Annotated in this window: 51 protein-coding genes, 1 tRNA gene and 1 pseudogene (2 of these 53 cut by a window edge); 45 read left to right on the forward strand and 8 right to left on the reverse strand. The window is 37.0% G+C overall.

Annotated elements, in window-relative coordinates; all coding sequences use genetic code 11:
• From IGJ20_RS04305 to ileS, 13 genes are all read left to right on the forward strand, one after another.
• Positions 1 to 764, forward strand: partial view of a penicillin-binding protein gene (locus tag IGJ20_RS04305; RefSeq protein WP_002381310.1) — the 3' portion only. The gene continues 1465 nt to the left of window position 1, outside the view; only the last 764 of its 2229 coding nucleotides appear in the window; its start codon lies off the left edge, out of view; it ends in the stop codon at positions 762 to 764.
• A 27-nt stretch (positions 765 to 791) separates the two neighbouring features.
• Entirely contained in the window at positions 792 to 1757 is a 966-nt protein-coding gene (mraY, locus tag IGJ20_RS04310) for a phospho-N-acetylmuramoyl-pentapeptide-transferase (protein WP_002355894.1), read from the forward strand.
• Positions 1758 to 1779: 22 nt separating this feature from the next.
• Complete coding sequence (gene murD / locus IGJ20_RS04315) at positions 1780 to 3150, forward strand: UDP-N-acetylmuramoyl-L-alanine--D-glutamate ligase (RefSeq protein WP_002415087.1); 1371 nt, start codon at positions 1780 to 1782, stop codon at positions 3148 to 3150.
• Between the two features lie 4 nt (positions 3151 to 3154).
• Positions 3155 to 4246 carry an undecaprenyldiphospho-muramoylpentapeptide beta-N-acetylglucosaminyltransferase gene (gene murG / locus IGJ20_RS04320; RefSeq protein WP_002355896.1) on the forward strand — a complete coding sequence of 364 codons (1092 nt, stop codon included), beginning with the start codon at positions 3155 to 3157 and terminating at the stop codon, positions 4244 to 4246.
• Between the two features lie 8 nt (positions 4247 to 4254).
• Positions 4255 to 5379: a cell division protein FtsQ/DivIB gene (locus IGJ20_RS04325; protein ID WP_002368241.1), complete on the forward strand. Its 1125-nt coding sequence runs from the start codon at positions 4255 to 4257 to the stop codon at positions 5377 to 5379.
• 173 nt (positions 5380 to 5552) lie between these two features.
• Complete coding sequence (gene ftsA, locus IGJ20_RS04330) at positions 5553 to 6875, forward strand: cell division protein FtsA (RefSeq protein WP_002355898.1); 1323 nt, start codon at positions 5553 to 5555, stop codon at positions 6873 to 6875.
• A 26-nt stretch (positions 6876 to 6901) separates the two neighbouring features.
• The gene (ftsZ, locus tag IGJ20_RS04335; protein ID WP_002355899.1) at positions 6902 to 8134 is read left to right on the forward strand and encodes a cell division protein FtsZ; all 1233 of its coding nucleotides are present in this window, start codon (positions 6902 to 6904) and stop codon (positions 8132 to 8134) included.
• 16 nt (positions 8135 to 8150) lie between these two features.
• Positions 8151 to 8828 carry a YggS family pyridoxal phosphate-dependent enzyme gene (locus IGJ20_RS04340; RefSeq protein WP_002358890.1) on the forward strand — a complete coding sequence of 226 codons (678 nt, stop codon included), beginning with the start codon at positions 8151 to 8153 and terminating at the stop codon, positions 8826 to 8828.
• Positions 8829 to 8841: 13 nt separating this feature from the next.
• The gene (locus IGJ20_RS04345; protein ID WP_002355901.1) at positions 8842 to 9486 is read left to right on the forward strand and encodes a cell division protein SepF; all 645 of its coding nucleotides are present in this window, start codon (positions 8842 to 8844) and stop codon (positions 9484 to 9486) included.
• Between the two features lie 28 nt (positions 9487 to 9514).
• Positions 9515 to 9772 carry a YggT family protein gene (locus IGJ20_RS04350; protein ID WP_002355902.1) on the forward strand — a complete coding sequence of 86 codons (258 nt, stop codon included), beginning with the start codon at positions 9515 to 9517 and terminating at the stop codon, positions 9770 to 9772.
• Positions 9773 to 9798: 26 nt separating this feature from the next.
• Positions 9799 to 10581, forward strand: a complete 783-nt coding sequence (locus tag IGJ20_RS04355) for an RNA-binding protein (protein WP_002355903.1) — start codon at positions 9799 to 9801, stop codon at positions 10579 to 10581.
• Positions 10582 to 10732: 151 nt separating this feature from the next.
• On the forward strand, positions 10733 to 11434 hold the full coding sequence (divIVA, locus tag IGJ20_RS04360) for a cell division protein DivIVA (protein WP_002355904.1): 702 nt from the start codon (positions 10733 to 10735) through the stop codon (positions 11432 to 11434).
• Between the two features lie 310 nt (positions 11435 to 11744).
• Positions 11745 to 14525, forward strand: a complete 2781-nt coding sequence (ileS, locus tag IGJ20_RS04365; protein WP_142956769.1) for an isoleucine--tRNA ligase — start codon at positions 11745 to 11747, stop codon at positions 14523 to 14525.
• A gap of 51 nt (positions 14526 to 14576) precedes the next feature.
• On the opposite strand, the gene zwf is transcribed toward ileS, so the two are convergent.
• From zwf to IGJ20_RS04380, 3 genes are all read right to left on the reverse strand, one after another.
• Complete coding sequence (gene zwf, locus IGJ20_RS04370; RefSeq protein WP_141417176.1) at positions 14577 to 16100, reverse strand: glucose-6-phosphate dehydrogenase; 1524 nt, start codon at positions 16098 to 16100, stop codon at positions 14577 to 14579.
• The gene (locus tag IGJ20_RS04375; protein ID WP_002358896.1) at positions 16100 to 16768 is read right to left on the reverse strand and encodes a metal-dependent transcriptional regulator; all 669 of its coding nucleotides are present in this window, start codon (positions 16766 to 16768) and stop codon (positions 16100 to 16102) included. The genes zwf and IGJ20_RS04375 overlap by 1 nt, the downstream gene beginning before the upstream one ends.
• A gap of 171 nt (positions 16769 to 16939) precedes the next feature.
• Entirely contained in the window at positions 16940 to 17308 is a 369-nt protein-coding gene (locus IGJ20_RS04380) for a DUF4828 domain-containing protein (RefSeq protein ID WP_002355908.1), read from the reverse strand.
• Between the two features lie 198 nt (positions 17309 to 17506).
• On the opposite strand from IGJ20_RS04380, the gene sfsA reads away from it, so the two are divergent.
• The 19 genes from sfsA (at position 17507) to IGJ20_RS04475 (ending at position 35129) form a co-directional block, all read left to right on the forward strand.
• Positions 17507 to 18238 (forward strand): DNA/RNA nuclease SfsA, encoded by a 732-nt coding sequence (gene sfsA, locus IGJ20_RS04385; protein ID WP_002368247.1) that lies wholly within the window; start codon positions 17507 to 17509, stop codon positions 18236 to 18238.
• A gap of 105 nt (positions 18239 to 18343) precedes the next feature.
• On the forward strand, positions 18344 to 19342 hold the full coding sequence (locus IGJ20_RS04390) for a Gfo/Idh/MocA family protein (protein WP_002355910.1): 999 nt from the start codon (positions 18344 to 18346) through the stop codon (positions 19340 to 19342).
• Between the two features lie 26 nt (positions 19343 to 19368).
• Complete coding sequence (locus IGJ20_RS04395) at positions 19369 to 20670, forward strand: DEAD/DEAH box helicase (RefSeq protein WP_010777498.1); 1302 nt, start codon at positions 19369 to 19371, stop codon at positions 20668 to 20670.
• 44 nt (positions 20671 to 20714) lie between these two features.
• Positions 20715 to 23420 (forward strand): sigma 54-interacting transcriptional regulator, encoded by a 2706-nt coding sequence (locus IGJ20_RS04400; protein WP_002355912.1) that lies wholly within the window; start codon positions 20715 to 20717, stop codon positions 23418 to 23420.
• A 228-nt stretch (positions 23421 to 23648) separates the two neighbouring features.
• On the forward strand, positions 23649 to 23966 hold the full coding sequence (locus IGJ20_RS04405) for a PTS sugar transporter subunit IIB (RefSeq protein ID WP_202522401.1): 318 nt from the start codon (positions 23649 to 23651) through the stop codon (positions 23964 to 23966).
• A 141-nt stretch (positions 23967 to 24107) separates the two neighbouring features.
• Positions 24108 to 25571, forward strand: coding sequence for a PTS sugar transporter subunit IIC (locus tag IGJ20_RS04410; protein ID WP_430605257.1), 1464 nt, complete (start codon positions 24108 to 24110; stop codon positions 25569 to 25571).
• A gap of 43 nt (positions 25572 to 25614) precedes the next feature.
• Positions 25615 to 25833, forward strand: a complete 219-nt coding sequence (locus IGJ20_RS04415; RefSeq protein ID WP_202522402.1) for a hypothetical protein — start codon at positions 25615 to 25617, stop codon at positions 25831 to 25833.
• A 13-nt stretch (positions 25834 to 25846) separates the two neighbouring features.
• Entirely contained in the window at positions 25847 to 26047 is a 201-nt protein-coding gene (locus IGJ20_RS04420; RefSeq protein WP_002355916.1) for a DUF3188 domain-containing protein, read from the forward strand.
• On the forward strand, positions 26047 to 26457 hold the full coding sequence (locus tag IGJ20_RS04425; RefSeq protein WP_002355917.1) for a DUF3284 domain-containing protein: 411 nt from the start codon (positions 26047 to 26049) through the stop codon (positions 26455 to 26457). The genes IGJ20_RS04420 and IGJ20_RS04425 overlap by 1 nt, the downstream gene beginning before the upstream one ends.
• 275 nt (positions 26458 to 26732) lie before the next feature.
• Positions 26733 to 27059: a PTS sugar transporter subunit IIB gene (locus tag IGJ20_RS04430; protein ID WP_202522403.1), complete on the forward strand. Its 327-nt coding sequence runs from the start codon at positions 26733 to 26735 to the stop codon at positions 27057 to 27059.
• A 22-nt stretch (positions 27060 to 27081) separates the two neighbouring features.
• Positions 27082 to 27402 carry a PTS lactose/cellobiose transporter subunit IIA gene (locus IGJ20_RS04435; protein ID WP_002355919.1) on the forward strand — a complete coding sequence of 107 codons (321 nt, stop codon included), beginning with the start codon at positions 27082 to 27084 and terminating at the stop codon, positions 27400 to 27402.
• A 65-nt stretch (positions 27403 to 27467) separates the two neighbouring features.
• Positions 27468 to 28745: a PTS sugar transporter subunit IIC gene (locus IGJ20_RS04440; protein ID WP_002355920.1), complete on the forward strand. Its 1278-nt coding sequence runs from the start codon at positions 27468 to 27470 to the stop codon at positions 28743 to 28745.
• Between the two features lie 83 nt (positions 28746 to 28828).
• Positions 28829 to 30223: a glycoside hydrolase family 1 protein gene (locus tag IGJ20_RS04445; protein ID WP_202522404.1), complete on the forward strand. Its 1395-nt coding sequence runs from the start codon at positions 28829 to 28831 to the stop codon at positions 30221 to 30223.
• 57 nt (positions 30224 to 30280) lie between these two features.
• On the forward strand, positions 30281 to 31474 hold the full coding sequence (locus tag IGJ20_RS04450) for a GNAT family N-acetyltransferase (RefSeq protein WP_002378142.1): 1194 nt from the start codon (positions 30281 to 30283) through the stop codon (positions 31472 to 31474).
• A gap of 524 nt (positions 31475 to 31998) precedes the next feature.
• The gene (locus IGJ20_RS04455) at positions 31999 to 32532 is read left to right on the forward strand and encodes a hypothetical protein (RefSeq protein ID WP_010824491.1); all 534 of its coding nucleotides are present in this window, start codon (positions 31999 to 32001) and stop codon (positions 32530 to 32532) included.
• A gap of 608 nt (positions 32533 to 33140) precedes the next feature.
• A complete protein-coding gene (locus IGJ20_RS04460; protein ID WP_010824492.1) occupies positions 33141 to 33452 on the forward strand; it encodes a hypothetical protein in 312 nt (103 codons plus the stop codon).
• Positions 33453 to 33666: 214 nt separating this feature from the next.
• On the forward strand, positions 33667 to 34515 hold the full coding sequence (locus tag IGJ20_RS04465) for a hypothetical protein (RefSeq protein WP_048949407.1): 849 nt from the start codon (positions 33667 to 33669) through the stop codon (positions 34513 to 34515).
• Positions 34516 to 34689: 174 nt separating this feature from the next.
• Positions 34690 to 34763 (forward strand) — tRNA-Arg (locus tag IGJ20_RS04470).
• Between the two features lie 33 nt (positions 34764 to 34796).
• Positions 34797 to 35129: a putative quinol monooxygenase gene (locus tag IGJ20_RS04475; protein ID WP_002355924.1), complete on the forward strand. Its 333-nt coding sequence runs from the start codon at positions 34797 to 34799 to the stop codon at positions 35127 to 35129.
• 113 nt (positions 35130 to 35242) lie between these two features.
• Here the strand turns inward: IGJ20_RS04475 and ppdK are convergent, their stop codons facing one another.
• Positions 35243 to 37888: a pyruvate, phosphate dikinase gene (ppdK, locus tag IGJ20_RS04480; RefSeq protein ID WP_002376207.1), complete on the reverse strand. Its 2646-nt coding sequence runs from the start codon at positions 37886 to 37888 to the stop codon at positions 35243 to 35245.
• Between the two features lie 169 nt (positions 37889 to 38057).
• On the opposite strand from ppdK, the gene IGJ20_RS04485 reads away from it, so the two are divergent.
• Both IGJ20_RS04485 and IGJ20_RS04490 read left to right on the forward strand, forming a co-directional pair.
• Complete coding sequence (locus IGJ20_RS04485) at positions 38058 to 38687, forward strand: helix-turn-helix transcriptional regulator (RefSeq protein WP_002355926.1); 630 nt, start codon at positions 38058 to 38060, stop codon at positions 38685 to 38687.
• A gap of 12 nt (positions 38688 to 38699) precedes the next feature.
• On the forward strand, positions 38700 to 39512 hold the full coding sequence (locus IGJ20_RS04490) for a pyruvate, water dikinase regulatory protein (protein ID WP_202522405.1): 813 nt from the start codon (positions 38700 to 38702) through the stop codon (positions 39510 to 39512).
• A gap of 70 nt (positions 39513 to 39582) precedes the next feature.
• Here the strand turns inward: IGJ20_RS04490 and mprF are convergent, their stop codons facing one another.
• Together mprF and IGJ20_RS04500 are read right to left on the reverse strand one after the other, a co-directional pair.
• A complete protein-coding gene (mprF, locus tag IGJ20_RS04495) occupies positions 39583 to 42114 on the reverse strand; it encodes a bifunctional lysylphosphatidylglycerol flippase/synthetase MprF (RefSeq protein WP_202522406.1) in 2532 nt (843 codons plus the stop codon).
• The gene (locus tag IGJ20_RS04500) at positions 42111 to 42845 is read right to left on the reverse strand and encodes an alpha/beta fold hydrolase (RefSeq protein WP_002358908.1); all 735 of its coding nucleotides are present in this window, start codon (positions 42843 to 42845) and stop codon (positions 42111 to 42113) included. The genes mprF and IGJ20_RS04500 overlap by 4 nt, the downstream gene beginning before the upstream one ends.
• 176 nt (positions 42846 to 43021) lie before the next feature.
• On the opposite strand from IGJ20_RS04500, the gene IGJ20_RS04505 reads away from it, so the two are divergent.
• Genes IGJ20_RS04505 through IGJ20_RS04515 form a run of 3 tightly spaced genes read left to right on the forward strand, consistent with a single transcriptional unit; the run spans position 43022 to position 45291 of the window.
• Positions 43022 to 43606 carry a hypothetical protein gene (locus tag IGJ20_RS04505; RefSeq protein WP_202522407.1) on the forward strand — a complete coding sequence of 195 codons (585 nt, stop codon included), beginning with the start codon at positions 43022 to 43024 and terminating at the stop codon, positions 43604 to 43606.
• A 22-nt stretch (positions 43607 to 43628) separates the two neighbouring features.
• Entirely contained in the window at positions 43629 to 44684 is a 1056-nt protein-coding gene (locus IGJ20_RS04510; protein ID WP_202522408.1) for an endonuclease, read from the forward strand.
• Positions 44685 to 44700: 16 nt separating this feature from the next.
• Entirely contained in the window at positions 44701 to 45291 is a 591-nt protein-coding gene (locus IGJ20_RS04515) for a 5'-methylthioadenosine/S-adenosylhomocysteine nucleosidase (protein ID WP_231414793.1), read from the forward strand.
• 168 nt (positions 45292 to 45459) lie between these two features.
• Here the strand turns inward: IGJ20_RS04515 and IGJ20_RS04520 are convergent, their stop codons facing one another.
• Positions 45460 to 47697, reverse strand: coding sequence for an ATP-binding cassette domain-containing protein (locus tag IGJ20_RS04520; RefSeq protein ID WP_202522409.1), 2238 nt, complete (start codon positions 47695 to 47697; stop codon positions 45460 to 45462).
• A gap of 160 nt (positions 47698 to 47857) precedes the next feature.
• Between IGJ20_RS04520 and IGJ20_RS04525 the strand changes: the two are divergent.
• The 6 genes and pseudogenes from IGJ20_RS04525 to IGJ20_RS04550 all read left to right on the forward strand — a co-directional run bounded on the left by IGJ20_RS04525 (position 47858) and on the right by IGJ20_RS04550 (position 55345).
• Positions 47858 to 50107, forward strand: a pseudogene (locus tag IGJ20_RS04525) (amidase family protein).
• A gap of 79 nt (positions 50108 to 50186) precedes the next feature.
• Complete coding sequence (locus tag IGJ20_RS04530; protein WP_002393453.1) at positions 50187 to 51131, forward strand: aminoglycoside phosphotransferase family protein; 945 nt, start codon at positions 50187 to 50189, stop codon at positions 51129 to 51131.
• Positions 51132 to 51173: 42 nt separating this feature from the next.
• Positions 51174 to 51827, forward strand: coding sequence for a DUF4767 domain-containing protein (locus IGJ20_RS04535; RefSeq protein WP_002358915.1), 654 nt, complete (start codon positions 51174 to 51176; stop codon positions 51825 to 51827).
• Between the two features lie 109 nt (positions 51828 to 51936).
• Positions 51937 to 52347: a nucleoside-diphosphate kinase gene (ndk, locus tag IGJ20_RS04540; RefSeq protein WP_002381321.1), complete on the forward strand. Its 411-nt coding sequence runs from the start codon at positions 51937 to 51939 to the stop codon at positions 52345 to 52347.
• A gap of 159 nt (positions 52348 to 52506) precedes the next feature.
• Positions 52507 to 54117 (forward strand): aspartate 4-decarboxylase, encoded by a 1611-nt coding sequence (gene aspD, locus IGJ20_RS04545; protein ID WP_002355939.1) that lies wholly within the window; start codon positions 52507 to 52509, stop codon positions 54115 to 54117.
• Positions 54118 to 54259: 142 nt separating this feature from the next.
• A complete protein-coding gene (locus tag IGJ20_RS04550; RefSeq protein ID WP_025186574.1) occupies positions 54260 to 55345 on the forward strand; it encodes a hypothetical protein in 1086 nt (361 codons plus the stop codon).
• A 114-nt stretch (positions 55346 to 55459) separates the two neighbouring features.
• On the opposite strand, the gene IGJ20_RS04555 is transcribed toward IGJ20_RS04550, so the two are convergent.
• Positions 55460 to 56263: a Cof-type HAD-IIB family hydrolase gene (locus tag IGJ20_RS04555; protein WP_202522410.1), complete on the reverse strand. Its 804-nt coding sequence runs from the start codon at positions 56261 to 56263 to the stop codon at positions 55460 to 55462.
• 205 nt (positions 56264 to 56468) lie between these two features.
• Between IGJ20_RS04555 and IGJ20_RS04560 the strand changes: the two genes are divergently transcribed.
• Positions 56469 to 57044, forward strand: coding sequence for a DUF1361 domain-containing protein (locus tag IGJ20_RS04560; protein WP_002386206.1), 576 nt, complete (start codon positions 56469 to 56471; stop codon positions 57042 to 57044).
• 151 nt (positions 57045 to 57195) lie between these two features.
• Positions 57196 to 57671: the 5' end (the start) of an NCS2 family permease gene (locus IGJ20_RS04565; RefSeq protein ID WP_202522411.1), read on the forward strand. It continues 931 nt past the right edge of the window; 476 of the gene's 1407 nt are visible here — the first part of the coding sequence; its start codon is at positions 57196 to 57198; its stop codon lies beyond the right edge, outside the window.

Consider the following 57671-nt stretch of genomic DNA (forward strand, 5'->3'; position numbering starts at 1 on the left):
TTGTTGACAAAAATACAGGAAAAGAAACGATTACGGAACCACAAATCGTAGGAACCCCAATCAAAGCGCAAACAGCTCAACAGATTCGTACGTACATGATTGATACCGTTGAAGACCCAACTTATGGGATTGCGTATGATATTTATAAAGTACCAGGCTATCATGTTGCTGCCAAAACAGGAACTGCCCAGATTTCAGATGGTAAAGGGTACGTTGATGGGGCAAGTCAAGTCTTGTCTTCTGTAGTGGAAATGGTCCCAGCGGATAATCCTGAATATGTTTTGTATATTACACTTAGACAAGCAAAATCAGGTTCGCCTTCAGAAGCAATGGCGGCAATTGCAAACCCATTAATGAAATTAGCGTTAGACATTAAAGAGACAGATCCGGAAACAACGAAAGTAGCTTCTGATAAAGTCACAGTTGCTGATTATAAAAACATGACACCAGCGGAAGCGTTGGCCAATGCCAAAGTGAACGGGGTGGATCCTGTGATTATCGGTGATGGTGAAAAAATCAAGAAACAATCAACACCGTCTGGTCAAACATTAATGCCTAATCAGAAATTGATTTTGATCACAAATGGAACGAACTATATGCCTGATTTAACCGGCTGGTCGAAGAGCGATGTTACCAAGTTTGGTGATCTATTAGGTTTGACTGTCGAGTTTAAAGGTGAAGGCTATGTGACGAAACAAAGTATCGCTGCTGAAACTGAAATTACGGAGAAAAAATTAACCGTGACTTTAGAAGGCACAGAATAATAACGTAGAATAATTAGGAGAGATAACATGGAGTGGACACAGATTTTTATTCCCATAGTGGTGAGTTTTGCCATTACAGTGAGCGTAATGCCACTATTCATTGGCTATTTTCAAATGAAAAAACAAGGGCAGGTTACTCGTGAAGATGGCCCAACTTGGCATAGCGTGAAAACAGGTACCCCTACAATGGGGGGAGTCGTTTTCCTTGTAGCCAGCTTGATTACTTCATTAGCAATGGGGTTGTTCTTCCACCAATTTACGCCGTCTCTACTAATTATTCTATTTATTTTAGTATTATACGGTTTGTTAGGTTATTTAGATGATTTCATTAAAGTCTTTAAAAAACGGAACATGGGCTTGAATTCTCGTCAAAAATTAATTGGTCAAATTTTTGGTGGGTTGGTTTTCTACTTTGTTTATCGAAGTGAAGGCTTTTCAGACACCTTAGATTTGTTTGGAGTAGCAGAAGTTCCGTTAGGTATTTTTTATGGTGTGTTTATTATTTTTTGGTTAGTCGGTTTTTCTAATGCCGTGAATTTGACAGATGGAATTGATGGCTTAGTTGCTGGTTTAGGAACAATTTCATTTGGTACTTATGCAATTATTGCCTGGAAACAACAACAATTTGATGTTGTGATTATCTGCCTAAGTGTGATTGGTGGGCTGATTGGCTTTTTCCCTTATAATAGAAAACCAGCAAAAATTTTCATGGGTGATGTTGGTTCATTAGCATTAGGTGGATTGTTAGCAGCAATTTCAATTATTTTGCATCAAGAATGGACGCTACTTTTAATTGGACTTGTCTACGTTTGTGAAACAGCAAGTGTTATTTTACAAGTTGCTTCATTTAAATTATTTGGTCGACGGATTTTTAAAATGTCACCAATTCATCACCATTTTGAAATGTGTGGTTGGTCTGAATGGAAAATTGATTTTGTCTTTTGGTCTGTCGGTTTAATCTGTTCAGGAATCACATTATGGATTCTTTTCTAATCTATCAAAGGGGAAATTGACAATGAAAAAAATAACAACCTATCAAAACAAAAAAGTGTTGGTTTTAGGACTAGCTAAAAGTGGTGTCAGCGCAGCGAAACTCTTACATGAGTTAGGTGCGCTCGTTACCGTTAATGACGCAAAACAATTTGATCAAAACCCTGACGCCCAAGATTTATTAACCTTGGGTATTCGTGTTGTTACAGGAGGGCATCCAATTGAATTGTTGGATGAAGAATTTGAACTAATCGTTAAAAATCCTGGTATTCCTTATACAAATCCACTTGTGGCAGAAGCACTAACTCGGAAAATTCCTATCATAACTGAGGTGGAATTAGCAGGTCAAATTGCCGAATGTCCAATTGTCGGCATTACGGGCACCAATGGTAAAACAACCACGACCACGATGATTGGTTTACTGCTAAATGCTGACAGAACGGCTGGTGAGGCACGTTTGGCGGGAAATATTGGTTTTCCAGCGAGTACGGTGGCTCAAGAAGCAACAGCCAAGGATGATCTTGTGATGGAACTTTCTAGTTTTCAGTTAATGGGAATTGAGACGTTTCACCCACAAATTGCAGTAATTACAAATATTTTTGAGGCACACTTGGATTATCATGGTTCGCGGAAAGAATATGTTGCTGCAAAATGGGCCATTCAAAAAAACATGACCGCAGAGGACACCTTGATTTTAAATTGGAATCAAGTAGAGCTTCAAACGTTAGCTAAAACCACAGCTGCCAACGTATTGCCTTTTTCAACGAAAGAAGCAGTAGAAGGGGCTTATCTTTTAGATGGGAAATTATATTTCAATGAAGAATATATTATGCCCGCTGATGAGCTAGGGATTCCTGGTAGTCACAATATTGAAAATGCACTCGCAGCGATTTGTGTAGCTAAATTAAAAAATGTATCGAATGTTCAGATTAGACAAACTTTGAAAAACTTTTCGGGCGTTCCCCATCGAACGCAATTTGTTGGCGAAGTTCAGCAAAGACGTTTTTATAACGATTCAAAAGCAACCAATATTTTAGCTACAGAGATGGCGTTAAGTGGGTTTGACAACCAAAAGCTACTTTTACTTGCGGGTGGCTTGGATCGCGGTAACTCATTTGATGAATTGGTTCCTGCTCTGCTGGGACTCAAAGCAATTGTTTTATTTGGAGAAACCAAAGAAAAATTGGCGGAAGCTGCTAAAAAAGCGAACATTGAAACAATTTTATTTGCTGAAAATGTTCAAACGGCGGTTACCATTGCCTTTGATTATTCGGAAAAAGATGATACTATTTTACTATCACCTGCTTGCGCAAGTTGGGATCAATACCCGAACTTCGAAGTACGCGGGGAAGCCTTTATGCAAGCTGTTCAACAATTAAAAGAAAGTGAAATGTGAGAAAATGAAGATACTAGTAACTGGTGGTGGCACAGGTGGGCATATCTATCCTGCGTTATCCTTCGTCGAACACGTCAAAAAAGAAGCACCTGCAACAGAATTCTTGTATGTGGGAACAGAAAATGGTCTAGAAAGTCAAATTGTGCCAAAGGCGAAAATTCCATTTAAAACGATTAAAATTCAAGGATTCAAGCGTTCGCTAAGTCCTCAAAATTTTAAAACAATTTATTTATTTTTAACAAGCATTAATAAAGCAAAAAAAATTATTCGTGAATTTCAACCAGATGTGGTCATTGGTACAGGCGGTTATGTTTCTGGTGCAGTGGTTTATGCGGCCCACCAATTAAAAATACCGACAATTATTCATGAACAAAATAGTATCCCCGGAATGACAAATAAATTTTTAAGTCGTTATGTGGATAAAATTGCGATTTGTTTTCCGGATGTCGCTAGTTTTTTCCCGAAAGAAAAAACAATTTTAACAGGGAACCCGCGGGGACAAGAAGTCGTAACGGTGGAAAAGTCAGCTATTTTATCAGAGTTTGGCTTGGATCCAGCAAAGAAAACGGTGGTTTTATTTGGCGGAAGTCGTGGCGCCTTGAAAATCAATCAAGCGTTTGAACAGGCCTTTCCTTTGTTTGAAGAGAGAGAGTATCAAGTTTTATACGCTTCAGGAGAAAGATATTATCAGGAACTTCAAGAAAGTCTAAAGCTTTCTGAAAAGAAATTGACAAACATAAGTGTGCAACCGTATATTGATAAAATGGTTGAAGTGATGGCTAATACCGATTTAATGGTGGGACGTGCAGGAGCAACCTCAATTGCGGAGTTCACCGCATTAGGATTACCAGCAATTTTAATTCCGAGTCCTTACGTCACGAATGATCATCAAACGAAAAACGCGCAAAGCTTAGTAAAAGTTGGTGCTGTTGAAATGATTCCAGATGCAGAATTGACCGGCGCTCGTTTAGTTGCGGCAATTGATGATATTTTATTAAACAATGAAAAAAGACAACAGATGGCAACGGCGTCCAAAGGGGAAGGCATCCCAGATGCAAGTGATCGTTTGTATCAAGTTGTGAAAACGTTAGTCTGAGATAGGAGGTGTGGAAGATTAGTAACGAGAACGATATATTCAAAAAAAGAAAACCATTACCTCCAAAAAAATCGGAAGAGTCTCAACCTGAACTGACACCTTGGCAAAAACAAAACCAAGAATATTTGAAGAAGCAAGCGGAAGAAGCTGCTTCAAAAGGTGAAAACGAACAAGCAGAAGTCACCATCACTTTACAAGAACAAAGTCAAGAAGAGCCTCAACAACATCTTCCACAAGAAACAGTGGAAGAAGAGGAGCATTTTGCAGATCGTTTACCGAACGTTAAGAAAACACGGAACAAGCGCTTATATAGGCGTTTAGCCTTTATTTTAACTTGTTTAGGGACAGCCATTTTAGTGGCATTGTATTTTGTTTCGCCTCTTAGTCGATTGAGTGAAGTAACAGTTTCAGGTAACAAAAGTGTGGAGAGCCAAGCAATTATTCAGCAGTCAAAACTTGAAACGGGCAGTGGCTTATGGGAGCAGTATTCAAATAGAAATTATTTTTCTGCAAATATTCAGAAAAAGTTTCCAATTATAAAAAAGGCGAACATTAAGTTAAATGGTATTAATTCATTTAAAATTGATATTCAAGAGTATCAAATTGTCGCTCTTGCTGCGACTAAAGGCGGCTATCATCCGATTTTAGAGAATGGTAAAACTTTGGCGGAAACCACCAAAGCTGCTGAAAGTGGCAAACCAATTTTTGAGAATTTCAAAGAGGATAAATTAATCCCTGAATTAATGGCCTCTTACAACAAATTACCTCAAGAAATTAAACAAGGAATTTCAGAAATTAAATATGCACCATCAAAAACCAATAAAGACTTGATTAATGTCTATATGAATGATGGAAATCGAGTGATTGTTAATATTTCTGATTTAAGTGAAAAAATGGCTTATTATTCACAAGTAGCCGAGCAAATGGACAAACCTGGAATCGTTGATATGGAAGTCGGCATTTTTTCTTATCCGTATGAAAAAGAAAGTGAAGAAACGGGCAGTGAAGTTTCCGAAGATTCAGCGGTTGAAAATCAAGAAGTTGTGGACCCAAATGCAGGCGTAGCAACGGATGAAGCGAATAACGGTACGCCGACAAATGGAGAAAATCAAGAAGTGCAACAAGCAGAATAAGTTTTTTACAAAAATGTTTCAAAAATTAACGAACAAATTCGTATAATCTGCTTTCTAAAACCCCCATTTTTATGGTAAAATTGGAAGAAGTGAATAATACTAAAAAAGAGATAGTTAAACGGACGCCTTTGTCCGCTTAGATATTGGAATTAATAGGAGGAGGAATTCCGTTCATGGCAAAAACAGGAATGTATGTAGGCCTCGATATTGGTACAACTTCTGTCAAAGTAGTTGTCGCTGAATATATTGAAGGTCAAATGAACATCATCGGCGTTGGAAATGCAAAATCAGACGGTTTGAATCGAGGGATTGTCGTCGATATTGATCAAACAGTTCAAGCAATCCAACGGGCCGTTCGACAAGCCGAAGAAAAAGCCGGCATTCAAATTAAAAGCGTAAATGTTGGATTACCAGCGAATTTATTAGAAGTAGAAAGCTGTCAAGGAATGATAGCTGTTAGCAGTGAATCAAAAGAAATTACAGATGAGGATGTGCGCAACGTCGCATCTGCAGCTTTGGTTCGTTCAACTCCTCCTGAACGTCAAATTGTTGCAATCTTACCGCAAGACTTTACCGTCGACGGCTTTGAAGGCATCAAAGACCCACGTGGAATGCTTGGCGTTCGCATGGAGATGTTTGGCGTTGTCTATACTGGACCAAAAACAATCATCCATAACATCCGTAAATGTGTTGAAAAAGCTGGCTTAGGAATTAACGAATTAGTGATTACACCGCTTGCTTTAACAGAAACAATTTTAACAGATGGCGAAAAAGACTTTGGAACAATTGTCATTGATATGGGTGGCGGTCAAACAACGACATCTGTTATCCACGACAAACAATTGAAATTTACTCATGTTAACCAAGAAGGCGGCGAGTTCATCACGAAAGATATCTCAATCGTATTGAATACTTCTTTTAACAACGCCGAAGCCTTAAAAATTAATTATGGGGATGCTTATCCAGAAAGAACTTCAGCAAACGAAGAGTTTCCTGTTGATGTTATCGGTAAGTCAGAGCCTGTAAGAGTGGACGAACGTTACCTTTCAGAAATTATTGAAGCGCGTGTGGAACAAATTTTGAGAAAATCAAAAGAAGTTCTGGATGAAATTGATGCGTTTGAATTACCTGGAGGCGTTGTATTAACTGGTGGCGCCGCTAGTATGCCAGGTATTGTCGATTTGGCGCAAGAGATTTTTGAAGCCAACGTAAAACTATACGTACCAAATCACATGGGCTTACGTAACCCAGTCTTTGCTAATGTCATTAGCATTGTGGAATATTCAGCGCAACTAAACGATATTTATCACATTGCCAAATATGCAATCCCTGGTGAAAAATCGAAACCAGCACAATCAGTCGCTGTCCAACAAGAAGTTCGCTATGACACATATGCTGAACAGCCTCAAGAAGAATACGAAGAATTCAACGAACGTGAGTCTGGTGAAAAAGTGACAGGCAAAATCAAAGACTTCTTCTCGAACATTTTCGACTAATCACACAAACAGGAGGATACGATATCATGGAATTTTCATTAGACAATAACATTAACAACGGTGCAGTCATTAAAGTTATCGGTGTAGGTGGCGGCGGCGGAAACGCTGTAAACCGTATGATCGAAGAAAACGTTAAAGGCGTGGAATTTATCACAGCCAATACAGACGTTCAAGCATTAAAACATTCAAAAGCAGAAACAGTGATTCAATTAGGCCCTAAATACACTCGTGGTTTAGGTGCCGGTTCACAACCTGAAGTTGGCCAAAAAGCTGCAGAAGAAAGTGAACAAGTGATTTCAGAATCATTACAAGGCGCGGATATGATTTTCATTACTGCTGGTATGGGTGGCGGAACTGGTACAGGTGCTGCGCCAGTAGTTGCAAAAATCGCTAAAGAATTAGGCGCTTTAACAGTTGGTGTAGTAACTCGTCCATTTAGTTTTGAAGGTCCAAAACGTGGTCGTTTTGCCGCTGAAGGAATTGCTTTATTAAAAGAAAACGTTGATACACTATTAATTATCTCAAACAACCGCTTATTAGAAGTCGTTGACAAGAAAACGCCAATGCTTGAAGCATTTAGAGAAGCTGATAATGTATTACGTCAAGGTGTTCAAGGGATTTCAGATTTAATCACAGCACCAGGTTACGTAAACTTGGACTTTGCTGACGTGAAAACAGTGATGGAGAACCAAGGAACAGCTTTAATGGGAATTGGTGTAGCGAGCGGCGAAGAACGCGTAATTGAAGCAACGAAAAAAGCTATTTCTTCACCATTGTTAGAAACATCAATCGATGGTGCGGAACAAGTCTTATTAAACATTACTGGTGGCTTAGATATGACCTTGTTTGAAGCACAAGATGCTTCAGATATCGTTACAAATGCTGCTTCAGGTGATGTGAACATCATCCTAGGTACATCAATCAACGAAGATTTAGGCGACGAAATTCGTGTAACAGTAATCGCTACAGGTATTGATGAATCAAAAAAGGATAGAAAACCGCACCGTCAAACAAGACAAGCGGTTCAACCAATGCAACAAACAACTCAATCTGTGGAAATGGATCAACCAAAATCACAAGAAGAAGCAAGTGCTTTTGGCGATTGGGATATTCGCAGAGAACAAAATACACGTCCAAAAGTTGATGAATCTTCATTAGAACAAGTAGACAAAAAAGAATTTGACACATTCCACCGTGAAGAACCAAATCACAATGATGACGAATTAAGTACGCCACCATTTTTCCGCAGAAAACGATAAGGAGCATCGATTAGAAATGATAGCTGAAAACTTAACAAATATTAATAATCAACTTCAGCTAGCATGCAAAAGCTCACAGCGCTCTGTTGCTGATGTGACAATGATTGGCGTCACTAAATCAGTAGGAATTGAGGAAGCAGCAGAGCTTGTTCAGCTTGGTGTCCAGAATTTAGCTGAAAACCGAGTAGATAAGTTACTAGAAAAGAAAGCTGGATTGGAAAAATTTAATGATATTCAGTGGCATTTAATTGGTAATTTACAACGTAGGAAGGTAAAATTAATTATTAATGAGATAGATTATTTTCATGCATTAGATAGTCTGAGTCTAGCCAAAGAAATTCAAAAAAGAGCAACGAAAGTTATTCGTTGTTTTGTTGAAGTGAATATAACTGGGGAAGAAAGCAAGCACGGCTTTCGTAAAGAAGACGTCTTACCTTTCATTCAAGAACTTGCTGATTTGGACAAAATTCAAATCGTCGGTCTAATGACTATGGCACCTTTTGGGGCAAGTGAAGAAGTATTACATGCAACATTTAGAGAATTAAAAGAGCTGCAAATGACCGTAAATGAGAAACATTTATCTTTTGCTCCTTGTACAGAACTTAGCATGGGAATGAGTAACGATTTCCCAATCGCAGTTGAAGAAGGTGCAACTTTTATACGAATCGGAACAGCGTTATTCAGAGATGCGTAAAGGAGAGGAATTTATGTCAATTTTTAACAAGGATGCGTTATCGAGCTTTTTTGGCTTATCTGGCGAAGAAGATGATTATTATGATAACTACGAAGAATATGAAGAGCGCAAAGCAGTTAATGAACCACCGCGTCGTGCAGCTCGGCCTAAACCACAACGCCCTGTTCAACAACAGGAAAGTTACAGTCAGCCAGCTTATACACAACAAAGTGAGCCTGTAGTTGAAAAGCCTTCTGCACGCTATCGTTCTGCTGAAGCGCATCAAGAAAGAGACACACAACAAGCTGCTTACACAGAGAAAAAAGTGGTTTCTATGCGTAGTTCTAATCAATCAGCGACTACGAATACAAGACGAGCACAAGAAAGCACCGCCAATGCAAAAACACATAAAATTACTATTATTGAACCACGTGTGTATTCAGAAGCAATGAGCATTGCGAAACATTTATTTGCTGAAGAAGCTGTGCTAGTTAATTTTACATTAGTAGAAGAAGACCAAGCACGACGCATCGTTGATTTCTTAACTGGTACTGTGTATGCTTTAGACGGAGATATTCAGCGCGTTGGCAATGAAATCTTCTTATGCACACCAGCGAATATGGAAATTGATAGTGCGACAGCACAATCTTTAGCCAACAAACAATTCTTTGATTTCTAAGCCTTAGGGAGGTGTTATTATCGCAACACTGATTACTCTATTATACAAAGGCGTTCAAATCTATTCAGGATTACTAGTGATTTACGCGCTACTTTCATGGTTTCCAGGAGCATATGATTCTGCTTTCGGGCGTTTGCTCTCTAGAATTTGTGAACCATACTTAAGTTTGTTTGACCGTTTGAATTTAAGGATTGGAATGGTTGGATTTAACGTAATGGTAGGGATTATTGTCCTTAACCTAGCAGCGGGTGGCTTAGCAGTCATTTTACGAGCTATTGTTTATTAATAACTTTTAGAAAGGATGATTTATCTATGAACGCAAATGTGTATCAACATTTCCGCAAAGATGAACATCCTTTTATTGACACTGTCGGGGATTGGCTAGAGCAAGTGGAGATGCAATACGCGCCTTATTTGACAGACTTTCTTGATCCTAGACAGGCGTATATTTTGGAAACGTTGATTCGACAAAACAGTGATTTATCGTTTACTTTTTATGGTGGTTATGAGCAAGCAGAACGAAAACGCTGCTTGATTTATCCAGCGTATTACATACCAGAAGAGACAGATTTTGGTGTTGTATTATTTGAAATTATTTATCCATCTAAATTTGCGACATTATCTCATGGGAAAATTTTAGGCACCTTGATGAATGTTGGGGTTCGTAGGGAAGCCTTTGGAGATATTATTTCCGATGGTGATAAGTGGCAGGTTTTTATAGCACAAGAAGTAGCTGGCTTCGTTGTTAACCAAGTCGACAAAATTGGTAAAATTACTGTTCGTTTAGAAGAGCGTGATTATACACAAATTTTGATACCGAAGGATGGTTGGCAGGAAGAGCGAACGACTATGAGCTCTTTGCGGCTGGATAGTGTGATTTCCGCCGTATTTAATATTTCAAGGCAGCGATCAAAACAATTGATCGAATCTGGTAAAGTAAAAGTCAATTGGACAGAAACGACACGACCAGATTTTGCTTTAGACTTATTAGATATTGTTTCGATACGGGGATTTGGGCGCCTTCAGATTCAAGAATTAGAAGGAAAAACAAAGAAAGAAAAATTTCGTGTCCTCTTAGGGGTATTGAGAAAATAATCTCGAACTTTTGTTTAAGAAAACCATTTTGGCTGTTCATTCAGACGAAGTTGTGTATAATAAAAAAAGTAAGATATTTGCTATTTCAGGATTAGTATGAGAATGTGTTCATAAGGGGTTTTACAAAAATAATCCAAAGAGGTGAAGGAATATGGCATTAACTCCATTAGATATTCAAAACAAAGACTTCTCAACAAAAATGAGAGGCTATAACCAAGACGATGTAGATGACTTTTTAGATCAAGTCACACGTGATTATGAAGATGCATTACAAAAAAATCGTGAACTTGAGAAATCATTAAAACACGCAGAAGAAAAATTACAATACTTCAATGAATTGAAAGATGCATTGAACCAATCAATTATTGTTGCACAAGATACCGCTGATAAAGTGAAATCAAGTGCCAACAAAGAATCAGAAATGATTATCACTTCGGCAGATAACCAAGCCAAAGAAACCTTGGTAGAAGCTGAACGTAAATCAAATGCAATGATTGCAGATGCTGAAGCGAAATCAACACAAATCTTAGCAGAAGCAATTGAACGTGCTCGCCAATTAGCTGGGGAAACAGAAGACTTGAAGAAGAAAACACGTGTCTTCCATCAACGCTTAAGCTTAATGCTTGAAACTCAATTAGAGCAAGTGAAGAGTGAAGAGTGGGAAGAGATTTTAAAGCCTTTTTCTAGTTATGTCGGAGACAAACATACAGCAGTTAAGGAAATTCTTGATGAACAAGACCTTGACAACGAAAATGAAACTGTTGTAAACTCTGAAGAGAACACAGATGCTGTAGTAGAAAAAAAGCCTGTAATTGAAGTCACTGAAGAAACAATTGAAGAAGAATCAAAATAGATAGAACAGAACGTTTAATGTTTATTCTTAGCAGCGAGTCAATGATAGTGAAAGTTTGACAGACACTGGCATTAAACAGATCCTCTATCCTAGATGCAGTTCTGAACACTTGAGTAGGAACTGCCGGATAATTACCGTTATCAATTTCAGAGAAAGTAGGGGCAACTCTACTTTGAATTTGGGTGGTAACACGAGTACTTCGTCCCTTGGGATGGAGTACTCTTTTTTTATCTACTTTTATCAGCTATCGTTCATCTTTAGTATGAACTAACACAATTAAATCGATAAAATGAAAGCGAGGCAAATGCATATGAAAATGAAAGAAACATTGCAATTAGGAAAAACAGCTTTTCCAATGCGTGGGAACTTGCCAAACCGTGAAGCAGAATGGCAAAAAGACTGGGAAGAAAAAGGCTTATATGAACAACGTCAAAAATTAAACGAAGGAAAACCAACCTTTGTTTTACATGATGGCCCTCCGTATGCAAACGGAAATATTCATTTAGGACATTCTTTGAATAAAATCAGTAAAGATATTATTATTCGTTCAAAATCAATGTCTGGTTTCCGTTCTCCTTATGTGCCTGGTTGGGATACCCATGGTTTACCAATTGAGCAAGTGTTAACCAATAAAGGGGTTAAACGTAAAGAAATGACTGTCGCTGAGTATCGCGAAAAATGTAAAGAGTATGCCTTATCACAAGTCGATAAACAACGTAACGATTTTAAACGTTTAGGTGTGTCAGGCGATTGGGAACATCCATATATTACGTTAGATCCAGAGTATGAAGCAGCAGAAATTCGTGTTTTTGGTAAGATGGCAGAAAAAGGCTATATTTATAAAGGCTTAAAACCAATTTATTGGTCTCCTTCAAGTGAATCTTCTTTAGCAGAAGCAGAAATTGAATACAAAGATGTAAAATCACCTTCTATTTACGTAGCTTTTAATGTGGCCGATGGTAAAGGTCTTTTAGATAACGAGACAGCCTTCGTCATCTGGACGACAACCCCTTGGACATTACCAGCCAACTTAGGTATTTCAGTTAATCCTGATTTTACGTATGTTGAAGTGAAGGCAGACGGTCGTAAATTTGTAATTGCTAAAGATTTATTAGCAACAGTTAAAGAAGCGATTGGTTGGGAAGAAGTAGAAGTCTTGCGAGAATTTTCTGGTGAAAAATTAGATCGTATGACAGCTCAACATCCATTCTATGATCGAACATCACTTGTTATGCTAGGCGACCACGTGACGCTAGATGCCGGAACTGGCTTAGTTCATACCGCACCAGGACATGGTGAAGATGACTATATCGTTAGCCGTAAATATGATTTACCTGTTATTTCTCCTGTTGACAGTCGTGGGGTCTTTACAGATGAAGCACCTGGTTTTGAAGGAATTTTCTATGACAAAGCGAATCCAATGATTACTGAGTTATTAGAAGAAAAAGGCGCGTTATTAAAATTAGATTTCTTTACGCATAGTTATCCACATGATTGGCGTACCAAAAAACCAGTTATCTACCGTGCAACGCCACAATGGTTTGCTTCAATCTCTAAATTCCGTCAAGATATTTTAGATGAAGTTGAGAAAGTTGACTGGCTAATTCCTTGGGGAAAAACACGTTTGTATAATATGATTCGTGACCGTGGTGATTGGGTAATTTCTCGCCAAAGAGCGTGGGGTGTACCATTACCGATCTTCTATGCTGAAAATGGGGAAGCCATCATTACGCCAGAAACAATTGAACATGTAGCGAATTTATTTGCAGAACATGGATCAAATATCTGGTTTATGCGTGAAGCAAAAGAGTTACTACCAGCAGGCTTTACACATCCAGGTTCACCAAATGGCGAGTTTACCAAAGAAACAGATATCATGGACGTTTGGTTTGACTCAGGTTCTTCACATGAAGGAGTTTTACGAGAAAGAGAAGAGTTAACTTTCCCAGCAGATATGTATTTAGAAGGTTCTGACCAATATCGTGGTTGGTTTAACTCAAGTATTACAACAAGTGTTGCTATCAATGGGGTAGCGCCTTATAAATCAATCATTTCTCAAGGGATGGTTCTCGATGGCGAAGGCCGTAAGATGAGTAAATCGTTAGGCAATACCATCTTACCTGAAAAAGTTATTAACCAAATGGGGGCAGATATCTTACGCTTGTGGGTAAGTAGTGTTGACGCGGAAGCTGATGTGCGTGTCTCAATGGATATCTTAAACCAAGTATCTGAAGTGTACCGGAAAATCCGTAATACTATGCGTTTCTTGTTAGCGAATACGAGTGATTTTAATCCAGCTGAGCATACTGTAGCTTATGCTGATTTACGTTCTGTAGATAAATACATGACGGTTCGTTTAAATCAAGTCATTCAAGAAATCCGTGAAAATGGTTATGAAAAATATAATTTTATGCATATTTATCGGACAGTTATGAACTTCTTAACGGTAGATTTATCTTCTTTCTATTTAGACTTTGCGAAAGATGTCGTTTATATTGAAGCTGAAAACGATTATCAACGTCGTTGTATGCAGACTGTTTTCTATCAAACATTGGTTTCATTAACAAAATTATTGACACCAATTATTCCACATACAGCGGAAGAAATTTGGAGTTTCTTACAAGAAGAAGAAGAGTATGTGCAATTAGCTGAATTCCCAGGTTACGAAACGTTTACTAATGAAGAAGAATTGATGGATACATGGGCAGCCTTTATGGATTTCCGTGACAATGTCTTAAAAGCGTTGGAAGAAGCTCGTCATTCTAAATTAATCGGTAAATCGTTAGAAGCCAAAGTGACCATTTATCCAAATGAACAAATTCGTCAATTAATGACAGCTGTTGATGCAGATATTGCTCAATTACTAATTGTTTCCGACTTTGAAGTATCAAAAGAAGTAGCACCTAGTGAAGCTGTTCAATTTGAAGACATGGCTATTTTAGTTGAAAAAGCAGAAGGCGAAACGTGTGACCGTTGTCGTTCCGTTCGTCAAGATGTCGGCTCAGATGAAAAATTACCAACACTTTGTGGCCGTTGCGCACACATTGTTGAAGAAAATTATCCAGAAGCGGTTGCTGAAGGATTCGAATAAACAAGAAAAAAGATCCGCTAGTCGTTAACTAGCGGATCTTTTTTGGCTTATTTATTGATCAAGTTGACCGCGGTCACGGTACCAGTTATCTGGTTGCCATTCCCAAGTAAAGCCATCTTTTTCTAATAAGTCGAAGGCAGCTTGCGGGCCCATTGTGCCAGCGGCATAATTAGGGAAAGAAACGTCTGTTTTATCCCAAGCATGTCGAATAATGTCAACAATGCGCCAAGATTGGGCAACTTCGTCCCAATGAGAGAAGTTTGTACTATCGCCATTTAGGCAGTCTAATAGAAGTTTTTCGTATGCTTCTGGACTATTTTCAGTCATTTCAGCACTTTGACGGAAATCAAGTTTCACTGGAGTTGTATTGAACCCTTGACCGATTTCTTTTCCATTTAAGGTTAATGAAAATCCTTCAGTTGGTTGGATATAGATAGTTAAAACATTCGGTGGTAAATCGGTTTTATCGCATTCTTCACACGTATCATCTTTGAAGACATTAATAGGTACTTGTTTAAAGACGATGTTAATACGTGTGCCTTTTTCAGTTAATCGTTTACCTGTGCGAACATAGAAAGGGACGCCAGACCAACGGAAATTATCAATTAAAAATTTACCAGCAACAAAAGTTTCAGTGGATGAAGTTTCTGCCACATTCGGTTCATCACGATAGGCTGCAAATGTTTGATCAGCTAGCTGACCTTCGCCGTATTGTCCACGCACGAAATTTTGAAGGGCTTCTTCTTCAGAATAAAGGCGGATGGCACGTAAAGCTTTTACTTTTTCAGTCCGAATTTCTTTTTCAGAAAAAGCAACAGGAGGCTCCATAGAAAGCAATGCAACGACTTGTAAAATATGATTTTGAACCATATCTTTTAGTGCGCCACTGTGGTCATAATAGCCGCCACGATCCTCGACACCTAAGCTTTCAGCGAAGGTGATTTGGACATTATCAATGTAACGATTGTTCCATTGTGATTCAAAAATATTATTGGCAAAACGAATGGCTGAAATATTTTGGATCATTTCTTTGCCTAAGTAATGGTCAATTCGGAAAATATCTTGTTCAGGAAATGCAGCACGAATTTCTTCATTTAATTCGTAGGCAGATTCATAATCAGAACCAAATGGCTTTTCGATAATTAGACGATCAAAGCCTTCTTCCGAAATAATATGTTGTGATTTCAAGTGATTAACAATGGTTCCAAAGAATTGAGGGGCCATAGCTAGATAGTAAATGTGATTGCCTTCTAAGTGGTATTGTTCATTTAGGCGATCAGATAATTCTTTTAAGGTATTATAATGTTCCGTATCATTCACATTATGTGATTGGTAATAGAAATGACTAGAAAATTCAGTCGCCTCTTCGGCCGTGGGATTTAAGTCTTGAATGGTTTCACGAACGATTTCACGATAGTATTCGTCTGTCCATTCCCGACGTGCGGTACCAATCACCGCAAAACGCTCAGCTAATAATCCTTTTTTATATAAGCGGAACAGGGAAGGATACAATTTGCGTTTGGCAAGATCACCTGTCCCCCCGAAAATAGTAAATAATGCTACTTTTTCATTCATTAGTTTTCCTCACTTTCTCTAATCAACGGCTCAACAAAAATTGTGTTTGCTGCTTTAAAGCTGACGGATAATTCTTTGTTTTCATTATAAATGGTGATTGGTCCTTCATATGCAGCAATTTCTTTAATCGTATATTCTTCTTGAATATTTAAATCAATGGAAACTAAATAATCCAGTAATTCTTTTTCGTCTAAGACACGTGCAATCCGAATTTTTGTGCCAACAGGGTAGTCTGTTAACGTTTGGCGTTTCTCCTCATGAATGGGTTGATTATCTTCGGGAATAACACCACCGTGTGGACAAAATTCTGGATGATTTAAATAATCCGCTAAACGGTTCACAAGCGTCTGTGAAGTGACATGTTCTAAAACTTCTGCCTCTTCGTGCACATCATTCCAAGTGTAATTTAAGTGCTCTACTAAAAAGACTTCCCAGATTCGGTGTTTGCGAATTAACGTACTCGCTTTTTTTAAGCCTTTTTCAGTTAATTGTACCCCTTGATAAGGAGAATGCTCAACCAAATCTTCTTTTACTAACTTTGAAATCATCTCACTAACCGAAGCTGCCGAAACATCGAGTCCAGAAACAATTTGTTTATTATTCACTTTAACTTCGTCGCCACCTAATTCAAAAATTAATTTTAAATAGTCTTCGCGATTTGGTGTCATAGGGGCTCATCCTTTCAAAAAAACATCATCCTAAGTTTATCAGAAAAAGGCGCATTTGACTATTTAATAATATTCAAGTTGTAAGAAAACTTTCTGAATGCTTTTGCAAGGGATGTAAAAAAATAAATCACCCACCGCACATACTTCATTTTATGTGTCGTGGGTGATTTATTAATTGTAAATGGCCCGTTCTAGTGTGTAGGTTTCATCGTCGGCTTCATCGTAAAGCGTTGCAGGGACACCATTTTCACATTGAATGATTAAATGGTAACCTAACTTGTCTAAGATAACTAAGCGTTTAGGGGTTAATTCAACAAGCAAGGCATGCGTTTGTTTGCCATCAATGAAAACATTGAAAGATGAGGTGATTTCCAAGGTGTGTTGCGTGGCTTTCTTCACGTCTACAAACCACCAATGCCCAGTATAGTTGTGTTGAAGCTCCTGTGGGGAAGGGAGCTGTTTATTTTTTTTCCAGAGGATAGAGCCTGCTAATCCAGTAAGTAAAGATGCACCAACCAAGAAAGTCCAATGTTTTTTCAAAGAAATTCCTCCTAACCTTCATTTTCATTTATTCGTCTTCGTTACCTTTATTATATAGAACTTGTCTAAAATATTCGACTAAATCGCTGAGAATTGACAAATATTTAATGATTGACACAAGATAGTAAAATTGTTGGTTTTGGTCTATACTTTTCCTTGTTTTTTTATGGTATAGTGTGTAAGAAAGGAAGTCTGTGTATGAAGTACCCGAATGTCCAACTTGCTTATTTTATCGAACGACCCAATCGGTTTATTGCACACTGTCGTTTAATGGAAACGAATGAAGAAGTGGTCACACATGTCAAAAATACTGGCAGAGGGAAAGAAGTTTTTTTACCAGGTGCTATTGTGGCGCTTAGTTATCAACCATCGCCTAAAAGAAAAACAGATTACGATTTGATTGCAGTAAAAAAAGGTTCTTTTTGGATTAATATTGATAGTCAAGTACCGAATACATTAGTCAATGAAGCGTTAAAAAATGGTCAAATTGTGCTTCCTGGTTTAGTTGGTACGATCCAAACTGTTAAACGTGAGCAACGATTTGCACATTCAAAATTTGATTTTCTAGTGGAAACGGATGCGGACGAACAAGCTTTTGTCGAAGTGAAAGGCATGACTTTAGAAAATAAAGGCATCGGTGCTTTTCCTGACGCGCCAACACTTCGTGGCTTGAAGCATGTCACTGAACTAATGGCTGCAACTAAAGCGGGTTACCGCTGTTACATTTTGTTTGTGGTCCAATTTGAAGAAATTAAGCAAGCAACGATTCACCAAGAGATGCAACCTGCCTTTGCTGAAAATCTGGGTGCTGCAATTGATCAAGGTGTGCAAGTCCTTGCTTACAATTGCCACGTAACACCAGCAACGATTGAACTTAAGTCACAGGTAACCTTTGATTTATTACAGGCATTTGATGATCCTAATAAATAACTTGAAGAACTCCTAGCGCTTTAAGGCAGGGTAATTACGTGACTTTTGTACGAGAGATTACTATTATAAAGAGAGTAAATAAACAAAAAATGGAGGTTTTTGATTATGATACATTTAGGCGTAATTGGTACCAATTGGATTAGTCATCAATTTGTTGCAGCAGCTTTAGAAACGGGTGCGTATGATTTAACGGCTGTTTATTCTCGGAAACTAGCAACGGCACAAGAATTTGGTTCTCGCTATGGGGATGTGGAATATGCAATTGATTTAGAGACGTTTTTTGGTATTGCACATATGGATACGGTTTATATTGCCTCACCAAATTCATTACATTTTGAACAAGCGAAACAAGCAATTTTAGCGAAAAAAAATGTAATTGTTGAAAAACCAGCTTTTTCAACACCTGATGAGATGGCAGAAATTATTGAATTAGCGAATAAAAATCGTGTGTATTTCTTTGAAGCGGCCCGTAATATTCATGAGCAAAGTTTCCAAAAAATTGCTGAATTATTGCCATTAAAAAACCAAATTTTAGGTGCGAATTTTACGTATATGAAATATTCTTCTCGCTATGATCAAGTATTAGAAGGCAAAGAGCCAAATATTTTTTCTCCTCATTTTTCTGGGGGAGCCTTAGCAGATTTAGGCGTTTATTTAGTTTATGCAGCCTTGGGCTGGTTTGGCGTACCAAACGAAAGCCATTATTTTGCTAGTAAAATTGCGACAGGTGTCGATGGCTTAGGAACAATTATTTTACGTTATGATCAGTTTGACGTGACGTTAAACACTGGAAAAATTAGTGATTCTTTTGCGCCATCCGAAATTTACTTTGAAAACGGGACCTTGATTTTAGATAGTGTCAATGCTATTTCTTCGGCTGAGTACCATGATCGCGCACATGAAGAACGTGATGTCTTAGATATTCAAGTAGCCGATAATCCAATGATTGAAGAAGCCCGTGATTTTGCAGCAGTTTTAAATAACCCAACAGATAAGTATTGGGGCACCAAGTATGAAGAATGGGTTGAGCTTGCTCGAAATGTCAATAAAGTAGTCACTGATTTACGTCATAGTGCCGGCATTATTTTTGATGCTGATAAATAAGAATTAAGCGATAGGAAAGGAACAATATGAGATTTTTAGAACAACTTCCAGAGGCTTGGCAAGAACAGTGGCAAGCTTCTGGCTTTAACGAACCATCAACAATTCAAGAAAAAAGTTTTACGCCCCTTCGCGAAGGAGAAAATGTTTTAGGAATTTCGCCGACAGGAACTGGAAAAACACTTGCTTACATGCTGCCTTTACTATTAACTGTTGAAAAAGGACAGGGAAATCAATTGTTGATTATTGCTCCGTCTCAAGAATTAGCTATGCAAATTGCTGAAGTTGCTCGGACTTGGGCTAAGCCACTTCAATTAACGGTTCAAACGTTAATCGGCGGGGCAAATGTTTCACGCCAGATTGACAAGTTAAAAAAACGTCCCGAAGTGTTAATCGGAACACCAGGTCGAATTTTAGAGTTAATGAAGAATAAAAAAGTCAAAGCTCAGTTGTTAAAAACAATTGTAATGGATGAAGTTGATCAACTTTTCCAAGAGGAAGAGCTAAGTTTAACCAAGCAAATTTTGACACACACACCAACCGAATACCAACTTGTTTTTTATTCAGCGACTGCTGATCGTGTCGTGAATCAAGCGCAATCTTTAAGCCGAAAATTACAGGTGATTGATGTGACGGAAGAAGATACTTCAGCAGGTCAAGTTGCCCACTACTTTATTCGGTTAGCACCAAGAAAAAAAGCTGATTACTTACGTCGTTTGGCCCATACAGAAGCATTCAGAAGCATGGTCTTTTTCAATCAAGTTGCTGATTTAGGTGCAGCAGAAGAAAAATTAGTTTATGAGAATGTGCCGGCTATTGGTCTGGCTTCAGATCAAAGTAAACAGTTGCGTAAATTGGCGATCGATCAATTTAAAGCAGAACGAGTGAAGTTGTTACTAACCACGGATATTGCGGCACGGGGCTTAGATTTCACAGGGGTCCCTTACGTCGTAAACGTAGATGTTCCTTTAACCGAAGAGAGCTATATTCATCGTTCTGGTCGCGTTGGCCGGATGGGTGCACAAGGGGCAGTGATTACGTTTATCAACGATGGCACCAAAAGGGATTATCAACGTTTGATGAAACAATTGGCCATTCCCTATCAGGAAATCTTTTTATATGATGGTGCACTTCATGAACAGCCAAAAGCCAAAGATGAACTAGAAAAAAAGAACGTAGTCAAAGATACGTATTCAGAAAAAAAGAGTACGAAAGAAAGAAAACCAGAAACAGTAAATTCTGTTGTCAAAGAACCACAAGAAACACGCAAAAAGAAGAAAAACAAAAAGAAAAACACGAAAAACAAAGGAGCTCGTAAAGCGAAGAAATAACGCTTTACGAGCTTCAAGCAGAACGTTGTATCGAGGAGGATTCAATGAAATCTCGGAAGGAAGAAATCTTAGCGTTACTTCAAAAAAATGAAACTGGCTTAACGGCAGGAGCGGTAGCAGAACAGTTAATGATTGATCGCAGTAATGCCAGCCGTTATTTAAATGAATTATTCAAAGAAAAGAAAATTACTAGAAGTACTGGACGTCCTGTTATCTATTCAGTGCCAACAATCAATGAAGGAGAACAAGTCCATGTAGATGAGTCCACCTCTGTTAGTTTTGACACATTAGTAGGTGCCAATGATTCTTTAAAAGTGAGTATTCAGCAGGCCAAGGCGGCTATTTTATATCCACCAAGAGGTTTGCATACGATTATTTTTGGGAAAACAGGAACAGGGAAATCTCTTTTTGCTGAATGTATGTACCGTTTTGCCATTGATTCAAAAACCTTAGATGAAGATGCCCCTTTTGTCTCTTTTAATTGTGCTGATTATGCACAAAACCCACAATTATTATTTGGTCATATCTTTGGCGTAAAAAAAGGCGCCTATACTGGTGCGAATGAAGATAGTCCAGGCTTAATGGCAAAAGCAGATGGCGGGATTCTCTTTTTAGATGAAATTCATCGTTTACCGCCAGAAGGTCAAGAAATGCTCTTTACGTTTATTGATAAAGGCGTGTACCGTCCATTAGGAGAAAGTGGTCAAACCTATGAAGCCTCTGTTCAAATTATTGGTGCGACAACGGAATCCTCAGAAAACTTTTTAACCACTTTTAATCGGCGGATTCCGATGTCGATTACATTACCATCTTTAGATGCACGGACGCTAGATGAGCGTTATGCCATCATTTCGTTATTTATTCAGCAAGAGGCAACACGTTTGGGCCAACAAATTGATATCGAACGCGAAGCAGTTTTGGCTTTTATGTTATACGATGCAGAAGGAAATATTGGTCAGGTGAAGCGGGACTTAAAATTAGTTTGTGCTAAGTCATTTCTTTATTATCGGACGCACAATTTAGAACATTTGGTTATCCGTAAACGGGATTTGTCGTTACCTGTCCAAAAAGGATTATTAAAAATTAAAGAAGTACCTGAGCGCTTGGATCAATTTGTCGACAGTAAAAGTAATTATTTATCTTTCCAACCAGGTACTAACAAAATTGTTTGGTCCCAAGATCCAGCTAGAGACATGCAAGTTTACAATGAAATCGAAGAAAAAGTCGCTGACTTGTCTGAAGCTGACTTAGAAAATGTTGATTTAGAAGAATTGATTTCTAAAGATATGAATGCGTATTTTAAAAATTATGTCGAAGAATTAACCCAACATTCTTTACATAAGGAGTTACTACCAGAAGCTATTTGGGACTTAACGAATCGTCTTTATGATATCGCAGAAGAGCGTTTGGAACACACGTACAACGAAACTGCGCGCTTTGCCTTTGCGCTTCATTTACAAAGTACGATTGAACGAGTCAAAGAAGGTCATGTGATTGTCCATCCTGATTTAAATAATGTCCGTAAAAACATGAAAAAAGAATTTCAAGTAGCCTTAGATTTATCTTCTATTATTGAAGAAGAGAACAACATAGAGATTCCTTTCGATGAAATTGGCTTTATTAGTATGTTTTTATCTATTAATGTCGGTAAAGAAGAAAGAACTCCAGAAAATAATGTTGGTGTGTTCGTCTTAATGCATGGGGATTCTACTGCCTCAAGTATGTTGAAAACCGCCCAAGAACTTTTAGGAACGTCAATCGGAACAGCGATGAATATGCCGTTAACGATGGAAGTTCAAACAATGTATGAACAATTACGAAACCAAGTAATTACGCAAAAAGAATCGTTAAACAATGGGATTTTATTACTGACGGATATGGGTTCATTAAATTCGTTTGGAAATATGTTGTTTGAAGAAACAGGTATCCGAACGAAGGCGATTACAATGACGAGCACAATGATTGTCTTAGAAGCTATTCGAATGGCAAGCGTGGGACGAAGTTTAGAGGACATTTACCAAAATATTCAACTTTCTTTTGAAAGCGTTGTGAGAGAACAATTTCGTTCTAGTCTGCAAAAACGTCAAAACGTAAAAAAAGCAGTAATCGTGACGTGCTTTACAGGAGAAGGGGTCGCCGCAAAACTATACCAACGAATCTTACCCGTTATTGATGAAACAAAAGTAGAACTGATTCAAATGCAATTTATTGAACGAGAAACATTTAAAAAACATATCGACAACTTGATGGAAGAATATGAAATTAAGGCCATTGCGGGAACTGTGGATGTTGAATATCAAAATATTCCCTTCTTTTCCGTCTATGATATTTTTGATGATGAAAAATTAAATGTATTGAAACGGATTGCTAGTGATGAAGTGGCGATTGATACAATTGTTCATTCCCTAAGTGGCGTTATTACTTCTGTGGACTCCTTACAAAAATTAATTCTCATGTTACAAAAAACAGTTCATCAAATACAAACAGACATGCATATTATTGTTGAACCAGGGGTGGATGCCGGAATCATGATTCATTTGGCTTTTCTGGTAGATGCTTTAATTAAAGGAGAAGAAGCAAGAACTTTTCCAAACTTAGCGGAATATGTTAAAACACATCGTTTAGAAATCGATGTCGTACGCACGAATTTTATGTTAATTGAACGGGCGTATCGTGTGACGATTCCAGAAGCGGAAGTTGCGCATGTTACCCAAATGTTTTTAGAAAATGAAATTAAAAGTAAACAATAATAAATAAAAAAACATCAAGAAATGAGAAAACGCTCTCTTTTTTCTTGATGTTTTCTTTTTGTAAGTTACACACAATTTCATGTGTGTAAGCGTTTTCTTTTAGTGTGTGCACGCTTTTTTTGATGGTGAAAGCTGTTATATCAGCATTTTAATAAGGAAAAAACTTGGCACAATTATTGCTATAAATAAAGTGTATAACGTCATAACTTTTAAGGAGATGAAGAAAAAATGGCAAAAAAAACAATTATGTTAGTTTGTTCCGCAGGAATGAGCACAAGTTTATTAGTAACAAAAATGCAAAAAGCAGCAGAAGATCGTGGCATGAAAGCAGACATCTTTGCAGTATCGGCTTCTGAAGCAGATACAAACTTGGAAAATAAAGAGGTGAATGTTTTACTTTTAGGTCCACAAGTTCGTTTCATGAAAGGGCAATTTGAACAAAAATTACAGCCAAAAGGGATTCCTTTAGATGTAATTAACATGGCAGACTATGGCATGATGAATGGCGAAAAAGTTTTAGATCAAGCAATCTCATTAATGGGATAAGGAATTAAAACGTTTAAGAAAAGTGAATAGCAAATAAGGATAGTGCATGTTACCAAAGGTTTTATTTTGTACGCTCGATTCATTCGTTTAATGAGGCTACTGCCTTTTTAATAAATATAAATGGATACAGGAGGAATAAAAATGAACGGATTAATGGCATGGATGGAAAAATATATCTTACCAACTGCCGCAAAAATTGGTGCACAGAAACATCTGGTGGCATTAAGGGATGCTTTTATTGGTACATTACCTGCGACAATGGCTGGATCAGTCGCCGTAATGATTAACGCAATTATTCGAGATCTTCCCCAAGAGTTTGTCTCAACTTATGCGGCAAGTTTGGAAGCAGACAAAGGTATTTTTGCAGTATTGAATGTCATCATTGGGATTAATGGTTTTGTTTGGAATGGTACATTGGCTATCGCTGGTTTGATTTTCGCTTTTTCTTGGGGCTATAACTTAGCGAAAGCATACAATGTGAATGAGCTAGCTGGTGGGATTGTGAGTTTAGCTACCTTAATTTCAGGTGTTGCTTTTGCACCAAATAACACAGCTGAATTAGCTGTAAAAGTGCCAGAAAAGATTGCCAACGCAATTAATGGGGCAGAAATTGGTGCGTCAATTGCTAATAATCAATTGACTGTCAATCCATGGGGTTGGTTAAATCTCAATCATTTAAATGGTAACGCTTTCTTTACAGTGATGATTATGGGCGCTTTATCAACCATCATTTTTTGTAAATTAATGCAAGCGGATTTAACAATAAAAATGCCTGATTCTGTTCCACCAGCAGTTTCAAAAGCGTTTGCGGCAATTTTACCAGCAACAATCGCATTGTATGTCGTAGCAATTATTAACTTTACGGTGTCAAAACTTTCAGGCGGTCAATTATTAATTGACTTAATTCAAAAATATATCGCGGAACCGTTCCTTGGGTTATCACAAGGACTAGGAGCTGTGTTAATCGTAACGGTTTTTGTTCAAATTTTCTGGTTCTTTGGTATCCACGGGCCAAACGTTTTGGCACCAGTTCTTGAAGGCATTTGGGGACAAGCACAATTAATCAATATTGATATTTTCCAAAAAGGTTATGAAGGAAAAACAGGAACGGCTGCGGTTTTAGCCGCTATTGACGACGGTAAAGCCTACATGTGGGTCCGTGGTTCGTTTGATGCTTTCGCTTGGTTTGGTGGTTCAGGCGGTACAATCGTCCTAATTATTGCAATCTTGTTATTCTCCAAACGAGCAGATTATTTAACAGTCGGTAAATTATCATTAGGACCTGGGATCTTTAATATCAATGAACCGATTATGTTTGGTTTACCAGTTGTTCTGAATCCAATTATGTTTATTCCATTTGTAATTGCGCCATTAGTTGCTACTACAATTGGCTGGGTTGCAACGTATCTTGGGCTAGTCGCACCAGTTTCTCAACAAGTCGCATGGGTGACACCGCCGTTGCTATTATCTTTCTTAGCGACAGGTACCGACTGGCGCGCACCAATCGTAGCGTTGGTATGTATGGTAGTCACTTTCTTGATTTGGACACCGTTTGTTATCGCTGCTAACAAAATGGATCCTGCATTAGGCGAAAGTGAGCAATAGGCAATAAAAACAGCAATTACTTGTATAGAAAGGAGCGAGCGGCATGATTTCGATTGCAAGTGCAATGAAGCAAGAGGAAATTATTACTTTATTAGAGGCATATCAAGGGGAAAATAAAACATTTACTTTTAAAGAAAAGAATGGTATTAAGTTATTTTTTGAAGTTGAAGGAGACCCTGAAACTGCTGCACAAGTTGCAAAACAGCTGATTAAGGAACAACCTTGGGGTGGCGTTTTATACTTCCAAGCAACGGTAGTCTAAAAAGATAGGATGGATGAAAATGATTAGAAATGGATTATTTTTATGTAGTATTGGCTTCTTGATTGTTTTGTATTCGTTGAATCCCAGCTCCTTAAACTATGATTTATTAAGTCTGACAACGGGGATTTTTTTCATTGGACTTGGTGGTTACCTGTTTTTTAAAGGAAAAAAAGTTGCTGAAGAAGAGGCGACAAAGGATGAGGTGAAACGGTAATGGAAATTACGAAAACATTAACTATTTCAGCAGATGAATTTTACACGCAATTAATGAATTCTGTTATTTTTGATATCCGTAAGCAAACAGGCAAAACTCTTACAAGAAAGCAGTTACGTAAGTTTGAATACATCAAAGAATATAGTAAAAATAGTCGCGCGAAAATAGTTATTGAAGAAGCTGTAGAAAATAAGACCTATCAATTTCGAACATCCACAACTAAAAATGATTTCTCGGTGCGGTATGAGCTCCAGCCAATTGATGAAAAAAGCTGTGAACTGCGTTATACAGAAACAATGGTTTCTTATGGGGCGTTACAAAAACTGAATGATGCAGTATTAGGTATCTTTTTAAGTTATTTTAAAAAGAAACAGTTTTATAAAATGCTTAAAATGATGGAAACTGCTTAAAGGGAAAAATCGGCTTTTGTCCAGTTGATTCTCTTCAGCTTTAGAAAGTGAGCGATGAGTCGTTTCGACTTATCGCTCACTTTCTTTTGTTGCCCTATTATTTTGGAAACGCACACAAAAAAGCTGTGTGTAATCGTTTTATTTTTAGTGTGTACACGCTTTCCATATCAAGAAACGTTGTCATATCAAGGTTTTTAATCTGTTAAAACTTGGCACGCTTCTTGCTTATATAAAGGTGTAAAGCAAAACAAAGAGAATTTAGGAGATGAAGAAAAATGGCAAAAAAAACAATTATGTTAGTTTGTTCCGCAGGAATGAGCACAAGTTTATTAGTAACAAAAATGCAAAAAGCAGCAGAAGATCGTGGCATGGAAGCAGACATCTTTGCAGTATCGGCTTCTGAAGCAGATACAATCTTGGAAAATAAAGAGGTAAATGTTTTATTATTAGGCCCACAAGTTCGTTTCATGAAAGGACAATTTGAACAAAAATTACAACCAAAAGGGATTCCTTTAGATGTAATTAACATGGCGGACTATGGCATGATGAATGGCGAAAAAGTTTTAGATCAAGCAATTTCATTAATGGGATCATCAAACTAGAGCAGAAAATGGGGTAGAGGTAATGGACGGACAACAGAACTTAGAAGCAATCATGGGTTTAATCATGTATGGCGGAAATGCTAAAAGCGATGCAATGGAAGCGATTGCCGCAGCAAAATCGGGGGATTTTGAATTAGCAGACAAAAAAATTGCAGATGCAGAAGAATCACTTGTACATGCACATCATTCGCAAACAGGAATGTTAACAGAAGAAGCAAAAGGCAATAACATGCAAGTAACATTGTTAACAGTGCACAGTCAAGATCATTTAATGACTGCGATTGCATTTACAGATTTAGCAAAAGAAATTATCGATCTTTATCGCCGTATTGATAACGAGTAATCTCGTTGTCAATACGTCTTATAAGAAAAACGCGCTTGAGAAAGCGTTAATTAGGAGGAATAACAATGGACGGATTTGTTCAATGGATGGAGAAACACTTTATGCCGAAAGCGTCAGTAATCGCAGCGCAACGGCACTTGGTAGCAATTCGTGACGCGTTTGTCGTAACGATGCCATTAATGATTTTAGGGGCTTTGGCGGTATTAATTAATAATATTCCAATTCCAGGATATGAGGACTTTTTAAACAAAATTTTCCCAATGATGTATAACGATGCACCAATTTGGAAAAGCTTTGGTGGTAACATTTGGAACGGTACATTCGCAATCTTTGCCGTTTTAGTAGCCTTTTTAGTAGCACACAATTTAGTTAAATCTTATGGAAAAGACGGCATTGCAGCCGGTACAGTTTCTGTAGCTTCATTCTTCGCAGTTGGCGGCTTAGAAGGCATGGGCGCAACTGGATTATTTATTGCTTTGATTATTGCACTTATTTCAGGAGAACTATTCCAACGTTTATCTGGCAATCCTAAATTAGTTATCAAAATGCCTGATGGTGTACCACCAGCAGTAGCAAAATCATTTGCGGCATTATTACCAGCAATGATTACGATCAGTTTATTTAGTTTAATCACATCAATTCTATTTGCTTTAGGAATTGACAATATCGTTATTTCATTCTATGAAGCAGTTCAACAACCATTTATGGGACTTGCAAACAGCTACCCATCAGCATTATTGTTAGCTTTCATTACACCATTCTTGTGGTTCTTTGGTTTACATGGTGCCAACATGGTTGACCCATTAATGCAAACAATCAACGTACCAGCGATTGATGCGAACATTAAAGCTTTAGAAGCAGGTAAAGCAATTCCTTATATTGTAAACAAACCTTTCTTTGATTCATTTGTAAACTTAGGTGGAACAGGGGCAACATTAGGTCTGTTAATTGCTATCTTTATCGTAGGTCGTCGTAACAAACCATACAAAGTCATTACAAACTTAAGTTTAGCACCAGGACTATTTAATATTAATGAACCAGTCATGTTCGGTTTACCAATTGTTTTAAACCCAATCATGTTTATCCCATTCATTTTAGTCCCAATGGTTCTTGTAACTGTTGCGTATGTGGCGACAGCAACTGGTTTAGTACCAGCTGCAACCTTTATGCCACCTTGGGTAACACCACCAATTATTGGCGGATTTTTAGCAACGAAGAGTATCGCCGGCGGAGTTTTAGCAGCTGTTAACTTATTGATTTCTATTTTGATCTATATGCCTTTCGTAAAAGTAGCAACAGATCAATACTTGAAACAAGAAGCAGCCGCAGAAGCAGCTGAGTAAAAAATCGAAGGATTGAATCGTCCGGACTCTTACGGAGGGTTCAATCTTTTTTTTAATGATTAAATCGTAAAGGAGCAAACAACATGAAATATCAATTTCCAGAAAATTTTTGGTGGGGTTCTGCAGCCAGCGGTCCTCAAACAGAAGGCGTTTTTGAAGGTGATGGTAAAGGTCAAAACATTTGGGATTTTTGGTATCAAGAAGCGCCAGAAAAATTCTTTCAACAAGTCGGTCCAGATAAGACCTCACAATTTTATAAAAAATACCAAGAAGATATTCAGTTAATGAAAGAAACGGGACATAACTCTTTTCGAACATCCATTCAATGGAGCCGTTTAATTCCAGATCCTACAACAGGGAAAGTCAATCAAACAGCAGTTGATTTTTATAATCAAGTGATTGATGATTTATTAGAACACGGGATTGAGCCCTTTATGAACTTGTATCATTTTGATATGCCGATGGTACTTCAAGAAAAAGGCGGTTGGGAAAGCCGTGAAGTGGTCGATTTGTATGTTGACTTTGCCAAAACCTGTTTTGAATTGTTTGGCGATCGCGTGAAAAAATGGTTTACGCACAATGAACCAATTGTACCAGTTGAAGGTGGTTATCTCTATGGCTGGCATTATCCTGATAAAGTGAATCTAAAAGAAGGGATTCAAGTACTCTATCATGAAGCTTTAGCTAGTGCCAAAGCGATTGCTGTCTATCATTCTATGAACTTATCAGGTGAAATTGGCATTATTTTAAACTTAACGCCGACTTATCCTCGTGATGAGCACAACGAAGCCGATGTAAATGCGGCTAAATTTGTCGATGGTTTCTTTAACCGTTCGTTTTTAGACCCGGCTGTTAAAGGTCATTTTCCAGAAGATATGGTTGCTTGGGTGAAAGCAAATGACTTGTTGCCAGAAACAACACCAGAAGATTTAGCAATAATTGCTGAAAATACTGTGGACTTATTAGGAGTAAACTACTATCAACCACGTCGTGCCAAAGCAAAAGAAACACCTGTTGAAACACGACCAGAAGGCTTACTTCCAGAAGATTTTTATGATGTCTACGATATGCCTGGCAAAAAAATGAATCCTTACCGTGGCTGGGAAATCTACGAAAAAGGTATTTATGATACATTAATGAATTTAAAAGAAAATTATGGCAACATTCGCTGCTACATTTCAGAAAATGGCATGGGCGTAGAAGGAGAAGAACGCTTTGTCAATGAACAAGGAGTCATTGAAGATGATTATCGGATTGAATTCGTGCAAGATCACTTGAAATGGGTGCATCAAGCGATTCAAGAAGGTAGTAATGTTCAAGGATATCATATGTGGACGTGTATGGATAACTGGTCTTGGCTTAATGCCTATAAAAATCGTTATGGCTTCATCGCTGTGGATTTAGATGATGATGCGAAACGGACCATTAAGAAAAGCGGTCGTTGGTTCAAAGAAATGACAGCAAATAACGGCTTTTAGAAAGAGAACTGTTTCTGTGATAAAATGAATTGATACAATGTGCGAGGAGGAAAGAAAATGACAACTAAAAGAGTCAAAAAAATGGGCAAAGAAGAAATGAAAGAGATGTTTGATCTTGTCATCTATGCTTTTAATCAGGAACCCACGGCGGAACGCCAAGAACGTTTTGAAAAATTGTTATCACATACGCAAAGCTATGGCTTCCTAATTGATGAGCAATTAACAAGTCAAGTGATGGCGACACCTTTTCAAGTGAATTTCCATGGTGTCCGCTATCCCATGGCTGGAATTGGCTATGTGGCTTCTTATCCAGAATATCGTGGTGAAGGCGGCATCTCTGCTATTATGAAAGAAATGTTGGCTGATTTAGCGAAACAAAAGGTTGCCCTTTCTTACTTAGCACCGTTTTCATATCCATTTTATCGTCAATATGGCTATGAACAAACATTTGAACAAGCAGAGTATACAATTAAAACGGAAGATTGGCCACGTGTTAAACGAGTTCCAGGTACCATTAAACGAGTTTCTTGGGCTGACGGTAAAGAAGTCATTAAAGACGTATACCTTGAAAATCAAAGAGCGCACTCTGGTGGTGTGATCCGTGAAACTTGGTGGCTGGATTATACGCTGAATCGTGCCAGTAAACCAAATAATCAAGCGATATATTATTCGTCAGAAGGGAAAGCAGAAGGCTATGTGATTTATCGGATAGCTGCTGGCACCTTTGAAATCGTAGAATGGAACTATTTAACTAATACAGCTTTTAAAGCTTTAGCTGGGTTTATTGGCTCACATAGTGGTTCCGTTCAATCATTCCATTGGATTAATGGTTTTGCTGGAAAAGATTTAAATGATTTAATGCCAACGCCAGCAGCTTCTGTAAAAATTTTACCTTACATGATGGCACGAATCGTTGAGTTACAAACATTTCTTGAAAAGTATCCATTTCAATCAGGAGAAAAAGAAACGTATTCTTTAGAGATTGAAGATTCCTATGGGCCATGGAATGAAGGTATTTGGACAATCACAATTGACGAACAAGGAAAAGCGACAGTGACTAAAGGTGCTGTGGAAAAGGAAGGGACTGCTGCTTTGAAAGCAGATATCCAAACGTGGACGCAACTATTCTTGGGCTATCGTTCAGCAGAGACGTTATCTTTTTATGAACGCTTGCAAGGAGACGCAACGACAGTTCAACGTTTAGGCCAACGTTTAGTCAAAGGCATGCCAATTTTAGAAGATTATTTTTAAAAGTGTGTTTATTCGCAAAAAATGACAGAACCTACTATAATAAAAATGTAAAAAGAATTATTTTAGAAAGGTGATGGGGACAATGGCGAAAACGAAACAAGAAAAAGTTGCACGCAATAATAAAATTGGGCAATATATAGCTATTGCGACAGGACTTTATTATTTAGGAAAAATGATTCTTGATCGGCGGCAAAAAAAATAATAGATAAAAGAACGACGTGTTTCACTGAAAGAAAGTATCTCGCATAATTATTTATGCAGGATACTTTCTTTTTGTCTATTGACAGATGTAGTGAAGACTTCTAAAAAAATACATGTTGTGGAAAGGAAAAGGCTTTTATAGAGATAAAACAAAAACTGTCAAGAAATGAATTTAAGTATTATCCGGCAGAACCCAAGGTAAACCTCTCCGAATATTGGTAATATTCTCGGCGTAAATATTATAACTTTATGTCGTATAGAAGAAATAGTAATAGTAACTTCTATATTTTTTGATATACTTATTAAAGTAAGGAGAGGAAAGTATGAATATAAGTATAGATTTAGGCAATTTCTGGGAAATGCTGAGCGGGTTAGGTACATTTGGAGCGGTTTGTTTATCAATGTGGATTGTTAGAAAAGAAAGCAAAGTGAAAATTCGCTTACTATTGAAAGAAGAACTCAAAAAAAATAAAGATAACCATAGTTCATTTAGTAATGGTGATAGTTTATTAAAAATATGTGCATATAATTCTGGAAAAACAACCGTAGGAATTGCTTTTATAGGTTTTGGTGTGGGAACTAAAAAGAAATCATTTTCAATAAAAAATCTCATGAAAAATAAAAAGGAAATAAAAACTTATATTAAATATGTAGATCAAATATTTGATATACCTAAATTGGAATTGATAGAACCAGGTCGTATTACGGAAGAATATACTATAGATAAATTGTATTTATATAATACAGGCAGAAAATATGTTGAAGAAAGTGGAAATTTAAAAGTGTATGCAGAATTTTTAGATTTCAACGGAAAACAGTATATAAAAGAAATTGAAATCGAAAAACCTGATCTTTAATTGGAGGAGGTACTTTTGTGTAGAATTCTACATTTTAGAGATAGCTCCTAACATTTGTCGTTACGACAGTAAATATATTTTATTCTACATACTATAAAGGCAAGCACAGAAGAATACAAAATAAGTATTCTAAAAATAGAAAACAATATGTATGATAATAGAAATCGCTGGAGACGTAGTAACGCTACTTAGAAAGTATCCTTATTCAAAAAGAGGTTTGAGATAATAGTATACGAGGCTATAATAAGGTTTAAGAGGACATTTTAATTTAGTAATAGCTGTGTTTTAGATGGAACTATAAATGAGGATTCGAGTTTGAAAGAATTGTAAAACACGATCAATATGTTATTAGTTTTTATCAGATTTTAGATGAATATACTGAAGAATATAGAAAGCTAAATAATAACTTAATATGAAACAGAGTTCTTTAGAAGCATCTATTTGGTATAGAGATATTTGTCTATGAATTTAACCATAAGTATTTAAGTAATAATCGTTTAGTACAAATTTTTATTATATTGAGTGAGTATGCCTTTGTTACTAAAAAACTTAGGTTGTTTTCGTGGATTAATTAAATATTTTAAAATTATTCTATATAGGAGGCAGTTATGAATTATGATGATGAATTGTTTTTTGTAGAGCATTTAGTATCAAACGTAGATACTGAATTGTATCTTATTCAGAGAAAAAAAGATGGAGTACAGTTAAAGCTACATGTGGGTGGAACTGCGTATCGAGTTGTTGATTTAAACAGTAATATTCAGAAGTTCTTAAAAAAACAAATAGAGTATGGAAAAAGATTGATAGATATTTTGAATGAAGATGCAGAAGTTGTAATTAAATCATTTGATGTTGAAAATAACATGTATAAACCATTAAATGATGAGCTGCTTAAAACTATCACAAATAAATTTAAGTAAACAAACGATTAATATAGCTATACCCCATTCAAAATGTAAAATGAATTTTAAAAATTTTTAACTTAGCACGTCCATTATGGTCGTGTTTTTTTATAATTTGTATCACTTTCTATTGTTGAAGAGTGTCAAATTATTCGTTGAAATATGCAAATTTGCATTTTATTTTATTGTATATAAATTGTTATAATTCAAACAAAAAGGAGTTTATAAAAAAGTGGATAAATACTGGGATATTTTTAAGGCACTATTTTCTATTGGTGCAGTTGGTACTGGTCTGAAATTCTTGATAGATAGAATTTGGTCTACGGATATAGAATTTGATTTAGAAAACAACTATGGTCGAGCATTTCGAGAATTGTTTAATTATGTTTTATTTACTTCGTACGTACTATTCATAGGAGCGCTACTGTTTTCTTATATGTTAGGTGATTTTTTTGGAAATAAAAAAATTGATGTAATTACTGGAGCTCATTATAGTTTTAATCAAATAGAATTAGACAAACTTTTAAAATTAAGGTATCGAAAACTACTCTATCTACTTTGTATATCATTAGCATCATTGATTTTTGGTATATATTATGCATTAAGAAATTTTTGGTATTATAATTATAGAAGAAGATCATATGTACTATTGGGAGGAGAAACTTATTTTGTTAAAAAAAGGATTTTAAAAAATAAAGTACTATTAACGAATGATAAAGGAAAATATAGGATTATAAATTTAGAGAATTTAGAGAAAACGGACTTTATAAAGGAAACATCTAGTGAACGTAATAATAAAAGGTATATCTCATATTATAATAATTTTCAGAAAAGAAAAAAATGGAGTGAAAAAGATGTATTAAGCAAGATATTTTTTATACTTCTTCTTTTATTTGTTGGAGTAATTATATATTTGTTTGATGTCATTCAAGAACACAATATTTTTTATAGAGTGGGCTTGGGAGTTATGTTTTCTGTGGTTGCTCTTTATAATTATTATCAATACAAATGCGGAAAGAAAAAATTAGAACATATGCAAACAGTTCATTTTACTTTATCTTTTTTACCTAAAAAAGAATAAAAAAATATTCTATTAATTATGTTTTTAAAAGACTATTGGTGTGGTGGATTTGTCTGTGTAAAGGTCTGTATCTTTAGTCAAAACTATGTGTATTTAATGGAATAGGCTAGTTTGCAAAATCCTATTGTATCAAGTAAAATGAGACTGTATATTGTTAATTAAACAAGGTACTTTGTTCTCGTAGCTCAGTAGGATAGAGCAACCGCCTCCTAAGCGGTAGGTCGCTGGTTCAATTCCAGTCGGGAACGTAAAAAGGCAAGTAAATTTAGGGGGGAAGACAGATGGCGATTACTATAAATATTTATTATAGTGGGACAAATGGAGGTGCAAGAGAATTTGCCAAAGAAATGATTGCCAGCGGAATTGTAGAGGCGATTCGTGCAGAAAAAGGGAATAGTCGCTATGAATACTTTTTTCCAATGGACGATGAAGAAACAGTTCTGCTGATTGATAGTTGGACAGATCAGGAAGCATTAGACAAACACCACGCTTCTCCAATGATGACCCGTATTACGGAACTTAGAGAAAAATATGATTTGCATATGAAAGTAGAAAGATATGTATCAGATGTAACAGACCCCTTGACAAAAGATGCTGCGTTTATAAGAAAATAACCAGAGTGCAATCATTGATCTTAAAATTTAGTGCTAGGAACATCAATCGTTTCGACTGATGTTCCTAGCACTTTTTATCTTGTAAGGATGAATCATTTGTTACACACGTTAAATTAAAGAAGGACCATTTGTTCTTCAGTCACAGCCGGTTCGGTTAAAATTTTGGCTTGGGCAGCTGCGAGTTTCGCAATAGGTACCCGATAAGGTGAGCAAGAGATGTAGTTTAGGCCAAGTGTTTGGAAAAACGTGATGGATTGCGGATCACCACCGACTTCTCCACATACGCCGATACTCATGTTTGGTTTAGTGCGACGCGCTTTCTCTACAGCTAATTGAATCAGTTGACCAACACCTGTTTGATCTAATGATTGAAACGGATCTTGGGTAATGATTTTCTTTTCCCGATACGTATTAATGAATTTACCGATATCATCACGAGAAAAACCATAGGTCATTTGTGTTAAATCATTTGTTCCAAAGCTGAAAAAGTCTGCTTCTTCTGCTAACTGATCCGCAATCAGACAAGCTCTAGGTAGTTCAATCATTGTCCCGATTTCGTAAGGGAAAGGAGTCATTTTATGTTCTTCAAAGAGACCGTCAATCGTTTCTTTTAAAATGCGTTTGAGATAGAGAAGTTCTTCTTTTTCGGCGATTAGAGGAATCATCACTTCTGGATAAACAGTAATTCCTTCTTTGACTAATCGAATGGCACTAGTAAATAAGGCTGTAACTTGCATTTTGTATATTTGTGGTTGGGTCACACCTAAACGACAACCACGATGGCCCAACATTGGATTGGTTTCTTGTAACCGTTCAATTTGTTTGGCGATGGTCACTGGGAACCGTTGTAGTTGCTTCGCCAATAATTGAATATCATTCTTTTCATGAGGTAAAAACTCATGCATCGGCGGATCTAACAAGCGGACCACCATGGGCTTGTCTTGAACTACTTTCAGCATTTGATAAAAGTCTTCCTGTTGAAAATGAAGAAGTTGCTCCAACGCATAGGTTGCTTCCTTTTCAGACTCTGCTAAAATCAGGCGACGCATTTCCAAGACACGCTCTTCACCGAAAAACATATGCTCTGTTCGCGCTAAACCAATCCCCGCTGCGCCAAAACGGATAGCAGTCTCTAAATCTTGTGTAGTTTCTGCATTGGCACGAACAGTTAAATCAGCATACGCATCTGCCCAAGACAAGAGCTCTTGAAGGTCATCGTTATTATCAGCAGAAATTGTAGGAATTTCGCCAAGATAAATTTCCCCCGTTGAGCCATCGACGGAAATGATTGTTCCTTCTAAGATGACCTGTGGCCCGCAGTGTAGTTGTTTGGTTTCTTCATTGACGGTTAAACTTTCACAACCAGTCACACAGCAAGTTCCCATTCCTCGTGCGACCACAGCGGCATGAGAAGTCATTCCGCCACGACTGGTCACAATTGCTTCGCTTACAACCATGCCTTCAATATCTTCTGGTGAAGTTTCTTGACGAACAAGAATGACTTTCTTTCCTAGATTGGTCAGTTCTTTGGCTTTTTCTGCTGTAAAAACAATTTGGCCACTTGCTGCACCAGGACTAGCAGGAAGTCCCATAGCTAAGCGTTCCATGTGTTGTCGTTTCTCTTGATCAAACACGGGATGAATTAATTGATCAATCGTATCAGGTGTCACACGCAACAGTGCTTCTTGTTTAGTAATACGATTTTCTTTGGCTAAGTCTAAAGCAATTTTAACCGTAGCTGCGGCGGTTCGTTTCCCGTTTCTTGTTTGTAAAATATATAATTTTTCATTTTCAATGGTAAATTCAATATCTTGCATGTCACGATAATGATATTCTAAAAGTTCTGCGTAATGGCGAAAATCTTGATAAACTTTTGGCATAGTCAAACGTAAACGACGAATGGGTTCTGGCGTCCGAATACCAGCCACTACATCTTCTCCTTGCGCGTTCAAAAGAAACTCTCCAAACAGTTGATTTTCCCCTGTGACCGGATTTCTAGTAAAGACAACGCCAGTGCCACTGTCTAGTCCACGATTGCCGAAAACCATTTCTTGAATGTTGACAGCTGTACCTAAATCATGTGCAATATGATGTAAGTTTCGATAAACCACCGCACGTTGATTATTCCATGAATCAAAAACAGCTTTGATTGCTTCAAAAAGTTGTGCGACAGGGTCTTGCGGGAAGACCACATGATGTTGTTCAAAAACTTCTTGGTAGCGGACAATCAAGGCGAAATGATCTGCTTCTTGAAAAGCGGTAATTTTTTTGTTTAGCTCTTGTTCCAAGCGCTCTTTTTGTTGGTCAAATAATTCTTTGGGAATGTGATAGACGACGTCTCCAAACATTTGAATAAGTCGGCGATAACAGTCAAAAGCAAAACCAGGAGAGGTTAAGGTCGCAAATTTTTTCACACGTTGATCATTTAAACCTAAATTTAAAATAGTATCCATCATACCAGGCATCGAGAAGGCAGCACCGCTGCGAACGGAAACTAAGAGAATCTCATTGTCCGCGGTAAAAGATTTGCCTGTTTCAGTTTCTAGATTTTTAACCGCTTTCAAAATTTCTGATTGTAAGTGTTCTTCAAAGAAAGTAGCATCTGCCAAATAGTCCATACAGCAACGGGTTGTAATCGTGAATCCTTGTGGAATCGGCAAACCTAAGCGTGTCATTTCTGCCAAGTTTGCCCCTTTACCACCAAGAGTCTCTTTACCTTCATTGTGTGTTTCGTTAAAAGAATAAATAAACTTTTTCATGCGTGACCTCCGTTTAATATGTGTCTTATATGTTCAATAAACATCATAATGGACGGAAATAAGTTTGTCAATAGAAAAAGTTTCTTGTCAATATGTTGAAAAAACAATAAATATGTGTATAATTGTAAGCGAATGCACAATTTGTTTAAGAGGAATTGAGGAGGAAATGATGAAATTAAGTAAACGACAAGAGCAAATTATCGCTGTTGTAAAAGAGCATCAGCCAGTTAGTGGTGAACGCATTTCGGACATACTAGCCGTTTCACGTGCGACATTGCGTTCTGATTTGTCTTTTTTAACACTTTCAGGAATTTTAAAAGCAAGTCCGAAAGTTGGGTATACTTACGAAAGTGATAATATGGAGGCTTTTTTCTTTTTTGATGTTTTTCAAACAAAAGTTCAGGAGATCATGAGTCCACCATTGATGGTTGCCCAAGACACCTCAATTCGAGATGCGATTACCAACTTATTTATGTATGATGTCGGTTCTCTTTATGTCATGGATGAAGCAAAAGAATTATTAGGGGTTTTGTCACGAAAAGATTTATTACGGGCCTCTTTAAATACAAATATTGATGGCACACCTGTTGCTGTTTGTATGACAAGAGTGCCACATGTGAAAACCTGCACACCAGAATTTACTATTCTTGAAGCTGCTGACACTTTGCAAAAATACGAAGTGGATTCTTTGCCAGTCGTTGAAAAAGAAAATCCTAAAAAAGTTATTGGAAAAATTACGAAAACGAAAATTTTAACCTATATTACGCAACAAGCGAAAGAAGCCGCACAAAATAGATAAGGGAGCTTAATTATGAAAAAAGAGATCATTGTTTATACTATTTCCGATTCACTTGGAGAAACATCACAAAAATTGTTATCTGCAGCAAGCGCACAATATCCAGATATTTCTTTTCTTAATCGATACAATTTTTCTTTTGTCACAACAGAAGAAGAATTATTGGAGATTTTAAAAGATGCCTTAAAAGATAAAGCCTTAGTTGTCAGTACATTAGTCAGTAAACAACTAATCACAGCGGCGAAAGAATTTAGTGAACGAACAGGGTTGTTATATTTAGATTTAATGGCGCCATTTTTTGAATTAATTCAAGCGAAAGCCGGAGTAGATCCTATTGAAGAGCCTGGACGACGCCACCAACTAGATCGTGCCTATTTTGATAAAATCTCAGCGATTGAATTTGCTGTAAAATATGATGATGGCAAAAATCCTCAAGGGTTTCTTGATTCTGATATATTGTTGTTAGGCGTTTCGCGGACCTCAAAAACGCCAGTCAGTATGTATTTAGCGAATCAAGGCTACCGCGTTTCTAACTTACCATTAATTCCAGAAGTTCCATTGCCGCCAATTTTGGAAGAAATGGATCCACAAAAAATGATTGGTTTAGTTTGTTCGCCAGAAACATTAGGACAGATTCGTAGCAGTCGGTTGGCTTCCTTAGGTTTAGGTAATGAGACCAGTTATACCAATGTTGAACGGATTGAACAAGAATTAGCCTATGCCGAAGAAATTTTTGCGAAGTATGGTATCCCAGTGATTGATGTAACCGCAAAATCTGTCGAAGAAACAGCCTTTTTAATTAAAGAAAAACTAGATGAAAGAAATTAAAAAGCTTGGCAACCTCACTAAATTTCAGTGAAGTTGCCAAGCTTTTTATACTTAATTGGGCTTCTTTTTGTTAGTCAATATTTTTTTGATCGACAATGAGTAAAGCGATCATCACGTAGACAATCCAACTACTTTTAGAATAAAGTGTATAGCGTGGTTGCCATTTGCTAGCAAATTTTTCCTTGTATTCGCGTAATCCTTGGAAGGAGTAGATTTCTGAACCAAATTCATAAATTAACGCAGCAATCCGTTCTTGAATAAAACTTTTTCTTGATTGACCAACGTTGGCTAACGGAGCCATCCCTAAATTGAAATAATGAATATTTTCTGTTTTCATATATTCAAATAAATGAATAAATAGGAAATCCATACTTCCAGAAGGGGCTTTTTCTTTATGGTGACGCATCAAGTCGATGGTACCAACTTCATTTGTGTAACTAGGAATGATATTAGCGAAAGAGACCATTTCTCCTTCAGCATTTCGGACAACAGCAATTGGGTTTCTTTGAAGATACGCTTCATCGAAAAATCCTAGTGAAAAGCCTTTTTCTTTTCGATTGTCTAACCAACTATCCGAAATAGCTTTTAATTCGTGCATTTGTTCGGCACTAAAAGGAGGTTGGAGTACGTCAAATGAATAGCCGGCTTTGGTAATTTTATTAAACACTGCGCGGGTACCTTTGAATTTTTTCCCAGACATCGTAAATGTTTCTAGATTAACTAAGGCTTCTTCGCCCATTTTGATAAATTCGTAGCCATATTCGTGTAGTAACATCACGCTGTCCTCATTGGTTTCGTAAAAGACGGGTACATAGCCGAAACGATCTGTTTCTTTAAGGAATGCATCAATCGCCGCAGGAAAATCTTCTTTGTTCCCAGAAGGGTTGCCCATCACAACGCATTTATTATTAATGGTGTTGAATTGTAAAAAGACAGTCGGTTCTTCTTTGGGATATAAGAAAACCTGTTTATCATGAAGAAAGACAAGTTCACTGTCAATATTCCCGCCATAAGTTGTTAAGATATTATGCAAGATACTATCTTCTGGAAACTCACCAACTTGGTGTTTTTTCCCTTGAAGGTAGCGAACAAATAGAAAGTTAAAACTCATAACTAAGAGGATAGCGATAAATCCTGACAACCAGATCCGTTCGGAAGGGAACAAGAAAAATTCCACAAAATGATGACGATGGTGTGGGAAGTTCGGTAAATTATAAACACCAATTACCAAGTATAACAAGGTCAACAAGCCAAAGATAAACCCATCAATCGTCATCCACTCCCAAGAGTAAACCAGTTGTTCACGGTACAATTCTGATTTTGAAAAAATAACGATAAATAATAAAATAGCTAAATAGAAAATGGAAAACATACTAAAGTCAACAATAAATGAATACAAGATAGCACCAATTAATAAAATAATCGTTGGATAATAGGCTCTTTTAACACGATCAGCAATCCCACGTCCCATAATTAATAATGCAAAGCCTAAAACAATACTCGGAATTTGAATAATAATATGTGAACGGAAGGGGTTAATATCTCTTAACCAATGCACTTGAGTGAAGGCTTCTGGAATAGTGGCTAGGAGCACCATCATAATTCCTGAAAAATAAAGTAAAACCACTTCCAGCTTGTGGGCAATTTCCAAAGTAATTTGTTTCAGCAATTGACGATAGTGAGTATCCAACTTTTGGCTTAAGTGTTTTGTAAAGAACAAACAGCCAATTAAGAAAGGAATAATATAATAGAATAAACGATAGAGCAATAACCACAAAACAATAATTTCACGATCGACACCTAAGTTGCTCAGTCCTAAAATCATCATGACATCAAAACTACCTAAAGCCCCTGGAATCATCGAAGCAATCCCAATAATCGAAGCTGCTACATATAAAGGAACAATATCAATTAAAGGAATCGGTACATCTAATAAGTAACCAATACTGATAAAGGTAATTAAAACACCTGTCCATTCTAAAAACGAAGAAACAACTAAAGATAAGCGATTTTTTGCATCGAGGTTACCAAAGGAACTATTTTTTTGGAAATGTAAAATAAGATAAAGTAACGGGAAATAAAGACCGCCACCTAATAACCAAATCCAATATTGCTGTAAATAAGCCATCTTTGGATCAAACTGAACAAGGAAAAAGCAAAGAATACTATAGATAGATAGACCGGATAACACAAAAAGTAAAATATGGGTTAACGCAGGTAAAATTTTCTTTTCCTCTGTTTTATTTCCATAAAATTCAGAACGAAGTCCCATGCTGACCAAACCACCGAATCCACCAATATTATTGATGGTATTGACAATCCAGCTAGATTCAAGGAGTTCCCGTTTTGAGACTTTCAAGTTTAAAATGCGATTTAATGTTAAGTCATAATTTAGCATCGGAGTAACGGAAACTAAACCGATAACCATCATCAATAACAATTTCCATAGCGGAATCTCATCAAAAATCTGTTTTAACTGTTCAAATGAGATCGTTTTACCAATTGATAAAAGTTGGGCAACAACAATAATTGAGACCGCAATAACAAACAGTGTTTTTAGTAATCCTGTATGCGTTTTGATCCAATGAATAATTTGTTTCATTTAGACACCTTCATTTCCTTTAAGAATTTTTCGATTGTTTTATTAAAAATATCTGGTGAGTTTTTGGCAAATAAATGACCCTGTTTATTTACCAAGACCAATTTGCCGGCAGGAATGGCATCAGCAATCGCCCGTGAATGGGAAAGCGCAATTAAATCTCGACTGCCAGTAATAACAAGAGTAGGACAGGGGATGTGTTCTAAATCTTGTTTTGTTAGTCCAGTATCTTCAAATAACAGAGCCACGATAGGGAGCCGTGCGCGCAATTTTTTTGAAAAAAAGGCGCCAATACGACAAAACCAATATTGAAAATAAGTGGCAATCGTTACATATTTTTTCAGACCAGACATGGTGACATTTCCAGAATTTAAGACGAGTTTGTTGACGAAATCAGGATATAAATGGGTAAAAACCATGGCAATATTTGCTCCGTCACTAAAGCCCAATAAATTAATTTTTGTTAAGTGTTCTTGTTGAATAATACCAGCTAAATCTTCTGCCAAAAGCGGAAAAGTTAATTGACTTTGTGTATTGGTGGAACGTCCATGTCCGCGGGTATCCACCGCAATAACTTGATACTCCTTTGAGAAATAAGAAATTTGATAATTAAAAAAAGTATGATCATTGCCATTACCATGAAGTAACACAAGGGGGTAATTTGTTTCTTTGCCAAAAATTTGATAAAAAATTTGACTGCCATCTATTGTTTGAAAATATTTTTCTATTGCCATTCTCCGTCACCTATCTCATCTATAATCAATCGAGTCCTCTCTCATTATAGAGTCTTTTGTCTTTTTTTTGTAATAAAAAACAGAAAATTTTCCGAACAGTTTTGTAAGGTGTTGTAATATAGTGTGATATAGTAGAAGATAGCCACCTAAAAATTAGACTAGAGGAGGGAAAGTTGATGTCTTTAATCGTTTTAATTGGTGCCCAAGCTGTCGGGAAAATGACCGTTGGCAAGGCTTTAGAAAAGCAGTTAGATTCTAAATTACTATTTAATCATCAAACCATTGACTTATTTGCAAACTATCTTGGGTATACGGAACGTGCATTTCAATTGTCTGATTCCGTTAGAAAGGAACTTTTTCATGCCTTTGTCGAAAATCCAGCCACAAATACAACAAAAAACATTATTTTTACAGTGGTGATTGCTTTTGATCAAGAACAAGATTTTCAATTTTTAGAAGAAATATCAGAAATTTTTCTTAGTAAACATGAAGCCGTCTATTTCGTCGAACTCGTCTCTTCAACAGCAATCCGCCTAGAACGAAATGTTCATCCAGAACGGCTAGAGGCAAAACCTTCAAAACGCGATGTCGACTTTTCTCGAAAAGAATTACTCAATACCTTTAAAGAACATCGATTAGTAAGCCACGAAGGCGAACTAGAAAGTACATTTCCAAATGTAAAAATAACGAAAATAAATAATTCAAACATGACACCAGAAGAAGTAGCAACGAAGATAATTGCTACTTTTGGTTTGACATAATGTGAAAGGAACATCGGAATCAATGAAAAAGTTTTTTAAATATCTCGGTAGCTTGATGGTCCTTCTTTTAAGCATAGCTTTAATTTTGATAGGATATTTAACCTTCCGAGAGTTTCGACCACGAGCGGTTGAACCAGTTGCTATAAATAAACAATTTTCAGAGCAAACCATCGAAAAAAAGCAATCCATTTCTTTAGTCACGTATAACATAGGCTATGCCGGCCTAGGACAAACAGAAGATTTTTTTATGGACGGTGGCAAAACTGTCCAACCAGTTAATAAGGCAATGGTCCAACAGAATTTAACAGGCATTGAAGGAACTTTAAAAGAATTACCAGCGATGATTTACTTATTCCAAGAAGTCGACCGTCGCTCGCAACGTTCTTATGAAGTCAATCAAGAACAAGAATTACAAAAACAGCTGCAGCTGAACAGCGCATTTGCTTATAACTTTAAGGTAGATTATGTGCCCATTCCTTGGCCGCCGATTGGACGAGTAGAAAGTGGTTTATTAACATTATCAAATGAAAAAATAACAGAGGCCAAACGCATTGCTTTACCCAATCCCTTTCGTTGGCCCGTTAGCATTAGTAACTTAAAACGAGCGCTTCTAGAAACGCGCTTTCCAATTAAAGGCACAGACAAAGAATTAGTGGTTTTTAACTTACATTTGGAAGCCTATGACAATGGGGAAGGGAAGATTGCTCAAAGCAAAAAGTTAGCTGACGTATTATCCCGAGAATACGCTAAAGGAAACTATGTAATTGCTGGAGGTGACTTTAATCAAGTTTTCAAAGGCAGTCATCGATATCCTGACCTAGGTGAAGCTGGTTGGGCACCAGGAGAAATTGATCCTGCAGACTTACCTAAACATTTTTCACTTGCTTATGATGATCAACAACCGACTGTGCGGGTGCTTAATAAGCCATACACTGGCTCTTATGAAACATCCCAAGTGTATGTAATTGATGGTTTTATTGTTTCTGATAATGTGGCTGTTCATAGCGTGAAAACAAAGGACGAACAATTTAAATATACAGATCACCAACCTGTGAAGATGGAAGTTGGGTTAAAATAGAAAAAGGAGGAGATAGATGAAATTAGGAATTATTGCCGCAATGGATTTAGAGCTTCAAAAATTATTGGAATATTTTCCACCACAACGAAAGATACAGCTAGCAAAAAATACATTTTATATTTATGAACAAAAAACATCGCAAGTCATTATGGTTTGTGCAGGACAAGGAAAGACGAATGCTACGCTATATAGTCAAATACTTATTGATTCATTTCAAATAGAACAACTAATTAATATCGGTATTTGTGGCTGTTTAAATGAAAAACTGCAACTCTTTGAGATGGTGCTAGGTGAGGAATACTGCCATTACGATATTCGTGAAAGACAGTCAATCAATAAATTTCCTTATCAGCTGTACTATAAAGGAGATAAAGGAATGCTGGCCGAACTTCAACATCTAGGTGAAAAGATAAAGTGTGTTCGTTTTGGAACTGGAGAAGGCTTCGTTTGTGACACAACTGAAAAAAGAAACTTAATTGAACAATTCTCTATTGATTGTGTGGATATGGAATCCGCAGCTATTGCACAATGCTGCTTTTTAAATGATTGTGCTTTTGTTTCTATAAGAATTATTGCGATAGAGCGGATGCTAACGCAGTCAAAGTAACAGAAGATACACAAACACAGGCAATGGAAAAAGTATTTGAATTGGTCTGTGCATATATAAATTAAAAAAGAAAGAGCTTGGAACAAAAATCCAGAAAGATTTTTGTTCCAAGCTTAAAAAGTAATATAGATTGGGGATAAAAGTAACATTGTTATTGTTCCAATTATTTTACAGATAGCCTTTAGTAATAGAATGAGTGGAATTTAGCATATTTGCTGGCGTTCCTGTAAAAAGAAGCTGTCCGCCATTTTCTCCACCTTCGGGACCTAGTTCAATCAACCAGTCGGCACTTTTAATCACATCAATGTGATGTTCTAATAAAATCAAGCTGTTTCCTTCTTCTACCATTCGATTGAAAAGTTGAAGACTTTGTTGGATATTAATTAAGTGTAAGCCATCTGTAGGTTCATCCATTAAATAGATAGCTTTTTTTTGGTGAAGTGTGTCTGCTAATTTTACCCTTTGCAATTCGCCACCAGATAATGTTGAGAGCGATTGATTGAGTTTAAGGTAGCTTAAGCCAACTTCCAGTAAATTTTTTAATGAAAGAGCAAAAGGCTGGTCTTTGAAAAAATCATAGCCATCTTTAACGCTTAAAGCTAGTACTTCAACGATATTTTTTCCGTTATACAGATAATGAAGCACCTCTTCTTTGTAACGCGTTCCGTGACAGGTTTCGCAAATACTAGTAACATCCTCCATAAAAGACATATCGGAGACAATTATGCCTTTCCCCTTGCAAGTAGGACAGGCGCCTTTGGAATTATAGCTAAATAAAGCTGGACTAACATGATTTTCTTCCGCAAACAGTTTGCGGACCTTATCAAAAATATTGAGATAGGTCATTGGTGTGGATCGTAAATTTGCGGTAATGCTTTTTTGTGAAAGATGAATAATTTCTTGGTTATCAGCTTGGGCTTTTTGATAAATTTCTTCCGCTAATGATGATTTACCTGAACCGGCGACCCCACAAATAACAGTCAAAACTCCTAACGGAACTTCGACAGATAGATTGTTTAAATTATGCAGTGTCGCATGTTCGATTGTTAAAGACTTCCTTGCTTTTCTTGGTTGGTCGTTTAAAGGGAGCGGCTCTTGAAGGGCTTGACTAGTCAAGGTTTTGGAGGCTAAAAATGCGTCATACGTTCCTGAAAACTGGACATGGCCACCATTTTCGCCTGCGAAAGGTCCTATATCGATGATAAAATCAGCTTCTCTAATTAATTGTGGATTATGTTCCACGAGAACCACGGTGTTTCCTTTATTTTTTAAATTGAGCAATGCACGACTGATCCGTTCGATGTCCTTTGGATGTAAGCCAGCACTTGGTTCATCTAAAATATACATAATATCGTTTAAGGCGTTGTTTACATACTTAGCAATTTTAATCCGCTGTGCTTCACCACCAGAAAGTGTTTCAGTTGCTCGTCCTAATGTGAGGTAGGAGAGACCGATATTAATTAATGCTTCTAGACGTACAAGTAGCTCTTCTTGAATAGTTTTTATTAAGTATAGGTCCATTGAACGAATAAAAGAATGTAATTCAGTGAGTGGCATGTCAACAGCATCAGCAATACTTTTCTGATTAATTTTGCAGCTACGAACACGTTCATTGACTCTACTTCCTAAACAATCAGGACATCTTTTTACGGTAACAAAGTGATTAAGGTATTTTTGATGACGTTTGCCTTCGTCTGTATGCAATATGCTACGTTGCATGCGCGGGACGATTCCTTCATACAAAGCTGTATGAGGCCACTCTTTGGGTGGATTAGCTAGTTTTTGTTGTGGAGCATATAAAAATAATGCTAACTCTTCAGGGGAATAGTCTTTGATTTTTTTATCCAAATCAAATAGACCACTATGGGCATAACGCTTCCACCGCCAGTTGCCAACTGTAAATGTGGGGAAATCGATAGGCCCTTCGTTTAATGATTTGTCATAATCAACTAGCTGATGAAGATTGATTTCGGTAATCTTTCCTAAGCCATCGCATGTTGGACATTTTCCATCCGGATGATTAAACGAAAAAGTATCTGAATAACCAACAAATGGAGAACCTGCTCGTGAAAACAGCAAACGTAAAAACGTATAAATATCTGTGTATGTTCCCACTGTCGAACGAGAATTACCTGCTACTTTTTTCTGGTCAATGACAATTGCAACAGGAAGATTCTCGATTTTTTCAACTTCTGGACGACCATATTTGGGTAAGTAATTTTGAACAAACGAACTAAATGTATCATTTAGTTCACGACGTGATTCAGCGGCTAATGTGTCAAATACTAAGGAGGACTTTCCTGAACCCGAAAGTCCAGTAACAACAGTTAGTTGCTTTTTAGGGATATTGACAGAGATATTCTTCAAATTATTTTGTGTTGCGTGCTTAATTTCAATCCATTCCATTAAAAAACCTCCGTTTCTATTCTATTTTAGCATATAAAAAGAACCTAGCCTAAAAGTTGAACATGGGAATTTTCAAGAGAACTTTACTTTTTAATCGCTTTCATTTATGCTATAAGTAATACAGTTTTTTAACTGTATTAATAGATAAAGGATGTGACTTATGAAGAAGTCGATTTTGTTCAAAAAGTTAGGGATTATTTTATTAATTAGCCAAACACTGGTAGGGGTACCAATGTTGGCACAAGAAAGTATACTAGAAACAACCGTTCAAACAGAGACGGAATCAGTAACAACAGAAACCAGTTAGACTGTAGCTAACTTGGAATCTGAAACTACTAGCCAAACGGTGATGCAGGAAAAAGAATCCTCTTCGGCAATCGCCGAAAGCAGTAGCGGAAATGCGGTTGCAGTAACTACTGAAACCACAAATGAGATACAAAATAGTGATACAGATGGAAAAGCTGTTTCTGCAGAGAGTGTTTTTTCAGAAGCAGATTATAAACAAGCAACTGCACTGGAGTTAGCAACTTTAGTAAGAGAAAAAAAGGTGACGAGCGAAGAATTAGTAAAAATTGCGTTGGCCATCACTAAACGTGAAAATCCTACATTAAATGCGGTCATTACTTTACGAGAAGAAGCGGCTTTGACAGAAGCAAAAGCTTTACCAGATACAGGTCAACCATTTCTAGGTGTGCCGCTCTTACTAAAAGGGTTAGGACAATCCTTGAAAGGTGAAAGCAACACGAACGGTTTTGGTTTTCTCCGAGATCAAGTAGCTGGTGGGACATCGACCTTTGTCAAAGCACTACAAAATGCCGGATTCATAATCATTGGTCAAACGAATTATCCAGAATTAGGTTGGAAGAATATTTCAGATTCAAAGTTATATGGCGTTTCCGTCAATCCATGGAATCCTAACCATTATTCAGGTGGTTCTTCAGGCGGAGCGGGTGCTAGTGTCGCCGCGGCATTTGTTCCCATTGCTTCTGGAAGTGATGCTGGTGGCTCTATCCGCATCCCTGCTTCTTGGACAGGCACCGTAGGTTTGAAACCTTCTAGAGGAGTAATCATTGGCAATTCTAATAGTGCAAAAGGTCAAACTGTTCACTTTGGTTTAAGTCGAACCGTGGCGGATACAAATGCATTATTTGAAACCTTATTAACCAAAAAAGATCTTCCTGCGGGACATTTAAGTCAAGCGCAACCCATTGCTTATACAACAGAATCCCCTGCCGGAACGCCTGTAAGTGCCGAAGCAAAAGAGGCGGTCGCTGAAGCTGTTGCTTTTTTAAAAGACCAAGGGTACACATTGGTTGAAGTGAAGCACCCTGTTGATGGGGAACGTCTAATGAAAAATTATTATACTGTAGCTGCTGGCTCAGCAGGAATTGCCGATTTTATGGCGCGGCAGAAATTGAAAAGACCGCTTGAACGAAATGATGTAGAACTGTTAACATGGGCGCTTTTTCAAACAGGAAAAAATATAACGAGTGAAGAGACAACTGCGGCTTGGACAGATATTGCTTTACAAGCACAAGCGATGGACGAATTTTATCAACAGTATCCTATCTTATTAACACCAACGACGGCTGCCACGGCACCTAGTATTGATAATCCGTTACTAAAGCCAGAACATGCAGCGCAGATGGAAAGAATTGATCAATTGTCACCAGCAGAACAAAAACAATTGATTTATGACCAATGGCTGACGGCGTTCACATATACACCGTTTACACAACAAGCAAATTTATTTGGACATCCAGCATTAAGTGTACCAACTTACGTTTCAAAAGAAGGACTGCCTTTGGGGATTCAATTTAATAGTGCATTAAATGAAGACCGAACGTTGCTACAATTAGGTGCTTTATTTGAAAATAACCACAAGATAAATCAACCACATGTAGAAGAACCAGACAAAGACAAAGAACCAGATGCAAGTGGCGAACCAGAAAAAGACAAAGACCCAAATGCAAGCGGCGAGCCAGACAAAGATAAAGACCCAGATGCAAGTGGCGAACCAGAAAAAGACAAAGAGCCGGATGCAAGTGGCGAACCAGATAAAGATAAAGAACTAGATACAAGTGGCAAACCAGATAAAGACAAAGAAACAAAAACAAGTGAAGGACCAATCGAAGGAAAAGATCAAAACCAAAACCCAGACAAAGCTGGAAAAACTACTAGTGAGTCATCCTTAGATAATTCGCTGAATTCATCAGCAAATCAGGGAACCAAATCAACAGGAAGTACACATGCTTTTTCTGATAAAAATATGATTGGGAAACAAGAACAGCTTCCCAAAAAAGTATTACCAAAAGCAGGTGCAGAAGTACCTAGTACTTTCTGGATTGTTTTAGGAGGAGCTTTCTTAGTAACGAGTGGAACGATTTATATAAGGAAAACTAGAAAATGATAACCAGTGAAGGCTAGAGACAATTTATCCCCAATTGTCTCCAGCCTTTTTTCTTTGGTATACTAAAACCAATAGGGAAATGGAGGCGAAAGTAATGAGGGCGTTTGAGAAGATTCCAGCGTTTCAGCAATGGCAAAAAGTTGAAGCTATTCACCGTGGTTGGTCAACTGATTTAAAGTTTAAAGTTACCAAAAATCAAGAAACCTTTTTATTACGAATTTTTCAACAAGAAGAGTTATTAGCCAAACAACAAGAATATCAATTTATCAAAAAAGTAGCGGCGTTAGGATTTCCCAGTTCTAAACCTTTTTTATGTGCACCTATTCCTGAAAGTGAACAAGGATACATGTTATTAACGTATCTAGAAGGTGAAGACTTAAGCGATGTTTTACCCGCTCTTTCTCCCAAAAGACAACTGAACTTAGGCGTAGAGGCAGGCCGCTATTTAAACAAAATCCATAAGCTTTTGTTGCCTGAAAGGATTAGTCAAAGAGAGATTGCGCGAAATTTATACGAAAAAAAGCAGAGCCAACTAAATAAGTATAAGGAATCTCAATTTTGTATGCCGTACCAACAGCCAATAATTTCATATTTAGAAAAACAATTACCGTTATTGCAACAACGGCCTGTGGTTTATCAGCATGGAGATTTCCATGTGGGAAATTTTATTTACTTGCCAACTAGGCAGGTCGGTGTGATTGATTTTAATCGATGGGATTTTGGGGATCCTTATGAAGAATTTTACAAGTTACAATTTTTTTCAAGAAATGTTTCGCCATTGTTTGCTTATGGTCAATTACAAGGTTATTTTGCTGGGAAAGTTCCTACCTTATTTTGGCAGTTTCAAAAGCTTTATACTTTTCACGCAGGACTCTATTCTTTAGTTTGGGCACTGAGCTTTGGTGAAAAAGAAATCAGGACTATGGAACAGCAATACCAACAATTACTAGAGGACTATAATTGTGGAGAATTGCTAGTTCCCAAATGGTTTTCAACTATCCAAAGAAAGGGATTGAGATTTTAGGTTTATTTCGATAGAATAAAAATAAAAACAGGAGTTTAAGGAATGAAACTAAACGGGATTATTATGATAGCGGTTGTTGGAAGCGTTTTATCTAGCTGTGGTTGGCAAAAATCGAAAGAGGAATCACAGAAAGTACAAACCGTACAAACAAACAATGTAAATACTGAAGAAACAAGAGCAATTTCAGCAACCGAAGTTAGTCAAACCACGGCGTTGGAATTAGAGCAAACAACGCAAACACAAGAATTAACTGAATTAGTTACAGAAGAAGGGACGATTTGGAATCAGCAAAAAGCAAAACAGTTAGGACAATACATGGAAATCTGGGGTCAAGAACGCAATCAGAACTATCAAGCGTACCAACCAGGTCACTCTGTAGCTTTTTACACGATTCAAGTGCCTGATGATTTATTGAGTTATGAACCTAAAATACAACCAGCTATTGGGAACAATCCCATTTGGTTAAATTGGTCAGAAACAGGCAGCGAAGGGGGTTATTGTCTGGTGGCAGTATACTCTGACAGTGCGACACAAGTTGCCCAGAAGCATGTCTATTTATTTACTTTAGTGAATGGTGAAGCCAAAGTTTATGTGAGTAAAGAACAGCCAGCAGAAGAGCAACCTTATTTGTTTTTAAAAGAAACAAGTAATACAGAACTGAAAGAACAATTCACAAACCTTGTGAATAATCTTTAATTTTTTATTTAATCAAAAGGAAAAGAAAATTTATCATTGACAAAGTATCCGCTTTCATTTTATTCTGTAGCTACCCCTTGGGAAAGGGCAAAAGGAAGTTTTGAAAGGGATGGAAAAAATGAAGGAAACAAGTTTAGTAATTATTAAGCCAGATGGCGTTGAACGAAAGTTAGTTGGCAAAATCATTCAACGTTTTGAAGATAAAGGTATTGACTTATTGCACCTTAAATTCGAACGACTAACAGTAGAAACAGTGAAGGAACACTATGAGCATTTAAAAGATGAACTATTTTTCCCTGAATTATTAGCCTATATGACAAGTGGCCCAGTGGTTGTGATGGTCGTTGTAGGGGACAATGTGGTTAAAAAAGTGCGTAAATTAGTTGGAGCAACGAATCCGTTAGATGCTGAAAGTGGCACCTTACGAGCGGATTATGGGTTGTCTGTCACCAAAAATTTAATCCATGCTTCTGATTCTGTTCAATCAGCAAAAATTGAGATGCAACGGTTCTTTGGTTAATCAGCAAAAAAGAAACAATCCTTTATTTTTTATAAAGGATTGTTTCTTTTTTATTAATTGTCAGAATATTCCGCTTAAATGGTTGACATCTGGAGGTAGAAGAGTAGTATAGACTACATACTAAATACTAAATGACTGCGTGTGCTTCAGGAGGATAAAATGATAACAAGTGATGAATTGACAGAAAACCTTAGTCCGTTTGAATTAAGTCTATTTTTAGAGAAGAAATTACATGAAGAAAATCATAATTTAGAAACATTGTTAAATGCAGGGCGAGGCAATCCTAATTGGACGGCGCCAACACCAAGGGAAGCCTTTTTTTTATTAGGTCAATTTGCTACAAAAGAAACGTTAAGAGAGGGGAGCGAACAAACGGCTGGTATGATTCAGCCAAGTTTTGGTAGAACGCAACGCTTCTTAAACTTTTTAGCAGAAAATCCAAGCAAAGGGGCAACCTTCTTACAAGAAATTTGGACAGCAGAGCATAACTATTTTGGGATGGATAAGGAAATGTGGTTAGATGCCATGTTAGACTATGTGATTGGGGATAATTATCCGAATCCTGTTCGTTGCTTGAAGGCGTGTGAACAACCGATTAAAGCATATTTAAATCAAGAATTATTTTCCAGCGAAGCACAACCGTTTGATATTTTTGCCGTTGAAGGTGGTACAGCAGGGATTTGTTACTTGTTTGATACGTTGGCAAATAATTATTTACTAGAAAAAGGTGATCGTATTGCGTTGTTATTACCAACGTTTGCTCCTTATCTAGAAATTCCAGAACTACCACGTTATGATTTTGACGTGGTTAAAATCAAAGCAGAGCAAATGATCATTGATGGAAAAACAACGTATCAATACTCAAACAAGGAAATTGATAAACTAAAAGACCCGTCCATCAAAGCGGTTTTTGTCGTAAATCCCAGCAATCCAACTGCTAATGCTATGGGAAAACCTACCATTGAACAAATCAAACAAATCGTTGCAGTGGATAACCCTAAGCTAATGATTTTAACAGATGACGTTTACGGAACCTTTGTGCCAGCTTTCCGTTCACTATTTACGGAGTTACCTTACAATACAGCCTGTATCTATTCTTATTCTAAATACTTTGGCGCTACCGGTTGGCGTGTGGGGACTATTGCGGTCAGTCAAGAGAACATCTTTGATCAATTATTAAAAGAATTGCCAGTGGCTCGAAAAATGGAATTACAGGCACGTTATGCTACGTTGAATGCAGACACAAGCCAAATTAACTTTATCAGCCGCTTAGTCGCAGACAGCCGCGATATTGCGTTGAACCATGCAGCGGGACTTTCTTCTATTCAGCAAGCAATGATGGCTTTATTTAGTTTGTATGCTTTGTTAAAAGACGGTCAAGCATATAAAGACGAAGTGATGGATATCTGTCATACGCGTGAAAAGCTCTTGTTCCGCACCTTAGGCATTGAAGAGCCTTTAGCAAGTTTAAATACAGCATACTATTGTGAAATTAACTTTAGAGATTGGACAGAAAAACGTTATGGCCCAGAATTTTCAAGTTATTTAACGAAATCGTGGACGATCACAAAAGTATTAACCTCTTTAGCAGAAAAAGAAAAATTAATGCTTTTAAAAGCGGATGCTTTCGGGAGTGACAAATGGTCAGTTCGAATTTCTTTAGCCAATTTAGCTACTAACCAATATAGTGAAGTTGGTAAACGAATGATTCGCCTATCTGAACACATTAAAGAAGAGTGGTTGCGCCAAAAGCGCCAAGCAATTAAATAAAAAAACGCTAAGTCTCTTAAGCTGCAAGAGGCTTAGCGTTTTTGTTTATTATTTATTCATTTTTCCGTCAGTTTTGGTTTATAAATGTTTGCTACACTGGAGATAAGAGGAAATTAAGCGTTTATAAAAAGGAGAGAAGTGAATGAAACATATTAAAGGAATGTTGGTTTTTATCGGATTATTTATTTTGGTTGGTTGTGCGCCAGATCAAGAGCCAACGAAACAAACAACAAGTGGTCCGCAAGAGACAAAGCAAGTGAAGCAAGTTACCGTCACCAATCAAACGACTTCTGCGGTGGAAAAACAAGCGCCGACTAAAAATGACGAACTGATTGCTAATCAATTGACTTTTGATTCTCATGAATACACGTACGAAGTGGTTACAGGGGCCACACAAACGACATTTGGGACAACCCCACCAGCAAAATATACACCAGAAGAAAAAAAGGAAAAAATGTTTTGGTCCAATCAACCGCCTTTGGGATTAATGACGGGTAACTATTATAAAAATGAAGGTGTATTTACCGGCGGAAATTACGGCATTGTAGAGATTATTACGGAACCTGAAACGCAAAGGATTCTGAATGTTGAGTTTACAGAGTTTGCTAGTGATCCTTATTATGATACACGCTATTCGGGTGTAAACAAACGCCTGTCGGATTATCCTGAATTTCAAGCAAGCAACACGCGCACAGACGATACGTTAGTCACCGTTGTTAATGGTATTACTTATGTAGAAAAACAAATGCGTGACGAAAATCGTGTCACAGGTAATTTTTATACGGTACGTGGTTCATCAACTTCTGCGCGTGAAGGTTTAATGCCTTTAGCAGCAGAGATGGACACTTGGCTAAAAGAGCCATCGAAAGAAACGTATATCGGTTACGCAGAAGATTTAGGCAATGGCCTAATCGCTCGACTTCAAGTGATAACAGAAGAGCAGAAAATAAAACATGTCAGCTATGATGAATACTTTTCAGATGAACAGGAAAAAATCACAGAAACAGCCCTGCGGCCTTTTTATCGTCAATCGAAATATTATTCACCAGGATATAATAAACAAACCAACAATTCTTTTATTCATTTTGTAGATGCACTAACAAAGGCCATTACGACACAACAAACTTTATCCGTTAACGAAGAACAAGAGCTACAGCATCCGTCTTTTACTACTTATCAAAGATTGGCTGAAAAAATCAGCACGTTTCAAAATTCATTGAAGGAATAAAAAAACGGAAGTGGGGCATAAGTCGTTTCGACTTATGCCCTACTTTTGTAATCTTAAGATTATCAGCTAAACCAAAGTGAGTTCTTTTTAAAGAAATACTTTTATTTTAGCCTTTTATAGATCTAAATAATTTTCTAAGTAATCTGCTAAACCATCTTGATCATTTGTTTTTTCAGTGACATCGTTGGCTACGGATTTAATTTTATCCGTGGCATTGTTCATAGCAACACCCCAACCAACATAACTTAACATTTCTTCGTCATTATGTTCATCGCCAAAAGCAATGATATCAGCTGGTTTGACAGATAAAAAGTTCGCCACTTGATCAACGCCATGGGCCTTTTGAATTCCTTTTGCGACCATTTCTAAAATAGGCATTGGACCGCCCCAAGTGCGGACATCAATATAATCACCATATTGTTTTGTCAATGTATCAGCAACTTTTTCAGCTTGGTTTGGTGTGGTCCGAACCATCATTGAGGTAGGATTTGTTCGTAAATTTTTAGCAGTAAGTAAATTATCTAAGGTTGCTTTGGAAGCAAAAAATTTCGGATCGAACCCATCTAACGTATCGATATAAAATGTTTCTTTGTTTTCAGCAGCAACAAAATCTAATTGTAATTCTTTTTTCTGTGCCAAAATGTCAAAGACTAGGTCACGCTCAATATTGGCTTCGCTTTCCAAGTCCCATTTTTTCTCTGGAATGTGGACTAAAGCGCCGTTAAAGTTAACCATAGGGGTCGTTAGGCCAAGTTGTTGGTAAAATTGATGACTCATTCTATAGGGACGTCCAGTGGCAATACTGACGTAATGACCGTTGTCAATCGCTTTTTTTAGTGTTTGTTCGGTTTTTGGACTGATTAAAGACTGTGCATTTAATGTTGTGCCGTCTAAATCAATAGCAATTAATTTTTTCAAGTAAAAATTCCTCCTAAATGCCTTTTACTCAGTCTAGCATAAAACCGAAGATTATCAAGGGGAGAAGCATGTTCATTTATAAGGTTTAAAAAAAAGCTTAAGAAGTATGCTACACTAAAATAAACCGTTTGAAAAAGGAGCGCAGAGCATCTTGAAAAATTCTAGAAATTATTTACGAGTGATCACCTTAATCTATTGTATCTATATGTGGTTATTTGCTACGCATTTTCATTTTATGGCGTTGAACGTGTTGTTAGCCTATATTCCAATTGAACTTAGTTATCTTTTAAACGCAGAAAAACGTAAAAGGGATTGGTTGATAGGTTTTGCTTGGTTAATTTTTTATCCTAATGCGCCGTACCTATTTACGGATTTTTTTCATTTAGAAACGCTATCTATTTATCGAGGCTTTAATACGATTTTTGCAAACCAAATTGGTGATTGGTGGGCGTTTGTTTGCTTAACTAGCGGGATTGTTATATATGGACTTTTAGGGATGAAAACAGTAACAACTGTTAGTCAGAAATTGCAAAGTTATTGTGACTATAGAACAATTGTAGTCTTTCAAGCCAGCCTTCATTTCTTGTCTGCTTTGGCGATTTATGTTGGACGTTTTGATCGATTACACAGTGTCTATCTTTTTATGAGTCCAATTGAAACAGTGAAAATTATCTTTTTTGACTGGTCCCTTCAAAAATTAATGTTTATTTTATTAATGATGTTTCTACAGATGCTGTTGTTTGGGCTAATCCAATTATTAGGAAAAGAAGAAGCAATGTAAAGCTTTTTCTTTTTTTATATCTACAAAACACGAACATTATATAGAAATATATATATAATAGTTAATATTTTGTTGTAAAAAGATAGCGATTCTCTTATAATCAAAGAGTAATTATTCGAAAACATGGATTTTAAGGGAGAGAAGTGCAATTATGAATACGTTTTTCAAATTAAAGGAAAACAAGACAACGGTATCAACTGAAATAATGGCGGGGGTTACGACCTTTTTTGCAATGAGTTATATTTTATTTGTTAATCCGTCCATTCTTTCAGAAACAGGGATGCCTTTTCAGGCTGTTTTTTTAGCGACCATTATTGCTTCAATCATCGGTACATTAATTATGGGGCTGTTTGCTAATGTACCTTACGCTCAAGCACCGGGGATGGGACTCAATGCTTTCTTCACGTTTACGGTCGTTTTTGGGATGGGGTATACATGGCAACAAGCATTAGCAATGGTTTTTATTTGTGGTTTGATTAACATTTTGATTACAGTGACAAAAATTCGCAAAATGATTATTAAAGCAATTCCAGAGAGTTTACAACATGCTATTGGTGGTGGGATTGGAATTTTTGTCGCTTATGTAGGGTTGAAAAATGCTGGCTTACTAAGTTTCACAGTACAAGC

The sequence above is a fragment of the Enterococcus sp. DIV0294 genome (genome assembly GCF_050558155.1).
Lineage (GTDB): Bacteria > Bacillota > Bacilli > Lactobacillales > Enterococcaceae > Enterococcus > Enterococcus faecalis.

Excerpts from the sequence above, each read along its gene's own strand:
- IGJ20_RS04535 (WP_002358915.1), top strand. The coding sequence starts at position 51,174 with ATGAAACTAAACGGGATTATTATGATAGCGGTTGTTGGAAGCGTTTTA.
- IGJ20_RS04420 (WP_002355916.1), top strand. The coding sequence starts at position 25,847 with ATGAAAATGATTAGAAATGGATTATTTTTATGTAGTATTGGCTTCTTG.
- IGJ20_RS04435 (WP_002355919.1), top strand. The coding sequence starts at position 27,082 with ATGGACGGACAACAGAACTTAGAAGCAATCATGGGTTTAATCATGTAT.
- IGJ20_RS04410 (WP_430605257.1), top strand. The coding sequence starts at position 24,108 with ATGAACGGATTAATGGCATGGATGGAAAAATATATCTTACCAACTGCC.
- murD (WP_002415087.1), top strand. The coding sequence starts at position 1,780 with ATGAAAAAAATAACAACCTATCAAAACAAAAAAGTGTTGGTTTTAGGA.
- divIVA (WP_002355904.1), top strand. The coding sequence starts at position 10,733 with ATGGCATTAACTCCATTAGATATTCAAAACAAAGACTTCTCAACAAAA.
- IGJ20_RS04515 (WP_231414793.1), top strand. The coding sequence starts at position 44,701 with ATGAAATTAGGAATTATTGCCGCAATGGATTTAGAGCTTCAAAAATTA.
- IGJ20_RS04500 (WP_002358908.1), bottom strand. The coding sequence starts at position 42,845 with ATGGCAATAGAAAAATATTTTCAAACAATAGATGGCAGTCAAATTTTT.
- IGJ20_RS04550 (WP_025186574.1), top strand. The coding sequence starts at position 54,260 with ATGAAACATATTAAAGGAATGTTGGTTTTTATCGGATTATTTATTTTG.
- IGJ20_RS04450 (WP_002378142.1), top strand. The coding sequence starts at position 30,281 with ATGACAACTAAAAGAGTCAAAAAAATGGGCAAAGAAGAAATGAAAGAG.
- IGJ20_RS04445 (WP_202522404.1), top strand. The coding sequence starts at position 28,829 with ATGAAATATCAATTTCCAGAAAATTTTTGGTGGGGTTCTGCAGCCAGC.
- IGJ20_RS04375 (WP_002358896.1), bottom strand. The coding sequence starts at position 16,768 with ATGACACCAAATCGCGAAGACTATTTAAAATTAATTTTTGAATTAGGT.
- IGJ20_RS04430 (WP_202522403.1), top strand. The coding sequence starts at position 26,733 with ATGGCAAAAAAAACAATTATGTTAGTTTGTTCCGCAGGAATGAGCACA.
- IGJ20_RS04460 (WP_010824492.1), top strand. The coding sequence starts at position 33,141 with ATGAATTATGATGATGAATTGTTTTTTGTAGAGCATTTAGTATCAAAC.
- IGJ20_RS04355 (WP_002355903.1), top strand. The coding sequence starts at position 9,799 with ATGAACGCAAATGTGTATCAACATTTCCGCAAAGATGAACATCCTTTT.
- ileS (WP_142956769.1), top strand. The coding sequence starts at position 11,745 with ATGAAAATGAAAGAAACATTGCAATTAGGAAAAACAGCTTTTCCAATG.
- IGJ20_RS04475 (WP_002355924.1), top strand. The coding sequence starts at position 34,797 with ATGGCGATTACTATAAATATTTATTATAGTGGGACAAATGGAGGTGCA.
- ftsA (WP_002355898.1), top strand. The coding sequence starts at position 5,553 with ATGGCAAAAACAGGAATGTATGTAGGCCTCGATATTGGTACAACTTCT.
- mprF (WP_202522406.1), bottom strand. The coding sequence starts at position 42,114 with ATGAAACAAATTATTCATTGGATCAAAACGCATACAGGATTACTAAAA.
- IGJ20_RS04395 (WP_010777498.1), top strand. The coding sequence starts at position 19,369 with ATGAGATTTTTAGAACAACTTCCAGAGGCTTGGCAAGAACAGTGGCAA.
- ndk (WP_002381321.1), top strand. The coding sequence starts at position 51,937 with ATGGAAAAAATGAAGGAAACAAGTTTAGTAATTATTAAGCCAGATGGC.
- IGJ20_RS04340 (WP_002358890.1), top strand. The coding sequence starts at position 8,151 with ATGATAGCTGAAAACTTAACAAATATTAATAATCAACTTCAGCTAGCA.
- IGJ20_RS04425 (WP_002355917.1), top strand. The coding sequence starts at position 26,047 with ATGGAAATTACGAAAACATTAACTATTTCAGCAGATGAATTTTACACG.
- IGJ20_RS04345 (WP_002355901.1), top strand. The coding sequence starts at position 8,842 with ATGTCAATTTTTAACAAGGATGCGTTATCGAGCTTTTTTGGCTTATCT.
- IGJ20_RS04415 (WP_202522402.1), top strand. The coding sequence starts at position 25,615 with ATGATTTCGATTGCAAGTGCAATGAAGCAAGAGGAAATTATTACTTTA.
- ftsZ (WP_002355899.1), top strand. The coding sequence starts at position 6,902 with ATGGAATTTTCATTAGACAATAACATTAACAACGGTGCAGTCATTAAA.
- sfsA (WP_002368247.1), top strand. The coding sequence starts at position 17,507 with ATGAAGTACCCGAATGTCCAACTTGCTTATTTTATCGAACGACCCAAT.
- IGJ20_RS04390 (WP_002355910.1), top strand. The coding sequence starts at position 18,344 with ATGATACATTTAGGCGTAATTGGTACCAATTGGATTAGTCATCAATTT.
- IGJ20_RS04490 (WP_202522405.1), top strand. The coding sequence starts at position 38,700 with ATGAAAAAAGAGATCATTGTTTATACTATTTCCGATTCACTTGGAGAA.
- ppdK (WP_002376207.1), bottom strand. The coding sequence starts at position 37,888 with ATGAAAAAGTTTATTTATTCTTTTAACGAAACACACAATGAAGGTAAA.
- mraY (WP_002355894.1), top strand. The coding sequence starts at position 792 with ATGGAGTGGACACAGATTTTTATTCCCATAGTGGTGAGTTTTGCCATT.
- IGJ20_RS04560 (WP_002386206.1), top strand. The coding sequence starts at position 56,469 with ATGTGGTTATTTGCTACGCATTTTCATTTTATGGCGTTGAACGTGTTG.
- IGJ20_RS04455 (WP_010824491.1), top strand. The coding sequence starts at position 31,999 with ATGAATATAAGTATAGATTTAGGCAATTTCTGGGAAATGCTGAGCGGG.
- IGJ20_RS04400 (WP_002355912.1), top strand. The coding sequence starts at position 20,715 with ATGAAATCTCGGAAGGAAGAAATCTTAGCGTTACTTCAAAAAAATGAA.
- IGJ20_RS04505 (WP_202522407.1), top strand. The coding sequence starts at position 43,022 with ATGTCTTTAATCGTTTTAATTGGTGCCCAAGCTGTCGGGAAAATGACC.
- aspD (WP_002355939.1), top strand. The coding sequence starts at position 52,507 with ATGATAACAAGTGATGAATTGACAGAAAACCTTAGTCCGTTTGAATTA.
- zwf (WP_141417176.1), bottom strand. The coding sequence starts at position 16,100 with ATGAATGAAAAAGTAGCATTATTTACTATTTTCGGGGGGACAGGTGAT.
- IGJ20_RS04530 (WP_002393453.1), top strand. The coding sequence starts at position 50,187 with ATGGAGGCGAAAGTAATGAGGGCGTTTGAGAAGATTCCAGCGTTTCAG.
- IGJ20_RS04440 (WP_002355920.1), top strand. The coding sequence starts at position 27,468 with ATGGACGGATTTGTTCAATGGATGGAGAAACACTTTATGCCGAAAGCG.
- IGJ20_RS04485 (WP_002355926.1), top strand. The coding sequence starts at position 38,058 with ATGAAATTAAGTAAACGACAAGAGCAAATTATCGCTGTTGTAAAAGAG.
- IGJ20_RS04510 (WP_202522408.1), top strand. The coding sequence starts at position 43,629 with ATGAAAAAGTTTTTTAAATATCTCGGTAGCTTGATGGTCCTTCTTTTA.
- IGJ20_RS04520 (WP_202522409.1), bottom strand. The coding sequence starts at position 47,697 with ATGGAATGGATTGAAATTAAGCACGCAACACAAAATAATTTGAAGAAT.
- IGJ20_RS04405 (WP_202522401.1), top strand. The coding sequence starts at position 23,649 with ATGGCAAAAAAAACAATTATGTTAGTTTGTTCCGCAGGAATGAGCACA.
- murG (WP_002355896.1), top strand. The coding sequence starts at position 3,155 with ATGAAGATACTAGTAACTGGTGGTGGCACAGGTGGGCATATCTATCCT.